Source organism: Mesorhizobium sp. M1006, from assembly GCF_040318825.1.
In the GTDB taxonomy this organism is placed as follows: domain Bacteria; phylum Pseudomonadota; class Alphaproteobacteria; order Rhizobiales; family Rhizobiaceae; genus Mesorhizobium.
This window is the reverse complement of sequence record NZ_JAMYMZ010000017.1, coordinates 1-53,475: the sequence shown is the minus strand read 5'-3', so window position 1 is coordinate 53,475 and position 53,475 is coordinate 1. Positions and strand designations below refer to the sequence as shown.

Genomic DNA, 53,475 nt, shown 5'->3' with positions numbered 1-53,475 from the left:
TCGGGGCGAGGAGTGAGCACGGTATGATTGATGGTGTCGGGCAGGCAGGGACTGGGCAGGCAGCTTGTTCGGACTGACGCGGTGGTCATGGCATCGATATCCGTAACCAGCACCATTCTCGCGTAGTGCCGCGGCCACAGCGGCTCTCCAAACAGGACGAAGACGCCGCCAATCATCAAGGCCAGCAAAATGAGTGCCGTAACATTTGCAAATATCTCGCCGTAGCGCATGAAGGCAGCCTGTCCCGTTCGGAAAGCGATTTCAGCCTGTGACAGCGGCGACCAGGACGGCGCCGAAAGTCGGCGCTACTATCCTTGACGCCCCGCGAACGCCGCCTTCCATTGGATCCTCCCCGAACAAGCCGGGTAAATAACGGCACTCTCGGTGCTTTGTTCCCGGCCGTGTGGCCGGACGACAGCCGCGTCACACAGGCCGTGTTGGGGCGGCCTTTCGTTTGCAAAAGGCACTCTTCGCTCTCATTGATGTGCGGCAGCGAGGTCCTTGACGTGACGTTCGTGCATTTGCAGCACCGGCAGCGTCTTCTTGGCAAACTCCTTCATCGCGGGATCGTCGCCGGAATTCGCGTAAACGGAAAACAGCGCCACCGCTTCCTTATGCGCCTGGGTCTGCATGTCGATATATTTCGATTGGAAACTGTCCCCGCCGGCCTCCTTGAGTTGGTCGAGCAGCGCTTGGTGCTTGGTGTCCAGCGACGGGCCGGCCGGCGCGGTGGCCGAAGTCGTCTGCCCCTTGCTGAGCGCCGCCTTGAAGTCCTCGCCGGCCTTGGTATGGTCCGTGACCATTTGCGCCGCGAAGGCCTTCACATCGTCAGCCGTCGCCTGCGTCTGCGCAAGTCGGCTCGATTCGATTTCAAATGTATTGGCGATGGGCACGGTCTTGACGAATGTCGCGGTGTCAACCTTGCTCATGGTGTCGGTCGTCAGCGGCGTCAGCGTCGCCGATTGGGCAAAAACAGCCAAAGGCGCGCCGGCCATCATCGCTGCCGCAGTGATGGATAGAAGCGTTTTCATGGGGGGTCCTCCGAGGCTGATGTCATCCCTCCGATGGCTCAACGCGGAAGCTGCGACGAGGTTGCCTGGTCGCAGTGGCCACAGCCGCCGCGAGCCAAACAAATGATTTAAATAAAGGACGCCGGGCTGGGTCCTGCAAAGTGCAACGCAACCCGTAGGACCGTACGGAATCGCACAAGCTCTTTCGCTTTGCCGCAGTCTTGCTATCGTCTGCCGGGACAGATGGGTGGAGGCTTCCGTGGGGCAGATCAAGTCGCCGCTTGGAATCGGTATTGATACCGACAAAGCCGTTCATATCGTCATGGCCGACTACAATTCGGGCGACATTCTCTCGACCACTGTCGTCATAGCCGATTTGCGCAAACGCTTTCCCTGGTTCCGGCAAACCGACGAGGAACTGGTTGGCTTCATCGTTCGGGCGCTGGACGGTCGGGAGATCGCGGTCAGCTTCGACCACCGCTGCCGTTAGACGGCCGATTTTCATCACCAATGAGGCCGCGGAGCGTACGCTCCGCAGCCTCATCACAGACTATGATAAACCGGGCGCTTACTTGCCGCAGTGGTTGTCGTTCACCGTCGGCGCCATCGTGCCCGGAGACTTGCCGGTCGCGTCGGGCAGAGCCCCCTGCGGGCCTGGTGGGCAATTCCGGTCGGCATTCGAATTCGTCGTTGAGAAATCGCGAATGCTGTTGGTGATGGTCGAATCCGTGCCGGTGTCAGGGCCGCCATTATCCGGGACTACTATCGTCCGCCCGCTGCCGTCGGCAGCGGCTCCGGAGGGATCGCCGACGTTCTGGGCCATCGCTGACGTGGCCAGACCGATCGTAAGCGCCGAAGCTGCGAGAATTTTCGTGAGCATGATGCTTCTCCTTTTTACGAGGGTCGTCGCGTTGCGACTACGAAAACAACCGTTCGGGCGGGCGAAGGTTCCGACAAATTCCCCATGAATTTCAGCATGTTCTTGGGTGTTCAAGGCGGCCGCCATGCCATTCTCCGCGGGCATGCATCTGTGGACTTTTCTGACGGCCCGGCCCGGCATTTTGCTCGCCGCATGAGCGTACGCCTTACCGTCCCGCCGGAACAGGAATGCTCTTTGTGAGTTCATACCTTTGTACAATGCGACGCGCTGATGCGAATGGCGGCAGCGCAAACAAGGAGAGCAGACATCATGGGCCTTGGAACCATTCTCATCATCATCTTGGTCCTTGCCTTGCTTGGCGGCTTCAGCGGCTTGGGCGGCGGACCGTTCTATGGCACCGGCTATTACGGTGGTGGCGGCCTCGGCTTGGTGCTGCTTATCGTCATTATCCTGGTCCTGCTTGGGCGCATTTGATGCATGTCGTGCAAAAGTGTGCAGCGGTTTTGTGATAACGACATGCATAAAACATGAAGTAAGCGCGTCGCATGAGGCCGGCCAAACGCGACACGCGTTAGTGTCACGCTCGCGACAAAAACGCCTGCCGCTTGGTAATTAGCGCCGGGCGTTTTGTCGTGAAAGACTAGATTTCCAAGATCCTTGGCAAACCGGGACCCTGGCTAGAAAGGGCGACTCGGTGCCGAACCTTTCGGCGCCGAGGACGCCACCATAGCAGCAGCTTATTGTTGGCGATCGGCGGCCAGCGCTTCTTTCAGATCGGCGTTGAGCACACCCTCGTTGAACAGCGACATGATACGGGCTGCCAACCGCTCGCGGACAGGACTGTCGTCCGCAACACCCAACTCGCGGCAGCAGTCGTCGAGCGCTTTTCTCAGCACGCTCAGTTCGGCTGGAGTTGCTGCACCTTGCATCGGCATGCCATCCTCCCTTGAAAAGGGCGAAAGCGCGAAGCGTCTTTCAAGCGTCCACTCGCCGTGCCTGTGTGGACGACTCCAATTCAATTAGCGCCGCTCTCGTCCAAACTCAATGTACGGAAATTACCAAGCAGACAGTTTGGGAACGACTGCCTTGCACCTGCATTGTTGCTGCGATCCAACCCACCCCTCATTTGGATCACTGGGCGTAGCCCACGACGCCCGAATGGAGCCCGTTGCATCCCTCGCGACGGGCTCTTTTCGAGCCCGGCGATCTCAATTGTCGTTTTCGTACCAAACCGACTTTGGTACGTTTCCAACTCTAACTTTCAGTCGGATGTTTTCGTAGGCAAGCGGCAGGAGAAACTGCCGTGCATCGATTCATTTTTTTATTTAGTAGGCTCCATACCTTTCAGTGCTTATATAAGCGTTATCGTCCGCAGGTTATACCGGGCGCGGACGGCTGGGAGATAAAAAGGCTCTTGCCCTGTTTTGGGCCCAGCTATGTCTGATCCAGCAAATTCCAATAAAAATCCGTACAAAAACAAGCTGTTGCGCCGAATGAGCGCCGGCGATTTCGCCTCTCTCGAGCCGCACATCGAGCGCTGTTCGCTGGAGTTACGGCAATCGCTCGAAGTGTCCGGATCGCCGATCGAGGCCATTTATTTCCTCGAGGACGGCATCGGTTCGGTGGTTGCGAAAATGCCGAACGGCAGCGATGCGGAAGTTGGCCTTGTCGGCTTGGAAGGTATGACCGGCTCGGCCCTGATAATGGGCGACGACCGTACGGTCCATGATTGCTATGTGCAGCTGGCGGGAGAAGCTGCCAGGATCGACGCCGAGCCGTTCAAGGCGGCGCTGACGCAAAGCCCGACGCTGCGGCTGTTCTTGCTGCGCTACGTGCAATATCTGCATGTCCAGACTGGCTATACCGCGCTGGTCAACGCGCGATCGAAACTTGAAGACCGGCTGGCGCGCTGGCTTCTCATGTGTGACGATCGGGTGGACGGCGGCCGGCTGACGATCACGCACGAATTCCTGTCGATCATGCTTGGCGTAAGGCGCCCGGGTGTAACGGTCGCGCTGCAGCTGCTCGAGGGGCGAGGGCTCATCCGGTCCCGCCGCGGCGAAATTATCATCCGCGATCGCGATGGTCTCGTCGCACTGGCGGATGGCGGCTACGGCCTGGCCGAGGCCGAATATACCCGCCTGGTCGAGCATATCGGCGAGCGCTGACGGCGCTTTTCTGGCCGATTGCTGCCGCAGGTCGAAGGCCCCTGCGACACCACACGGCGGGTCGGAAAAATTTGCAAAGCTGCCGGACCGTCAGGGAACTTGTTTCCTGTCGGAGGGTTATCGGACGCCTCCACTTTGCGAGGCGGCACCAACCATTCGGGAGAGGATCATGGCGACTACGAAAAAGGCCCCGAAGGCGGCAAGCAAGGGCCTTGAGGATCTGTTCCTCGACGGGCTCAAAGACCTCTACTACGCCGAGAAGAAGATACTGAAAGCGCTGCCCAAAATGGCCAAGGGCGCGGAGTCGGAAGAAGTGACCGCCGCTTTCGAGAAACACCGCATGGAAACCGAAGGACATGTCGACCGCCTCGAGGAGGTGTTCGACAAATTCGGCAAGCCGGCCCGCGGCAAAACCTGTCCGGCCATTGACGGCATCATCGAAGAGGGCTCGGAAATGCTCGAGGAGTATAGTGGTGCTCCCGCGCTCGACGCCGGGCTTGTCGGTGCGGCGCAAGCCGTCGAGCATTACGAGATCGCTCGCTACGGCACTTTGATCGCGTGGGCGGAAGAACTCGGCAAGAGCGACGTTGTCGAGCTGCTCAGGGCAACTCTCAAGGAAGAGGTCGCGACCGACGAAGCGCTTTCCAAGCTCGGCGAAAGCGGCGTCAACGAACGCGCCATGCAGGAAGCTGCCTGATTTCAAAACCGCAACCGAGCCTTGGTTGCCAAGGCTCGGTTGGCCGCGGCGAACCGGTGAAATGATGCATTGGTCCGTCATGAACGGTAGAGCGGGCAGCAAGCGCCTTGAAGCGGTGTCTCGGATCGGACTTACTCGATCTGCTCGAACGTGCATTGCCGCGGCTCCTTGTCCGGCCGCCAGCGCAACAGCTTGGTTCCGTGCCGGAACCGGTCGCCTGTCACATGGTCGAACCGAACCTCGACCACCAGTTCAGGCTTTATCGGTTCCCATTGTCCGCTCCGCTCCGTGCTCCAGCGGCTTGGTCCGCCCGGCGCCTTGCCGGTGAAACCTGGTTTGGCCCGCAGTTTTTCCAGCCGTCTGGTCAGCGCCGCCCTGTCGTCCTTGCCGATGGTCGAGGTGAATCCGACATGATCCAGCCTGCCTTCGTTATTGTAGAGGCCGAGCAGCAGAGATCCGACTTCGTTGCTGCCGGCGAGATAGCGAAAGCCGCCGACCACGCAATCCGCAGTGCGCAGCCGCTTGACCTTGACCATGGCGCGCTCGCCGGGCCGGTATGGCCCGGCGATCAGTTTTGCAACAACACCGTCGGTCGAGCCGTGGCCGGCGCCCTGCAGCCAGCGCTCGGCGGTGGCGGCGTCGTGCGTATATTTGGACAGGTGCAGTTGGGGCCGTGCCGCCGACGCGACAAAGGCCCCAATCGCCTGCCTCCTGGTGGTGAGAGGCTCTTCGATGATGATCCTGCCGCCGGGCTCGGCCAGCATATCGAACAGGATCAGCATGGCGGGCGTCTCGAGGCTTAATTTGCGGATCCTGCTTTCGGCGGGATGGAGGCGCATTTGCAGGGCCTCGAACGAGGACGATCCGTCGACCTCGATGACAATCTCGCCGTCGGCAACAAACCGTCGCGAGCTCACATCGCGCAGCACCGCGACCAGTTCGGGAAAATAGCGGCCAAGCGGCTTGCCCGATTTTGCACGCAGATCGACGGCATCGTCGCCCTTGAACACGAGGCAGCGAAACCCGTCCCATTTCGGCTCGTATTGCCAAAGCCCGTCGCCGCCAGGGATTGCATCGGCGGCTTTGGCTTCCATCGGACGAAGGTCGAGCGGCAACGGAAATGCGGTCATGGCTGGTCCGCGCCGCCGCTACGGCATTCGCTACCGCCGTCGGCCATTCCTCTGTGCCCCGCTTTGCCGCCTCGGCGCCTTGCGGCCGGTTTGCTCGGGCGAAGGCGACAGCGGATCAACCTCGTCGGTCCCGCCGATCTCCTTGGTGATGCGATAGGCCAGATAAGCGACGGCTCCGGCAAGCAGCAAGCGGACCATGACTGCAAATCCTTCGTTGGTGTGAACCCACCAACCCGCAGGCCGAAGGTTTTGTTCCGCCGCTGCCCATCGCCGGGGTGAATCGTCGGCGGCGCAACCAAAATCCAGGCGCATCGTTTGTTGCTTATCGACGAAAAGAATTTGCGATGAAGACGCTCTTGCCCTTGTTCGCTTTGACCATGGCGCTATTCCTGGCCAGCAGCGCTTGGCCTGACGGGTGACCGCGATGCTCCTCGTTGTTCCGGTCTGGCAGGACATCGCGGCACGACTGCTTCTGACCGCGCTCGCCGGCCTGTTGATAGGCCTCAACCGCGAGGCGCGCGGGCACGCGGCGGGGCTACGCACCACCGTGCTGGTCGGATTGGCCGCCGCCATCACAATGATCCAGGCCAGTATTCTGCTCGAGACCGTTGGCAAGCACCCGGATTCGTTTGCATCGATGGACGTCTTGCGCTTTCCGCTGGGCGTGTTGACCGGCGTCGGCTTTATCGGCGGTGGCGCCATTCTTCGCCGCGGCAATCTTGTCAGCGGCGTCACCACGGCGGCCACGTTGTGGGTGATGACGGCGATCGGATTGGCTTTCGGTGGTGGCCAATACGGCTTGGGCGCGGCCGGCACGGCGCTGACGCTGGCCACCTTGCTGGTCCTGAAATGGGTGGACCTTCGAATGTCGCGCGAACACCATGCCCAGTTGGCACTGACCTGGAAGGCCGCAGCCCGACAGGAACTCGATACGATGATCGGGCCGCTTGGCTACCGGGCACGCCTCGTCGCGATAGAGAGGCGCCCAGATCTCAAGGACCCTGTGTTCTCGTTCGAGATCAGTTGGAGGCGGCCCGACACTGGGGCACCGCCAATGGATCTGCTGGCATCGGTTGGCGAGCATTGCGAGATCCAGAAGTTTGATCTCCTCAGCGAACCTGCCCGCTAGCTGGCGGCTTGCAACGATCGCGGCCTGAATCAGGCCATAGCTTCTCCACACCCCTTTCGATACCTATCTGTCGAGGCAGGACTCAAGGAGCAAGCAAAAGAGCGTGGCACAGCGATCGGGAAGTGCTGATCTCCCACTTCACGGCGGACGCGTGCCGAAATGGCTCGGCGACCGCATGACGCGGCTTGGCGCGGTCATGTGCGAGGCGATCATCCACCATTACGGCCGCGATGAATTGCTGCGCCGGCTGGCGCATCCGTTCTGGTTCCAGTCCTTTGGCGCCGTGATGGGGATGGACTGGCACTCCTCCGGCATCACCACCAGCGTCGTCGGAGCGTTGAAGCGCGGTCTGTCGCCGCTTTCCGGCGAACTCGGCATCCACGTTTGCGGCGGCCGCGGCGCGCATTCGCGCAAGACCCCGCACGAGCTTGCCCTGATCGGCGAGCGTGTCGGCCTCGACGGGCAAGGCCTGGCGACTGCCAGCCGGCTTGTCGCCAAGGTGGACAGCGCCGCGGTCCAGGACGGTTTCGATCTCTATCTGCACGGCTTCATCGTCACCGATGACGGCAACTGGGTGGTGGTGCAGCAAGGCATGAACGGCGACAGCAAGGTGGCGCGCCGCTATCACTGGCTGTCCGAGGGCCTGAAGAGCTTTGTCGACCAGCCGCATGCTGCCATCGAGGGCGCCAATCAGGGCGAGATCGTCAACCTGACCGACCGCCGCGCCGAAGCGTCGCGCCAGGGACAACTGGACCTTCTGCACGGCCTTGGACCGGATCGCATCGTGAGGGAGCTTGCCGCTTTGGAGCGGGGTTCGGCGCCAGCGCCGGAGCCGGCACAAAAGCTGCTGCCGCATCTGGTGATGCCGGCGCACCACGATGTACGCGAAAGCGATGTCGTCATGCGCCGCCTGCACGGCAACATCGCCGCGGCGGCCGAGCGCGGCCCGACAGATTTCGCCGGGCTTCTCCTGGTGCCCAATGTCGGCGCGCGCACAGTGCGGGCGCTGGCGCTCGTCGCCGAAGTGGTGCATGGCGCGCCGTGCCGATTTTCCGATCCCGGCCGCTTCTCGCTGGCGCATGGCGGTAAGGACAGGCACCCGTTCCCCGTGCCGCTGAAGGTCTATGACGAGACGATCGGCGTGCTGAAGTCGGCTGTCCAGAAGGCCAGGCTCGGCCGTGACGAAGAGATCGGCGCGTTGCGGCGGCTGGACGACCAGTCGAGGCAGGTCGAGCGCTATGTCACCGGCCCAAGCCTGAAGGAAATAGTCGCCGGGGAGTTCGAGCAATCGCATCTGCTCGGCGGCCGCAGCGTCTTCGGTTGGGAGGTCGTACCCGAAACGGCCGCAGTCAAATCAACGAAGTGATCGGCTCGGATCAAGCCTCCAAGTCGATCAGGGCGACGCCGAGTTCGGGACGGTGCCTGCGGCGCAGATGGCCAGGCGTCTCCACCAATGTGACCTCGAGCGTCGGCCGCACGATGCCGTCCAGCAGATGACCGCCCCTCGTGGTGCCGTCACTCAATCCAAGGACTGCGTGGACGTGCAAGCTGGGCCTGCCGTCGTCGCCGATGGCAACATCGCCGATCGCGCTCAGCACTTCACACTGTTCCCGGACGGGGATTTTCCGGTAGGTCCTTTCTCCAGGGTCGAACCAGCCGACGGTTGCACTTTCGAAAGCGCCGAGCGCGGTCAGCGACGCGCCGCCGACGCCACGGTCGACCGCAAATGACGTCAGCTGCGCAAACGCCTCTTCGCCGGGATCAAGCACAACGACGAACGTTCTCTGTCCGGCGCTTTCGGCAACAAGCTGTGATTTCATGATCTTGCTCCAGCCCGTCAGGAATTCAAATCCACCACACCAGCAATGCCAGCAAGACGAGACCCACCAGGCCGGCGATGAAAATGATCCGGCGCGCCCGCGTCCGCAGAACGATCTCGCCCTGCCGCGCCTGCTCCGCCGAAAAGACAGGACCATTCTTGTCCCGGTCGCTGCTCATCCATCGTCTCCTTCCGGGGCATTATTCGGCATTGAATGGATCTGGCGCCCGATAGAACACAATCTCGTTTGGCGGATGAGGTTCCACGGCGGGGCGCCGTTGCAGCTATTCCTTTGGCGCGGTGGCGGGCGCGGTATAGCGGCGGCGCACTGCGTCCAGGATGTGGTTGCGGCTCTCCTGCGCCGAAAGTGTGCCGTCTTTCTCCGCTTCAGCGGTCTCGCGCGCCAGTTCCTTGTCCCTGATCTGGTGGCGAAACCATTCGGAATAGTCGCCGGCGCGCAGATGATGTTCCCAGGTCCTGTCGTCGATGCCCTCGGCGATCTGGGCGAAAATCATCAGATTATGGGCGCGGAGGTTCATCGCATTGTCGGGGCCGCGGAAATAGAAGCTGCCCTTCTCGTCGAGCTGGCCCTCGGCATATTTGCGGCTGTGGCGCTTGAGCGACTGCCGCGGTTCGATCGGCTCGACCATGGCAGGTTTCTTGCACGCCTGCGGCCGCCAGAACAGCACGCGCTCGTCTTTTGGAGAGTTCAGGTCCTTGTCCTTTGGCGGTTCGGTGCCGGTCTCGTGACAGAACGTCTTGATGACCTTTTTCGCCTTGGGGCCGAGTGCGATGACGGCGGTGACCAGCCGCAATGCCTCGGTTGAGATCGCGTCCGGATGAACCGTGATCAGGATCGTGCCCGGCAATTCCATGGCCAGCACCATTGGCGTGTCGTCGCGCCGCTTCGGCAAGAGGTGATGCGCCTCGTCGATGATCAGCCAGTGTGGTCGTGCCGTGCGGAAGCGAACACCGCCAAGGCCCGGCAGCAGGTCGGCAAAGAAGTCCGGCCGCTCGTTAACGCGCAGCGCCAGGCCATTGACGACCAGATTGTTGTCCGGCTTCCCCAGGAGATCGAGCAGTTGCGTCTTCGTCGGCGCGTTCGAGCCGTCGCCCAGCCGGACGGCGCCTTCGAGGCCGTCATAGTCGCCTTCCGGATCGAAGATGCAGAACTGGAACTTTCTCTCGACGAAGCGCTCCGTCAGTGCGGTCGCCAGGGTCGATTTGCCGATGCCGGAGCTGCCGGCGATCAGCACCGTATCGGTTGGCGACAGATACACCTCCTTGCCATCCTCCGAGCCAAGCAGAATGCCGTCGCGGTTCGGCACAAGCTCGCGATCGCGCTCGACCACCTTGGCGATCAGTTCCTCGACGCCTTTTCCGCGCGCGCCGCGTGTCACGAGATCCGCCATATCCTTGACTGCCGGCAGTGCGTTGTCGACGGCGACGCTGAAGCCGCAGGCGCGCAGGAAGGCGTGGTCGTTTTCGGCGTCGCCGACACCGACGACGTTGTGCGGCGACAATCTGAGGTCCTGAAGCGCAGCTGTCAGCCCGGTCGCCTTGTTGATGCCGCTGGGCAGGATCATCACCGCGCCCTTGTTGAAGATGATTTCCAGCTCCAGCCCCAATTTCTTGATGACCTCGAGCGCGGTAGCCTGATGCGGTTCCCAGGTTGCGACGATCGAGCGTCCGACCGAAAGCGGTTTGACACCGCGTTTCCTGAGTTTGGCGATGAACTCGGGGGCGGGCGGCGGAGATATCGTCCGCTCCTCCTCGCTGGCCGGCGTGTAGATCAGCGCGCCGTTTTCGGCGACCACCTTGTCGAAAATCGCGACTTCGGGAAAGACGCGCTTGAGGTCGGGCAGCTCGCGCCCGGTGACGAGAATGAGTTTGCGGCCGCTCTTCTTGAACCGTTCAAGCGCCGCAAGCGTCTTCTCGGCAACGATCCCTTCATGCGCCAGCGTGCCGTCATAGTCAGTGGCCAGGGCAATGAAATACATGCCGTCAATAGCCGCCCACGATCGGCAATATCTCGCCGGTGATGTAGCTCGAGCAGTGCGGCGAGGCGAGGAACACGTAGGCCGGCGCGATCTCCTCCGGCTGGGCCGGCCGTTTCATCGGCGTGTCAGCGCCAAATTTCGAAACATCGCCGGCTTCCTTGTCCGAGGGGTTGAGCGGCGTCCAAACCGGGCCTGGCGCCACGGCGTTGACCCTTATGCCCTTCTCGACAAGGTTGCCCGAGAGCGCGCGGGTGAAGGCATGAATGCCGCCCTTGGTCATGGAGTAATCGACCAGTTGCTTCGAGCCCTCGATGCCGGTCACTGAACCGGTATTGATGATCGCCGAACCGGGTTTCATGTGCGGCACGGCCTCCTGCGCCATGTGGAAATAGCCGTAGAGGTTGGTCTTCAGCGTCGTGTCGAAATGCTCCTCGGTCAGCTCGCTGAAATCGCTGGAGTGGATCTGGAAAGCGGCGTTGTTGACCAGCACGTCGATCCGCCCAAACTCCTGCACGATCTCAGCCACCGCGTTGTGGCAGTGGTTGCGTTCGCTGACGTCCGCCTTGATCAGGATGCAGCGCCGGCCTTCCGCTTCGACGGCCCTTTTGGTATCTCTGGCGTCCCTATCCTCCGAGAGATAGACGATCGCCACATCGGCGCCTTCACGCGCATAGAGCACGGCCACCGCACGGCCGATGCCTGAATCGCCGCCGGTAATGACGGCCACTTTGCCGTCGAGCTTTTTCGATCCGATATAGTACGGCGCATCGTAAAGCGGCGCCGGCTCGATCGCCCATTCATGCCCCGGCTTCGGCTGGTGCTGCTCGGGGAAGGGCGGCTCGGGATATTTGCGGGCGCCCGCCTGCATGGCGCCTTTTTGCCTGCCATTGGATTTGGACTTGTCCTTCTCGTCGATCCGGCGCTGGATGTGCCGTTGCTTGGCGGCCTCGCCGGCGACTTCCGATTTCATCTGCATGGTCATCTCCCTGGCTTGAAACCCAACAACGCATGTCCGGCGAAAAGGTTTATGCGACCACGTCATTCCTTGAGCCCGGCGACACGCTCCAGCAGCGGCCGTTGCAGCAGCGGCAGATGGCCGACGACGCTGAAGGCCGCGTTTCTGACGCCTTGCATGATGCCGTTGTCCGATTGGGCCACCGAGAGGATGCGCTCGCTGAGCGTGATCCACCGTTGCCCCACCGGGTGGCGTTCGCTTGTGTAGCCGGCAAGCGTGCCGTCGACGAAACGCCTGGCGAATGACGCGGCGTCCTCGATGCCGAGATTCATGCCGCGCGCCCCCAACGGCGAATGCACATGCGCGGCATCGCCTCCCAGGAAGACGCATGCGGTTTGATAGCGCGGCGCCTGTCGTACCGGAATATGGAAGCGGTCGGCCCGCAACAACCGCGTGATCCGGTAATTGCCGGGGATGCGCGCCAACGCATCCTCGCTGTTTGAAACCGCGCGATAGCGCTTCTCGCCGATCGGGATGATAGAACCGACGTCGCCGTTCCTGTGAAGAAATGCGTGGGCGGCCATCGGCTCATAGGGCCAATCGTCGATGTCGGCGTCGGCAATGCTCCATTGCCGCCGATGCGTGTAGCCATCGAAGCCGATGCCGATGGCATCACGCACCGTGCTTTGCGCACCGTCGGCTCCGAAGACAAGGTCGAAACTTGCCTCGTCACGGCCGTCTGGCGCCTCGATCCGCACCTCGACCCGGCCTTTGTGCTCGGCCATGCCGATAAATGTGCTTCGCCATTCGACGTCGACGCCAAATCCCTTGAGCGTGTCGGTCATCAGCGATTCGGTGTCGCGCTGCGGCAATGACAGCAGAAAATTATGGCGGTGCGGCAGGATCGAGAAATCGATCTCGCCGAGCGCTCGTCCTTCGAAGTAGAAACGGGCTCGGCGAATTTTCAATCCTTCGGCGAGCAACCGGCCAGCGACTTTGGACGGTTCAAGGATGTCGAGGCTGTGCGAACTGATGCCGACCGCCTTGGCGAGCGACGTCGGGCCTTCCTTGCGGTCGATGATGCGAGGTGCAATGCCGCGCCTTGCCAGTTCGACTGCCGCCGTCAGCCCGGTCGGGCCGGCGCCGACGATCAGGATGGAAGCGTCCCGCGAAGCCGTCATCGTCCGGCGTCAGCTTTTTGGCAGTGCGTAGGCAATGATGTCGTCGCCGATCCTGGTCTCCATGAAATGGTGGCCGCCGGGTGCAAGGGTCGCCAGCCAGATCAGGACGTAAAGCCATACACCGGCGGTATTGCCGGCAAGCAGCAGGCTGCCGGCGGCCAGCAGGGCGATCCCGGCGGGCAGATAGTACCAGGATCCGCCCAGCGCGATCAGCCAGGCACCGCCCCCTCCGATCAGCAGGCCGAGGATCGTCAGCAGCGCGCCGACGAACATCGTCCACCAGAAGGCAACGCCGGACCGGCGGCGAATGGGATGGGAGTCGGGGATGGTCATGATGCTTATCCGGGTGAAACAGAACGTGACCTCATCCGAACGTATGGAGGGGTCGATGGTTTCCGGTCAGCCCGACCTGATGGGCCAGGGCGGGGTAACCATTCTGTGATCTCCGCTGCTCCAGCCGGAACTTACCCACGCAGCCGCAGTTAGGGGTTTTGGGGGGTGAATACGGTTTGCTGGATGCGAAATCGGCGAGGGAATGCCGCAGGTCTTTTCAAGGAGCGCCAACGGCATTTCACGTTTCGCTCTGTGGGGCGCGTGTTTCATGGCGATCTTTGCGGCTCTCGGCGGCACCGCCATCCTGCGTTCGGACTTCGTCACCGGCGTTGGCCGGCCGTTGGCGCAACCAGTGCCGTTCAGCCACAGGCACCATGTCGGCGAGCTTGGCCTCGATTGCCGTTATTGCCATAGCGGCGTCGAGACTTCGTCATCGGCGGGTCTGCCGGCGACCGAGGTGTGCATGACCTGCCATTCGCAGCTTTTCACCAACGCGAACATGCTGGCGCCGGTACGGGCAAGCCTTGCCTCCGGGCAGCCATTGCAGTGGCAGCGGGTGAACAGTGTCCCCGACTTCGTCTATTTCAATCATTCGATCCATATCGCTAAAGGCGTCGCCTGCGAGACGTGCCATGGCGAGGTCGACGACATGATCGGACAATAGGCCGAAGCGGCGCACCTCGTGATGCCTTGCCTGCGCTCGGACCGGCCTCATACGGCCCGCTTTTGCCCGGCCGCCAGCGTAGAAATCTTTTGGCCGTGGCCATTGAGTTGCCGGGCCTCGTCCTCGGCTGCGTCTTCAAGCTTGGCGACGAGCAGGTCCTTGAGGTCGCCGACCTCTTCCTCGATGTCTTCGATGGGTACGCCGGCATCGGCAGCCTCTTCCTTGCATTCCCTGGCGAGGATTTCCGCCTCCCTTTCAAGCTTGATCGGAGGCGGCGGCACATGAACGTTTTCGTGGATCCAGTCCTGCAAGAATTCTATCGCACTATCACTCATGGCGCTCACCTATAGCGGCAACCTGTAGTGCACATTAACGTACGTGCTGCAAAATGGATGCTTGGCAACGCCGGATTTCGAATAGCGATACTTGACGATAGCGTGATCGCCCTAAGGGCTAGAGCTTCTGCAGCCAAATGGGATTATCGGCGTCGCGGAAATGCGGCTAGCCAGACAGTTGGAGCGGGATCATTCTGCCCTTAGGACGTGTTGCGCCGCCGCGCCGGTGCTGCTCGATTAGGATCGCCTGACGGCCGAACATCGTCATCCGCAGCAGCCGGTCGTGCCGGCCACTCGGCGGCGCGGTCCGCGCGCATTTTGCGTTTATGCGCCATCCAGAACGGCAAGAGCTCAGCAAGAAAACTGTATATCGTGGTCTTCATCGGCATGCTCCGGACACGGGTTACAACTCGTGATCCCCGAGTTCCGTTCCGACAAAGAGTTGCGTTCCGACAAATCCGTCGCTTCTACAACTGCGATTCGATCGGCAGGCACCCAACCAGCGCTGCAACGATGCGCCGATAGAGACTGGCCTCCGGTTCACGCGAATATTGCCGCATCTCGCCATCCGCCATGCCGAGCCACCGCAAGGCGCCTTTGTCCAGGACCAGCTGATAGCTCGTCTGCGGTGACTTTTCGTGCTCGAACAGCCGGCGCAACTCCATCACCAGATTGGTATCATGGAAAAGCACGCCCATTTCCGCATTCAACGACACCGAACGCGGATCGAAATTGAAGGAGCCGACAAACCCGAGCGTATCGTCGACCGTGAAGGCCTTGGTGTGGAGGCTGGCTCCCTTTGAACCGAAAACGGAAATGTTGGCCTGGCGGTCGAAGGGCTGCAATTCGAAAAGCTGGATACCTTTTTTAAGCAGCTTGCGGCGGCATTTGGCATAGGCGCCGTGCACGGCGGCGACGTCCGTCGCGGCGAGCGAGTTGGTCAGGATTGCAACCTCGGCGCCACGATCCACCAGCTTCGACAGGATGGCCAACCCGGTGCGGCTGGGGATGAAATAGGGCGAGACAATTTCGAGGCGCTGCCTGGTCGCCGCGATAGCGGGAAGCAGCTCTTTCGTCAGCCAGTTCCTGCGCCTTTTGCCGCGCACCTTTTCCGGCGGATCGGAAATGACACGAACGCCTTTGGTCCAGCAGACGTCGCTGTGCGCTGCAATGAACTCCGTGATCGTGCGCCAGGCACTGAGGCTGTTCAAAAGCTGGCCGTCCGCGGTCGCGTCGAGATTGTCGAGGAAATCGGCGCGCGAGCCCACCGCAGCCGGGTTGAGCAGCTGGATCGGCTTTGCCGCCTCGCAATTCCAGAACGCCTCGAATATCTGCATCGTCTGCCCTACGGCAGGACCGAGAAGCAACAGGTCGAGATCGCGAAAATTCGTCTCCGCAGCGTCGAAATAGGCATCGCCGATATTTCTTCCGCCGACGATGGCCAAGCCCTCATCGGCGATCCAGGCCTTGTTGTGCATGCGGCGGGTCATCGCAAACAGCCGGGCGACCATCTCCAGCGAGCGAAAGATGCTGCCGTTTCTCATGCCGCTGGGGTTGAACAGCCTCAGCTCGATGTTCTTGTAGCTGTTGAGCGCCAGGTAAGCAGCGTCGCTGTTGCGCGGATTGATATCGTCCAGCAGCATGCGGACGCGGACACCGCGCTCCGCCGCCTTGACGACCTCCTGCATCAGCAGCCGGCCGCTATGGTCGTCGTGCCAGAGATAGTACATCAGGTCGAGGCTGCTTGTGGCACTGCGCGCGGCAAGGATTCGCGCGGCAAACGCGTCATAATTGTCGGCGATCAGCAGCAGCCCGCTATTGCCGGCAGCGATCTTGTCCCGGGCAAACCGCGAGATGGCTGTATCCATGAAGTGCACCGATAAACATCAGCGAAGCAAACCGTCTGAAATCTGACTAACAACCCTTCAGGTTCATTCTGGTTGCAGCCGCGGCTGCCGTATCGCGTCCAGGTTCAGCCGGGCCTTGATCGGCAGATGATCGGAAGCCCGCTGCGCTAGCGGCGTCTTGTGCACCTCGATGCTGGAAATCAGGTGCGGCGGCCTGGCCAGGATGCGGTCGAGCGCAAACAGCGGAAAGCGCGACGGAAAGCTCGGCAGAACCGCATCGATCGGACCGAAATGCGGCAGCAGGGCCAGCAGCGAAGACCTGTTGCGGACGCGCCATTCGTTGAGGTCGCCGAGCAGGATTGTTGGCCGCAGAACCGGGTGCGTGGCTTCGACCAGCGCGTTGGCCTGCTGCGAGCGCGACCGCCGCAGCAAGCCGAAATGTGCGGCTATGATCCTGAGCGAGACGCCCTTCAGTTCCAGGTCCGCGATAACCGCACCGCGCGGCTCGAGGCCGGGCAGCCGGATCTGGTTCACGCTTTCGACCACGCCGCGGCGTGCCAGGATCAGATTTCCGTGCCAGCCATGGCTGCGGCGGTTTTCCGGGACATGGGTGGGGACGAGGTCGCTGTCCCGCTCGAGCGCTGCGAGATCCAGCAAACCCTGCCTGCTTCCGGTTCTTTCGTCGGCCTCCTGCAAAGCAATGATGTCGGCGTCGAGTTCCTTAACCACGGCCGCGACCCGCTCCGGATCGAACCTGCCGTCGGTGCCGACGCATTTATGCACGTTGTAGGATGCGACCGTGGTGCACGAAATTTCATTGCCGGGTGCCGTAAACCGCGGCACTTCCCTTCGCAGCGCAGCGCCAAGCGACCTTGGAAGGGTAGGCGATCGATCCAGCATGTTATCCATTTGCTGTTGAGTCGGTGAGTGGCGGCCATTGCGATTATGGCGCGTGCGGAGGTCTGAAACAACGACGACCTTGCAGAACCGTTCCACCATCCGGGCTCGGCGCGCCGGCGGTCTGGAACCCTGACGGGCAACAACACGTTTCGGAAAAGCAGCGCAGTCAACGGAGAAGTCGAATGCAGTCCTTAGCCGCAGATTCCGCCCCCCGCCCAGGCCCGCTCAGGATTGTCCCGTTCGATGGAACCGTGACCGTCCGGTTCTCCGACGCCATTATTGCGTCGAGCGAGCGGGCAAAGGTGCTCTATGAAGACGGCCATGATCCTGTTTTCTACATACCCTTCGAGGACATCTATTTCGACCTCTTGGAGAAGACGAACACGACGAGCCACGGCCCGCTGAAGGGCACGGCAAGCTATTGGCGTGTTCATGCGGTCGGTTCGTCGGCAGAAGACTTCATGTGGGCCTACGAGACGCCCGACACCCCGGCATTGGCGATCGCCCGCCACGGTGCGTTCGATCCCGGCAGGGCGCGGATCGACGCCGATCCCGCGGAAGACAAGCGACACACGCCGCACGTCACCGAGTAGACCCACATCGGCGACAGCCGCCAGCGGTCCGTCAGCTCGCGAACTCTTCTCTGAGGATGCGCAGGCCGTCTTCGTATTTCGCCGTCGAGGCCCCGATCTGCCGTGCCTGCCATAGATTGTCGGCAAGATCGGCGCGCTTGACAGGCAACGCCAGCGGGTTGGCCGCAGCCCTGCGAACGAACGCGGCATCGTCCTCGTTCGGCAGCCGCGTCATGGCGTCGACGGCAGACACGATGGACGGCCCGAACCCGGCCGCCTCAAGCCGGTCGCGGTTCCAGCCGTCGCCTTTTTCGATGACGTCGTGAAGATAGGCGATAGCTTTCTGGTCGAGCGTTTCGACGGCATCGACGAGCCGGCGGCAATGTTCGATATATGGCCGCCCTGTCTTGTCCGTCTGCCCGGCATGAGCCTGTTCGGCGATTTTCGCTGCGCGATAAAGCACGCTCATTGGGTCGACCCCGTAACGAACAGAGCATGTCCTGGCGCACCAACGCGCCATCGTCGGTGCGAGTTCCTACGCGCCGCGGGACCCTGCTGCCTCACTTGTGAGCGGCGGGCGCGACGCGTCAGGACACGCGTTCAAAACTGTCGAGGCTGGTTCCAAAGGCGCGCCAGGCGGGCAGTTTCCTGGCTCGGGCCGGGGCACCTTCCTTTTCCGCCGACAAAGCGGCATCCGCAACGGTGTGCCACAGCATCTCCAGCTTCCCATCCCTGAGAATGCCGGTATAGCTCACCGCTGCGGCTCCGACCCGCCCTTCGGCCGCGCAAGTGAAGCCGATGACATCTCCATGGCAGGCTCCCAACAGCGGCAACGTCATGCCGAAAAATGCGCTGTCCTCCAGCGCCGTCCTGAAGGTTCCGTTGATCCGTCCGCCCTCTTCGCTGGTCAGTTCGACCACCGACCCGTACTGGTTTTGCCAGATGCCCAGCCAACTCATCGCTGCTCCTCCTGATTGCCTCCATGGGGATTGTGCTGCCACACGGCCGCCAAGCCGCGGCCGGTGTAGCTGCCTTCAATCAGCCGCGATGCCAGCCGTCGACATCTGCACGAAGCGCAGCGGCGCTTCCAGCGTCCAGCTGATGCCGTGCCTGGCGAATTCCAGGCGGCCGGTGCCGCTGAGCGCCTGCGGCGTGACGCGTTTGAGCACAACCGTTCCGAACCCGCGTCGCGTGTTTTCATCCACCAATGGCCCGTCCAGTTCCCGCCAGACAAAGCGGAAGCCATCGCTGCCGTCGGCGGCTGGCGTCACGGTCCATTCGGCCTCGACCCGTCCGTCATGGTGCGACAGCGCTCCGTGCTTTACCGAATTCGTGGCCAGCTCGTGAAAGGCAATGCCGAGATATTGCACCGCGTTCGGCTGCAGCATGATCATCGGCCCGCTCATCGACAGACGGGCCTGTGTCGCGAAGGCCTTGGTCTGGGCATGGATCAGTTCGCCGATAGTCGCCCCACGCCATTCGGCATCGACCAGCAGATCGTGCGATTCCGATAGCGCCATGATGCGTTCCCGGACCTGTGAAAGGAAAGCCTCTGGCGTCCCCGCCAGCTTGCTGGTCTCGCGGATCATCGAGACGATCACCGAATATTGGTTTTTGACGCGGTGGTTCACTTCGCGCATGAGTGTGCGGATGCGCCGTTCGCTCTCCTTGTGCGGGCTGATGTCGCGCGCGATCTTGGAGGCGCCGATGATACGCCCAATGCCGTCGCGTATCGGCGAGATGGTGAGCGAAACCGGTACCAGGGTGCCATCCTTGCGCTGCCGGATAGTCTCGTATGAAGGAATCCGTTCGCCGGCGCGAATGCGGCTGATGATCATGGCTTCCTCATCCAGGTGGTCGGGCGGGATGAGGATCGTCACCGGGCGCCCGATCGCCTCGGCGGGCGTGTAGCCGAACAGGCGTTGTGCCGCGTCGTTCCAACTGGTGATAATGCCGTTCAGGTCTTTCGACACGATCGCGTCCATCGAGAATTCGACGATGGCAGCGAGCCTCATGCCGGCGTCGTCAGCCAGCGCCTGGGTGCGCAGGTCGAGCAGGGTGTTGATAGCGCCGACGACCTCACCGCACACATTGCGAAGCAGGACCGGGTGCGCGCTGAACGGGATGAACTGGCCGTCCGGCCGCTCGGCGATCGCCCGGCCCCCACGAACGTCCCGCTCCTCCAGCAAGGCAACGGCCATCGGACATTCGTCATGCGCCATCGGTCGCCCATCAAGGTGGCGAAGCTTCCATGAACCGCACCAGCGGTCCTGGCCAAGCATCGGACGATGTCCCCAGAGATCGGCAGCGGCTTCGTTGAAGAAGGTGATGTAGCCCTGTCTGTCGGTGGTGTAGACAGCCACAGGCAACGCCTGCATCAGATCGGCGGAAGAAACTTGCGGGATTCCGCCAGTCCTTAGTTCAACGACGTCCACCAGTCCCCCGCTCCGCTTGGATTGCCGACGGATTGCTACGTCATCTAAATGCGCGCGAGTGTTTTCGGTTCCGTTCGATCTGCTTTCGGACATTCAGGCCGATTTGCGTTTCGCCGCCGCCCTCGGACTTTTGTTCGGAGCCTTGCCGCCCTCCTGCGCCAGGCTCTTGCGCAGAACATCGGCGAGATTGACGACGTTCGTCCTCGGCTCGGGTGCCGGCTTGGGCGGTTTCTTGCCCTTGCGCTTGGCGTCGATCATCGCAACCAGCGCCTGTTCATAAGTGTCTTCGAACTTCGACGGGTCGAATTTGGCCGGCTTCTTGTCGATCAGCAGTTGCGCGATTTCCAGCATCTCGGGATCGACCTTGCGAGCCTTCAGCCCTTCGAACACCGCGTCCGCCGCGACCACTTCATTGTGGTTGCGTAGTTCCGTCATTACCATGCCCTTGCCAAGCGGCTGGATCAGCACCTCTCGGCCACGCTGGTACAGCACGACGCAGGAGCGGGCTGCCACTTTCTTCCTGGCCATGGCGTCCCGGATCACCGCGAAAGCCTCCGTGGAGGGCGCGTCGGCCGGAACCAGATAATAGGGTTTTTCGAGGTAGCGTGCGTCGATTTCGGCGGCGGGCACGAACTCGCCGATCTCGAGCGTATGCTGCGATACCATCTTCAGTTTCTTGATTTCGTCCGGCTCTATATGGATGAACTCGCCCTTTTCGACCTCATAGCCTTTTACCTGCTCCGCCGCCTCGACCGTGTCGCCGGTCTCCTCGTCGATATAAGCGCTCTTGACCGGGAGACCGTCCTTGCGGTTCAGGATCCTGAAATGCACTTTCTCGGCCTCGCTGACGGCGCCGATGATCTTGACGCCACAGGAAACCGATCCGACTTTCATAAAGCCCTTCCAGGCAGCTCGCGGCGTCGCCATGTCGATCACTCATTTGTCGAACGGACGGAACGGCTGCGAGCCGAAATCGTTCCGCCATGGCAGGCTGTTCCATATGCCGGCCCGGACGTTCGTTTCAGTTTCGTCAGGGGAATAGCGGGATGGCCCAACGCAGCGCAGGATTGCTCATCTTTCGCCGAAGGGAAGGACATCTCCAGGTCTTGCTGGTGCATCCGGGCGGACCATTCTGGGCGAAGAAGGACGACGGCGCATGGTCGATCCCGAAGGGCTTGGTCGACGAGAACGAGGACGACCTGGCGGCAGCAAAACGCGAGGCCGAAGAGGAGCTAGGCGTCGCCATCGATGGCGTTTTCGAACACCTTGGCAGCTACAGGCAGCCGGGCGGCAAGCTCGTCATCGCATGGTGCGTCGAGGCGGATTTCGACAGCGACGCCATCAACAGCAACACCTTCGTCATGGAATGGCCGCCAAGGTCCGGCTCGATGAAGGAATTTGCCGAAGTCGACAGAGCGGGCTGGTTCTCCCTGCCTGAAGCCAACCTCAAGATCCTGAAAGGCCAGCGCGCCATGCTGGCGGAGTTTGCCGGTCGGCATGGCGACGGATGAATTTGTTTCAGCCCAGTTCTTAAGGGCAGTGCTCGGGCTTGCTCCCGCTCTGCTTTAAGCGCGTTGCGGCCGCAGCGTGCGCAACGTGATCGAATAGCGGTGCTCGGCAACCGGCGGAATGCTGTGCTCCCATTCGTTGCGCGCAGCACCCGTCATCAGATAGGCCGATCTTGGATCGACGGTGACCGTCTTGCGGTCCCATCGCGTGCCGTTTTTCCGGCGCAGGCGGAAGCTGCAGGCGGCCAGCAGCGAAACGCCGGCGACCGCCTCGAAATGAGGCTTGTCGCGGTGCCAGCCGATACCGGCGCCCGGCCGGTACTCGTTGATCAGCACCTGCACGAAGGTTTCGGCGGGCAAGCGGGCAAAGGCTGCAACCTTTTCCCTGAGCGGCAGCAGAAAGCCGGGTATCGGCGGTGCCTCGACGACTTCGCCCCGGTCGTAATCATAACGCTGCCCAAAACCGACCACCCGCCGGTTTGCCAGATGGCCATAGAAGTCGAAGGGCTGAAAAGGCAGGGTTGCGAGCTGGCTCGCCAACGCTGCCTCCTCGTCCGGCGTGATCAGTTCGGGCTGGTAGCGGAATCCTTCCGGCAGGTCGTCGGCGGCGGCAAAGAGATCGCCCTGGCGGGCTGCAGCCGATGTCTTGAGCGGTGGCATCAACCGTATTTGGTGAAGCCGGCCCGTAGCGGCAAGGCTACTTCGGCAGGAAGGAACCTCGCTCTCCGTGCAGGGTTATTCACACGACGGCGTGGATTGGACCTGTTGAGAATGCCTTCAACTGCGATCAGAAGCATCGATTACCAGCCGGCGACGAGGGTACTCTCCGTATGGTTCGTCCCGAGCGGAAACCGCTATGATTACGAGGACGTGCCGCCGCAGGTCCACGCGGCATTCCGCAAAGCCTCGTCGAAGGGCCGGTTCTTCAACGCGCATATTCGCGACCGGTACAAATACCATCTGGTCGAGCAGAGCCATTCGAGCTGAGCCGAGGCCATCCGCCTCAGCCGGGCCCCTCCATCACCTTGCGCGTGTGGCGGGCGATCACACCTTCCTCGTCGGTCGCGACGATGCGGACTTCCACTTTGCTCTCCGCCTGGCTCATCAGCGCGGCATGAGAGCTGTTGGCGGCCTCGTCGATCGCCACGCCGAGCCAGTCAAGCCTGTCGCAAATCGCTTTACGGGCCGTGGCCGAGTGCTCGCCGATGCCGCCGGTGAACACCAGGCATTCCAGCCCGCCCAGCGTGTTGGCGAGGGCGGCAACTTCCCTGGCGGCGCGGAAGGCGAAAAGCTCCACCGCTTCGCGGGCCCGGCGGTCGTCGCTGGCCTCCAGCGTGCGCATGTCGCCGGAAATGCCGGACACGCCGAGCAGGCCGGATTCCTCGTAGAGCATGTCTTGCAGCGCCTCTCCGGAAACGCCTCTTTCCAGCAGCAGGTACAAAAGCACGCCCGGATCGATGGCGCCGCAGCGTGTGCCCATGACCAGGCCATCAAGCGCCGAAAAGCCCATCGTCGTATCGACGCTTCGCCCGTCGCGCATGGCGCACAGGCTCGCCCCGTTGCCGAGATGGGCGACGATGGTTCTTTTCGCCGCCAGATCGGGCGATATCTGCTTGAGCCGGCCGGCAACATATTCGTAGGAAAGCCCGTGAAAGCCGTAGCGGTGGATGCCGTCCGCCTCGTAGCGGCGCGGCAGCGCAAAACGGCTGACCAGAGGCTCGATGGTCCGATGGAAGGCCGTGTCGAAGCATCCGACCTGCGGCAGGTCGGGCCGCAGCGCGGCAAGCGCCCGGATTGGTGCGAGGCTGCGTGGCTGGTGCAATGGCGCAAGCGGGGTCAGCCTGTCGAGAGCCTCGATAACTGTCGGCGTCAGGCGGACAGGTTCGACGAACTCGCGTCCGCCATGGACGATGCGATGGCCGGCGGCGATCAACTTCCTTCCGCCAAGTTCGTTCTCGATCCACTGCAGCATCTGGCCGAGGCCCATGTCGCGTGATGCGTCCGCGGTAAGTGGCCGATCGCACTGCAGCTCCCCATCGGCGGCTTTCGCGGTCAGCCTTGGCGCATCGCCCAGATCCAGCGAACCGCGCGAGGCAAGATCCGGCTCGGCGGACGCTGCAAGGTCGTAAAGTCCGAACTTGATGCTGGACGAGCCGGCATTCAACGCAAGGATCGATCGTCGCATCAATCGCCGGCCCTCGTCGCGCCGTCCTGCGGCCAGGACCATTTCTGGATCTCGGGCATGTCCTCGCCATGTTCGCGGACATAGGCCGTATGCTCAGCCAATTTCCCATGCAGCGCCGCGGCAAGCTCCTTCGCCCGCTCGGCCAGCCCCGGCACGCGCGCGATCGCAGCGAGCGCCAGATGATAGCGGTCGAGCTGGTTGAGCACGACCATGTCGAACGGCGTCGTCGTCGTGCCTTCCTCGCGAAAGCCGTGCACATGCATGTTGTCGTGATTGGCGCGCCGGTAGGTCAGACGGTGAATGAGATAGGGGTAGCCGTGATAGGCGAAGATGACCGGCTTGGCCCTGGTGAACAGTGCGTCGAATCTGTCGTCGGCAAAGCCATGCGGATGCTCGGAATTCGACTGCAAGATCATCAGGTCGACGACATTGACGACGCGGATCTTCAGGTCCGGAATGCCCGAGCGCAGGATGTCGGCTGCGGCAAGCGCCTCCAGTGTCGGCACGTCGCCGGCGCAAGCCAGGACCACATCCGGTTCTTCGCCCTTGGCAACCGTCCCGGCCCATTCCCAGATGCCGGCGCCGGCCTGGCAGTGCGCTTCCGCGTCCTCGGCCGACAGCCATTGCGGCGCCGGCTGCTTGCCGGCGACGATGACGTTGATGCGGTTGTAGGTTTTCAGGCAATGGTCGGTGATCCACAGCAGCGTGTTGGCGTCGGGCGGGAAATAGAGCCTGACCGTGTCGGCCTTCTTGTTGGCGACGAAATCGGCAAAGCCCGGGTCCTGATGGCTGAAGCCGTTATGATCCTGCCGCCAGACATGCGAGGTCAGCAGGTAGTTGAGTGAGGCGATCGGCTTGCGCCAGGCAAGCTCGCCGGAGGTCTTCAGCCATTTGGCATGTTGGTTGACCATGGAATCGACGATGTGGACGAACGCCTCATAGCACGAGAACAGGCCATGGCGGCCGGTCAGCAGATAGCCCTCCAGCCAGCCTTGGCAAAGATGCTCGCTGAGCACTTCCATGACGCGACCGTCACGGGAAAGATGGACGTCGTAGGGCTCGATCCGCTCCATCCAGACCCGGTCCGTAACCTCGAACACGTCGTCGAGGCGGTTGGAGGACGTCTCGTCCGGTCCCATCAGCCGGAAATTCCTGGCATCGGCGTTCAAGCGGATCACGTCGCGAAGATAGCTTCCCACGGTCCGCGTCGCCTCTCCGACAGCGCCGCCGGGACGCTGTACGTCGAGCGCCAGGCCTCTCCACTCGGGCAGCACCAGGTCCTGTTTCAGCAGGCCGCCATTGGCGTAGGGGATTGCGCCCATTCGTCTTGGTCCTGTTGGCGCTAGCGCCGCGAGCTCCGCCAGGAGATGGCCGCCTTTGTCGAACAGTTTTTCCGGCTCGTAACTGCGCATCCAGTCTTCCAGGATCTGGCGGTGCGCCGCATCGCCGCGTGCATTCGACACCGGCACCTGGTGCGAACGCCAGAAATCCTCGACTCGTCTGCCGTCGACCTCTTTCGGCCCGGTCCAGCCCTTTGGGCTGCGCAGCACGATCATCGGCCACAGCGGCCGGTCTCCCTTCCAGCCCGCGGCTCGTGCCGGCTCCTGGATGGAGTGGACCCGGTCGAGCACCGTATCGAGCGTGCGGGCCATCTCGCGATGCATCGCGGCAGGTTCATGACCTTCGACAAAAAAGGTTTCGTAGCCATAGCCGAGGAACAGGCTGCGCAACGCCTCGTCTTCCATGCGGCCGAGGATCGTCGGGTTGGCGATCTTGTAGCCGTTGAGATGCAGGATCGGCAGGACGGCACCATCGGATGCCGGGTTCAGGAACTTGTTGGAATGCCAGGCCGCGGCGAGCGGGCCGGTCTCGGCTTCGCCGTCGCCGACGACGCAGGCAACGACAAGGTTTGGATTGTCGAAGGCGGCGCCGAAGGCATGGACCAGCGCATAGCCGAGTTCTCCGCCTTCGTGGATCGAGCCGGGCGTCTCCGGAGCGGCGTGGCTCGGCACTCCGCCGGGAAACGAGAATTGCCGGAACAGCTTTCGCAGGCCGTCTTCGTCCCCGCCGACCTCGGGATAGATTTCGCTGTAGGTGCCCTCGAGCCAGGTGTTCGCGACCATTGCCGGGCCGCCGTGACCCGGACCGCAGATGAACAGGACATCGAGACCACGTTCACGGATGATCCGGTTCAGATGCACATAGATGAAATTGAGGCCGGGCGTCGTGCCCCAATGGCCGAGCAGCCGCGGCTTGATGTGCTCGGGCCGCAAGGGCTCGCGCAAGAGCGGATTGTCGAGCAGATAGATCTGGCCAACCGAGATGTAGTTCGCGGCGCGCCAGTAGCGGTCCATCAGATCGATCTGGTCAAGGCCGGTTGTATGCGCAGCGGTGCGGGCCTCGTCGTTCATGGAAATGCCTCCGGAATACCCTCGTCCGTCGTTATCTGGAGTGGCGTCGCGTCGGAGAAAGGATTTGCCTCGAAATAAGTTTGGGCGGCGCGGCCGGCGCCCGCTTGTCGATCCTGCAACGCGCCTCGCCAGACAAAAGCGGGTCGGTCTTTTGGGGAACCTCGGGGCTTGCCAACGGTTAGGAAGATGCACCGCATTGCTTGAATCCAAGGGGACCGCCGAGGCCCTGAGATATGAGCCGGCCGAAGTGCCGTTGAGTAGCTTGGGCGATTGCAGCGGAAGCCCTAGGAGGAGCAGAAAGATGCTCGATCTCTCCCATGCCCGCAACCAAATGGTCGATATCCACCTGAGCCGCCGTGGCATTCGCGACCGCAATGTCCTTCTAGCGATGCGCGAGGTCCCGCGCGAGGCTTTCGTCGAGCCTGGTTTCGAAGAATTCGCCTATGAGGACGGGCCGCTGCCGATCGCCGAAGGTCAGACGATATCGCAGCCCTATATCGTTGCGTTCATGATCGAAATGGCGGAGGTCGGAGCCGGTGACCACGTCCTCGAGGTCGGCACCGGATCAGGCTATGCGGCTGCCGTGATGAGCCGTATCGTCGAACGCGTCTACACGATCGAGCGCCACGCCGCGTTAGCTGAAACGGCGAGGCAACGGTTCAAAAAGCTCGGCTACGATAATATCGAAGTCCGCACCGGCGATGGCACCAAGGGCTGGCCAGAGGCGGCACCCTTCGATGCGATCCTGGTTGCGGCCGCCGGACCCGGCGCACCTCTCGCTCTGCAGGAACAGCTCGACGTCGCCGGCCGGCTTGTCATCCCGGTCGGCGACGAATTCGACTCGCAGCGTCTGCTCAAGGTCACCCGGACCGGCGCAGCAACTTACACCGAGGAGGATTTCGGCGGCGTGCGGTTTGTTCCGCTGATCGGCGAGCAAGGTTGGGGCGAGCCAGGCAGCGACAGCCAGATAGCGGCCGAGCTTCCGCACCGGCATCAGCGCAGGAGCAGCCTGCCGCAGATGATCGCGGCCGCCGCCGAGCCGCTTCCGGATTTCGACGATCCGGCCTTCGGTGCGCTGTTCGACCGGTTTGCCGACCGCCGCGTCGTCTTGCTCGGCGAAGCCAGCCACGGCACGTCGGAGTTCTACCGCGCGCGCGCCGCGATCACTCGCAGGCTGATCGAGAAGCATGGCTTCACCATCGTCGCGGTCGAGGCCGACTGGCCCGATGCCGCGGCGATCGACCGTTATGTCCGCCATCGGCCGCGGCGGCCGGGCGCCGCGCCGCCGTTCCAGCGCTTTCCCACCTGGATGTGGCGCAACACCGACGTCGCGGCGTTCGTCGACTGGATGCGAGTGCGTAATGAGCGGATCAGCAAATCCTCCCGGCGGGCCGGATTCTATGGCCTGGACATCTACAATATGGGCGGATCGATTGCGGCGGTCCTGCAATATCTCGACCGGGTCGATCCGCAGGCGGCGAGGATCGCGCGCGAACGCTATGGCTGCCTGACGCCGTGGCAGAACGACCCGGCCACCTATGGCCGTGTCGCACTCACCTCCGGTTACCAGAAATGCGAGAAGGCCGTGCTCGAGCAATGCCGGGAACTGCTTTCCAGAGAGCTCGACTATGCGCAGCAGGACGGTATCGATTTCCTCGACGCCACCCAGAACGCCCGCCTGGTCGCCTCCGCCGAGCGTTATTACCGCACCATGTATTATGGCGGCGCGCAATCCTGGAACCTGCGCGACACCCACATGTTCGAAACGCTGGAGCACCTGCTGCAGGCCCGCGGCCCGAATGCCAAGGCGGTGGTGTGGGCACATAATTCCCATATCGGCGATGCCCGCTATACCGAAATGGGGATCGTCAGGGACGAACTGAATATCGGCCAGCTCTGCCGCCAGCGTTTTGGCGACGAGGTTGCCTTGATCGGGCTCAGTACGCATTCCGGGACGGTGGCCGCCGCCACCGACTGGGACGGCGACATGGAAGTGAAACCGGTTCGGCCTTCCCACAACGACAGCTATGAGCGGCTTTGCCACGACAGCGGCGTCTCGCCTTTCCTGCTCGATTTCGAGCGCGACGACACGCTGCGCGAACGGCTTCTGGAGCGCCGGCTGGAACGCTTTATCGGCGTCATCTACCGGCCCGAAACCGAGCTCCACAGCCATTATGCGGACGCCTCGCTCGCCCGCCAGTTCGATGCTTTCGTCTGGTTCGATGAAACCAGTGCCGTGACGCCGCTTGGGCCGGAACATGCGGGGACAGGCCTTCCCGAGACCTATCCTTTCGGGCTGTAGCGAATTTGGACCTTGGGAAAGCGGAAAATCAAAAGAAGGAGGTCACCGATGGCCGGAAAAAAGACTCATGAGCAGCAATTGCGCATCATCGAAGAGCGCGAGAACACGAAAAACGCCGGCAAGGATTTCGACGCGGAAGCGGATTTGAAAAAGACCAGGCAAGAGCGCGAGGCGTTCCGGCGCGGTGCCGAGCTCAGATCGGACCCGAAGGATATTGCCGATCCCGACGATCGCAACATCATCCGCGGCGAGCACCAGGAAAGCGCCCACAACAAGCATCGCGCCGACCGCTGAACGGCCGGATCGCTTGACGTTAAGACAATACGGCGCCGGGTCCGTTCCCTGATCTGACGGATGCAGCGTTCGTGGCCGCAAAATTGGCGGACGAGGGCGCCGTCTCGATCCCTGGGGCTATTCGGCAAAAAATGTCGCGGCGACAGCAATTGAGACGAGGCTCAGCATCGCCAGGCCTGCCCTGGCGACATGCGAAGCCTCCCAGACGCTGCGCAAATCTCTCCAGTCGCCGGTCTGCTTTCGAGAGAACATTGAAAAGAACGTCGCGGCGGATTTCGGCAGGGCAGTGTCTTGCACCCAGAAATTATTGACGGGGTGCGTGACCAACCAATAGGTCGCGTGCTCCGCCAGCAGGAAGACAAGCGCCGCCAAGGTCCACCAGAATCGGGCGCTTGGATAGGGCGTCAGGTAAAGCAGGACGGCGAGTGCAATGATGCCGCCGATCTCGGCGAACCCGCCGATCGTGAAGCCGGGATAGTAGATCGCCTGCACTGATCTGTAGGTGGCCTCCTTGAGGCGCAACTTGCCGGGCAATTCCAGAGCGTGCGCGAGCGAGAGCGCCATCGACACGGCGACCAACAGAAGCGTGGCGATCGTCAATGCGCGCATGTTCCTGCTCCCGACCATGCCCTCGTGGTGCGCGCGTAGATAGGGTGGTTGGTGATCCGGTAAAGGCAACGACACCCGACTTCGCCGGCAAGTCCGGTTCGGTCATTCCCCGATCTGGCTGGTCGACCGTTCGTGGACTGTGGCGCCGGTCTGCGCGTCGACCGCGACCATGCTGACCTCGTAGCCCCAGAGCTTGCGGATATGCCGCAGTGTGGCGTCGCGGCTGCCGCCTTCCAGCACTATGCCGTCCTTGACCTTATGCTGCAGGCGCAGATGCCGGTCGCCGAGCAGGTCCACGTCCACCACCTGGATGTCCGGCCGGCTGGCGCCGATATCGTAGCTGTGGGCGAGTGCGGCGCGGATGCTCTCGTAGCCGCGCTCATTGTGTATCGAGGCGACTTCGTAGTGCGGATCGTTGGCCGCATCGGCAAGCACAAAGAACCGCCATTTCCGGATCAGGGTAGGGCTCAGATACTGGCGGATGAAGGACTCGTCGCGATGGTTGGCCCAGGCGTCCAGCAGGGTCTGGCGCCAGTCGCCATTGCCGGCGATATCGGGAAACCAGTCGCGGTCCTCGGCAGTCGGCGCGGTCGAGATGCGCTGGATGTCCTGCATCATGTCGAGGCCCAGCGCGTAAGGGTTGATACCGGAAAAGCGCGGATCGTCGAAGCCCGGCTGGAAGATCACGTTCGAATGGTTGCGCAGGATCTCCAGCATGGCACCTTCGCCGATCAGGCCGCGGTCGAACAAAAGGTTCATCAGCGTGTAATGCACGAAGGTGGCGCAGCCCTCGTTCATCACCTGCGTTTGGCGCTGCGGATAGAAATACTGCGCGATGACGCGGACAATCCGGATGACCTCACGCTGCCACGGTTCCAGGATCAGGCTGTTCTTCTCCAGGAAATAAAGCAGGTTTTCCTCGGGCAGCTTGAGCGATTTCTTGCGCTCCGCCATGATGTCCGTCTCGCGGGGCTTGGCGCCGTCCTTCGAAGGCGGCAGCGTGCGCCATAGGTCGTTGTAGGAACGCTCCTCGTATTCCAGGCGCTCGCGAACGCCCTCGCGCTGCTTTTCCGACGACAGCTTCGGCGGCCGGTGATATCTGAACACGCCCTGCTCCATCAGCGCATGTGCGGCATCGAGGATCTCTTCCACCGCATCGACGCCATGCCGCTCCTCGCAGCGGGCAATGTAGCCCTTGGCGAAGTCGAGATAGCTGAGGATGGCGCTGGCGTCCGTCCACTGCTGGAACAGATAATTGTTCTTGAAGAAATGGTTATGGCCGAGTGCCGCGTGCGCCGTCACCAGGGCCTGCAAGGCCATGGTGTTTTCTTCCATCAGATAGACGATGCAGGGATTGGAATTGATGACGAGTTCATAGGCGAGCCCCCGTCCGCCTTTGCGATAGAGCAATTCCTGGTAGAGGTAGTGCTTGCCGAACGACCAGTGCCGGTACATCAGCGGCATGCCGACCGAGGAATAGGCGTCGAGCATCTGTTCGGACGAGATTATCTCCATCTGTACCGGATAGACGTCGAGGTGGAGCTCTTCGGTGGCGATCGCCTCGATGGTCTCGTAGGCGCGCGACAGCGTCCTGAAATCCCAGTCGGAACCGGAAAACAACAACCCGGATCTGCTCGCCATCAGCCCCCTCTTTCACCGCTCTTTTGATAACCCGGCTGTCTGGCGAAGAGCTGGCGGAAAACCGGGTAGATGTCGGCCGCCGTGGCGATGCGGCTCATCTGGAAGTTCGACCACCTCAGCTTGACCGCACTGTAGGCACGCCACAGCGACGTGCCGTTGTCGGTGGCGCCGAAGATGTGGCTCTCGCGCTCGTCGAGGATCTCGACGTAGGCAAAATACTGGCAAAGCCGCATGATCTGTTCGTCGAGCAGGGTGATGCAGCGCTCCGAATCGGTGACGAAATTGTCGCCGTCCGAGGCCTGGGCGACATAGATGTTCCATTCGCGGCTGGGATAGCGCTGCTCGACGATGCGGTGCATCTCCTCGAGCGCCGTGGAAACCACCGTGCCGCCGCTCTGGGTGTTGTAGAAAAAGGTCTCCTCGTCCACCTCCTGCGCCTCGTGCGTGTGGCGGATGAAGACCACCTCGGTCCGGTCGTAGCGCCGTTTCAGGAACAGGTGCAGCAGCACGAAGAAGCGCTTGGCCAGATCCTTCTCGCGTTCGCCCATCGAGCCGGACACGTCCATCAGGCAGAACATCACCGCATTGGCATTCGGCACCGGCTGGGCGTCGAAGCGGTTGAAGCGGATGTCGACCGGGTCGACATAGGCGATTCGCTTGCGGCGGCGCTCCAGTCGCTCAAGCTCTTCCTGCAGCGCCACGATGCGCTGGCGCCTCTCGGCGTTCTGCGGCTTCGCCTCCAGCGACGTGATCTCCTGCGCGATTGCGTCGAGTTCCTCCTGCTTGGGGCGCCTGAGTGCTATGCGGCGGCCATGGCTATTGCGCATTGTGCGCCCGACATTGATGTTGGTCGGCGAGCCGGTCGCGGCGAAGCCGGCCCGGCGCGGCTTGAAAGCGAGGATCTCCTTGAGGTTGAGCTTGACCATGTCCGGCAGTTCGAGGTCTTCGAAAAAGAGGTCGAGAACCTCTTCGCGCGACAGCACGAAACGGAAATCGTCCTCCGATTCGGTTCTTCCCGGGGCTGATCCCATGCCGCCGCCCTGGCCGGGCTTGGGCAGCCGGTCGCCTGGGGTGAAATGCTTGTTGCCGGGCAGGACGTGCTGGCGGCTGCCGCTGTTCCTGGCATCGTTGAAGCTCGGCTCGCCGGTACCCCGCGCTGGCATCGAAACGGCATGCTCGGCGTCCACGTCGGCGATCTTGCCGGCGCGGATCTGATCGCGGATGGTGCGCTTCAACTCTTCGCGCGCCCGCCGCAGGAAACGCTGCCGATTGCCGAGGCTTTTGTCCTTCGGGTTCAGTCGGCGATCAATGAAGATCGGCATATGTTACCCCGGGCTGGCTTCAACCCGCCTTGTTCACCCGCATGTACCAGTCCACCAGCCGGCGGACCTGGCGCTCGGTGTAGCCGCGCTGGATCATCCGCTGCACGAATTCGGTATGCCGCTTCTCCGTCACGCTGTCCTGCTTGGAGCCGAAGCTGATCACTGGCAGCAGGTCCTCGACCTGCCCGAACATCCGCTTCTCGATGACTTCGCGCAGCTTTTCATAGCTTGTCCATGACGGGTTGCGGCCATGGTTTCTGGCCCGCGCGCGCAGCGTGAACTTCACCACTTCGTTGCGGAAGTCCTTGGGATTGGCGATGCCGGCCGGCTTTTCGACCTGCGACAATTCGTTGTCCAAGACCTCGCGATTGAGGATCTGGCCGGTATCGGTATCCTTGTAGTCCTGATCCTCGATCCAGGCATCGGCGTAGGCGATATAGCGGTCGAACAGGTTCTGGCCGTATTCGCTGTAGGATTCCAGATAGGCCTTCTGGATCTCGTGGCCGATGAACTCGGCATAACGGGTGGCCAGCTCCGACTTTATGAAATCGAGATAGTCCGCCTCGGTCTCCTTCGGGAACTGCTCGCGCTTGATCGCCTCTTCAAGGATGTACATCAGATGCACCGGATCGGCCGCCACCTCTTCGGTGTCGTAATTGAAGGTCTGCGACAGGATCTTGAAGGCGAAGCGGGTGCTGACGCCGGTCATGCCTTCGTCGACGCCGGCGGCGTTTCGGTATTCCTGGACCGACTTCGCCTTGGGATCGGTTTCCTTGAGGTTCTCGCCGTCATAGACGCGCATCTTGGTGTAGAGCGGCGAATTGTCGTGTTCGGCCAGGCGGGTCGAGACGGTGAACCGGCTGAGGATATCGAGCACTTCCGGAGCGCAGGGGCTGTTAGCCAATTCGCTTTCGCGCAACAGCTTCTCGTAGATCTGCCGCTCTTCGGTGACGCGCAGGCAATACGGCACCTTGACCACCAGGATGCGGTCGAGGAACGCCTCGTTGTTCTTGTTGTTCTTGAACTGCAGCCATTCCGATTCGTTGGAATGGGCAACGATGATGCCCTGATAGGGGAAAGCGCCGAAATTCTCGGTGCCGTTGTAGCTGCCTTCCTGGGTGGCGGTCAGCAGCGGATGCAGCACCTTGATTGGCGCCTTGAACATCTCGACGAATTCGAGCAGCCCTTGCGTCGTCCGGTTCAGCCCGCCGCTATAGGAGTAGGCGTCCGGATCGGACTGGCTGAAGTTTTCCAGCTGCCTGATGTCGACCTTGCCGACCAGGGCCGAAACGTCCTGGTTGTTCTCGTCGCCCGGCTCGGTCTTGGCAATGCCGATCTGGCGCAGCCTGGACGGCATCAGCTTGACGACGCTGAATTTGGAGATGTCGCCGGACAATTCGTCGAGGCGCTTGGCCGCCCAGGGCGAGATCAGGCCGTTCAGCCGCCGTCGGGCGATGCCGTATTTGTCCTCCAAAAGGTCGCCCATGCGGTCGGGGTCGAACAGCCCGAGCGGCGATTCGAAGACCGGGCTGACCTGGCCGCCGACCTTCAGCGTATAGATCGGACGCTGCTCCATCAGCCTTTTCAGCTGCTCCGCAAGCGAGGACTTGCCGCCGCCGACCGGGCCAAGCAGATAGAGGATCTGCTTGCGTTCCTCGAGCCCTTGCGAGGCATAGCGGAAATAACCGGCGATACGCTCGATCGTATCCTCCATGCCGTAAAAGTCGGCGAAGGTTGGATAGATCTTGATCGTCCGGTTCGAAAAAATACGGCCGAGCCGCTCGTCCTTGCTGGTATCGACAAAGGTCGGCTCGCCGATCGCCTCGACCATCCGTTCGGGTGCCGAGGCGTACATCGACTTGTCCTCGCGGCAGGCAAGCAGATATTGCTGGAGGCTTATCTCCTCCTGAGCCGCATTCTTGTAAACCTCGGAAAACAGATCGAAGACGTCGGATTGATTCTCACGCATGGTATTCCTAGCCCCGGAGCCGGTGTGGCTGCACGTTTGTCTCTTGAACAACCAAATGTCAGAAAGCCCTTGTGGTTCCCTTCACTTCGCAGAGAGTGCATGTGATCGAAGGATAAGAGTCTAGATAAGGACATCCTGAGTGCAGACAAGGCGTGCAACGTCCTGACCGAGGCATAAAATCCTGAATTGCACCGCGCCCCGCTGACGACTCCCAACAAGACGGAGGAACGGTTCGGGTCCTTCCCGGTTGTGAGGGAAAGGAGACGGTCGATGTCTGGGAATAGTTTGTGGTTGCTCGTTGTTGCAGGCGGTCCACTGCTGCTGGCAATCCTGATCGCCTACGCCCTGCTCACGCAGCGCCGTCGCGGCCCGGCGGAGCGCAGGGAAAGCGAGCGCGCCACCGAGCGCCTGTATCAGGAAAAGAAGGACTGACCGACAGGATCGCAGCTCAGCTGCCGGCGGCCGCCAGCCCGGTCGCTTTTTCGGCGCGCAGCAGCATGCCAAACAGGTCACGCGGCTCATCGGGATCGGCCAGAAGGTCTAGTTCCTCGTAAAGGCCGGTCCGCTGAAGCTGATCGCGAACGTAACGCAACGCGGAAAAATCCTCGATCGCAAAGCCGACGGAATCAAACAATGTGATCTGTCGGGCGTCCGTCCGGCCTGCTGCCTTTCCTGTCATCACCTGCCACAATTCGGTGACCGGATGATCCGCATCGAGCTGCTGGCTCTCGCCTTCGATGCGCGTCTGCGGCGGGTATTCGACGAAAATATCCGAGCGCAGCAGAATGTCGCGATGCAGCTCGGTCTTGCCCGGGCAATCGCCGCCTACCGCATTGATGTGCACGCCGGATCCCACCATGTTGTCGGTCAGGATTGTTGCCGACCGCTTGTCGGCGGTAACCGTGGTGATGATCTCTGCACCCTCAACGGCCTCCTGCGCCGACGCGCAGAGCTTGATGTCGAAGCCCAGGCCGCCGGCAAGGTTCTTCATGCATTTGGTCGAGGCCGCCGGGTCGATATCGTAGAGACGCAGCCTGTCGACGCCAAGCAGCGCCTTGAAGGCAATGGCCTGGAATTCCGATTGCGCGCCATTGCCGATGATCGCCATGCAACTGGCGGCCTCTGGAGCGAGGTATTTCGCCGCGACGGCCGAGCTTGCGGCGGTTCTGAGCGCCGTCAGGATGGTCATTTCCGAAAGCAGCATCGGATAGCCGTTGCCGACATCGGCAAGCACGCCGAAAGCGGTCACGGTCTGGCGGCCGTCACGCGTGTTCTTCGGATGCCCGTTGACGTATTTGAAGCCGTAAAGCTGCCCGTCGCTGGTCGGCATCAGCTCGATGACGCCGTCAATGCTGTGCGAGGCGACGCGCGGCGTCTTGTCGAACAGCTCCCAGCGCCTGAAATCCTCTTCGATATAGGCGGCAAGCTCGACCAGAAAGCGCTCGATGCCGATGGCAAGCACCAGCTTCATCATGCGGTCGACGCTGACGAACGGGACGATGTTCAAATTGACGGTCATGGCTCAGAACCCCCTCGTCGGGCGGTCCATGATCCGCCGGCCCATCAGGCTTGCGGTCAGGTCAACCAAAAGCGTGGCGGTGCGGCCGCGCTCGTCAAGAAATGGGTTGAGCTCGACCAGGTCGAGACTGGTGACGAGGCCGCTGTCATGTAGCATTTCCATCGCCAGATGCGCCTCGCGGAAGGTGGCGCCGCCGGGAACGGTGGTGCCCACCGCCGGGGCGATCGACGGGTCGAGAAAATCGACGTCGAGGCTGACATGGAGCATGCCATTGGCGGCGCTCACCCGTTCGAGAAAGGCGCGAAGCAGTTGCGCTATGCCGTGCTCGTCGATCGAACGCATGTCGTGGACCGTCACGCCGGCTCTGCGCAATGCATCCCGTTCCGCCAGGTCCACGCTGCGGATCCCCAGCGCGCATATGCAAGCCGGCTCCACCTGTGCTGCAAGCCGGGGGAAATAGCCCTCGAAGCCGGGCTGCCCGCTGGCATAGGCCAGCGGCACGCCATGCAGATTGCCGCTGGTCGTCGTGTCGAGCGTATGAAAATCGGGGTGGGCGTCGAGCCACAGCACGAAGAGCGGCCGACCGGCATTCGCCGCGCGGCGGGCTATGCCGGCGAGCGTGCCGGCCGAAATGCTGTGGTCGCCGCCGAGAAAGATCGGCATCGCATCGGCGCTTGCGGCATAGGCAGTTTCGCTGATCGCTGCCGTCCAGGCGGCGATTTCCGGCAGCGCCTTCACCGCCGCGTTGCCGTGTACGACAGGGCGCATATCGGCAGGGACAATCGTTCCGAGGTCGGTCAGCGTATGGCCAAGCTCGGTCAGCGCGCCGGCCAGACCTGCCGTGCGAAGCGCGCTCGGCCCCATCTCGCAGCCCATGCGGCCTGAGCCGGCCTGGATCGGCGCCCCAACGATCGTGCAATGCATTTGTCATACCCCGCCAATTACGATGGCTTTATTGAAGCCGGCATCGCTGGCAGAATGAACATGTCAAATTGGCAAATTTGTCGAAGTGCCTTACCATAGCGGCAGCATCTACTTCCGTTGTGAGCAAACATGGACCGTCTCGATGAGCAGATCATCACCTCTTTGCGGCACGACGCCCGGCGCAGCATTTCCGACCTTGCCGTTAGCCTGGGTGTCTCCCGGGCAACGGTAAGGTCCCGGATCGAGCGACTTGAAAGAGACGGCGTCATCGTCGGCTACACCGTCATTCTACGCGCCGACGCGGTCGATCAGCGGGTGCGTGGCATCATGATGATCGAGATCGAGGGCCATGCCGCCGATCGCGTCATCCGGGCGCTGGGCGGCTTCTCCGAGGTCTCGACCATCCACACCACCAATGGCCGGTGGGACCTGGTGATAGAACTCGGAACCCAGACGCTGAGCGAGTTCGATGCGGTGCTGAGACGTATCCGGCTGATTCCCGGAATTACCGGCAGCGAAACAAGCCTGCTCCTGGCAACGCCGCGCACCACCAAGGCGCGGCTGTGATCTTCGCCCTTGACCTCCAGCGGCAATGAAATCCCAAGCCAGGGAACCTTCAATTGCCGCCGCGGTTAGAGCAATTCCAGGAAAAGTGTGAAACGGTTTTCCGTTCGGAATTGCGTCAAAACAAGAGTGATCGGTTCAGCGTTTCCCCCGATGAACCGTTCTAGGCTCGGACAGCCCTTCTTCGAGGGAGAACAATCATGGCTCACGCCCAGCAGGAACTGGTCGAATTCGTTATCAGCAAAGCGTTCAATCCGGTCATGCGGGCCAAACCAGACGGAAAATCCGATGCCGAACGCAAGACGCTCGAGCACGTCCAGCAAGCCACGAAGACCGAGATCGAGCGCTATCGCCATTACGGCTCGGCCGAGGAGGTCGCGACCAATTTCAAGCGCGACCTGAGCTCAGATGCCGCCAAAAAGTTGCACGCCCAGCTGCGGCGCCTGCATCTGCCGACGATCGAGGATATTCGCGACGAATTTGAGGACAAAGCCCGCAAGCTTGGGGTCAAGGCCTCGTCGTAGATCCGCGACCGGTCCTCGGTGACGTCCGTCAGGCTGTCATCACAAACCGTCCTTGGTCGGAGGCCACCCTGACCGAACCGTCTCGGGGATGTTGTCCGACGTCAGATCGCCCCGATTGAGCTTTTCAATCGCTTCATCGGCTTCGCTTTCGTCGAGACCGGAAAGCGGCAACCCGCCGACCACGACGGCTTCGTCGCTCTCGCTGTCATAGACCTCCCAGAGGCCTTCCGGATCCTGTCGTTTGTCGAACGGCATGGCACTCCCCAACACCGCTATTGTACGCCTGCCACCCATTTCAGGGCCTGGGCTTTTTCGTCCTCCGGGAACACCCGCGCCTCGATTTGCGGAAACAGCGCGTCCGTCATTTCCGTGGCTGCCTTGATCCACTGCTTGTTGGAAATCACGGCGGCACGTTTGAAGCGGTGGACCTCGCCAAGTTTGCTCAGGCCATACTGCAGGTCGCGCCGCAAGGCGCCAGCCGTCATGTCCTCGAAATCGGCAAGATCGGTCAGGACGCCGATGTCCTTGTGGTCGCTCAGTTTCGCTTCGATTGCCGGGATGACTTTGTCGTAGTCGTCCGCCGTCACGGTGCCGGTGACACGAAAGGCGGCGACATTCTGGGGAGCGGCAATCATCTCGATCATTTTTTCCTCCGGTCTCTGACTTGCTGCCTGCCCGAAACAAACTCGGGCCATTGGCGGATGTTCCCTGCCGGAGGCGTGCTTGGCTTCAACCTGACATGGTTAGAACGACGATCGGCCGGCCTCCCCGACCGGCCCTCGGATCGCCTGGGTGACGACGGTATAACGCGTGATTTGACCCTCCTCGGGGTCCTCCCCGTGGAAATGGATCGCTGCGTTCAGCGGCAGGTGGGCAGTGCTGCCAAACTGCTTGACGGCGGAGACATGCACGATCTGCACGTCGGGGTCGCGCTTCATGGCGTCCATCGCCGCAAGCTCGGCGCTGCTGCTGCCACCGATCCGCCAGCTGGCTTCCAGCACTCCCGATCGCCAGATGCCCGAGGAATCGACACCTTGGCCGATGTCGTAGTTGCGCCGTGAGGCAAAGAATCCGGGATAGCCATCCATCGCGGCGTCGTAGATCCTCGCCTGCGCCACAGCCAAACTTAGCGCCGGAGAAAGCTGCAGCCCGTCCAGCGCCTCCCATCCGCCGCGCACGACGACCAGATCGGATCCGCCGTAAACGGGCTGTCCGGCATTGTCGGCCGTCATTCGCTGCACGCCGTAATAGGCGACCGATGTTCCGTCGATCGCCGTTCTGCCAATGCTCAGCGTGACGATATCGCGAAGCTCCGTTTCGAGAACAAGGCCGTATTCCCTCAGGTCGGAGGATGGATATCGTTCCAGCAGCCTTTCGATGTCGGCAACGGTCGCGGCGGTGTGCTGGTCGCGGCCCCGCGAAGCGCGCGGTGGCTTGAACCGGACCAGCCCTAGCTGCAGCAGACGTTCCGCTGCGCGCAGCGCGTCATCGCGTGAAAATGCGGTATAGCCGGGCAGTACGGCCGCGCCGACGGCTCTGCCGAAGCCGGCTGGCCATTCTTTTGGCCGTGCCGCCGACCCGTCCACCAGCTCGTGGGTTATGGCCTTGGTGGTTGCGAGGCGCCAGGGCACCACACCGCCGAAGAGGTCGTCGGGCCCGTTTATGCCCAGTTGGAGCGCATCGACGGCAAGCAGGCTGTCGTCCGGCACGAAATACAGTCGGCGACCGTCACCGCCGCCCTCACTCAGGCCCTCGCGGAAGGCAAAGCCCTTCAACGCCGCAATCGTGCGCGCAACGGCAGCGACGGTTTCCCGCTCGTGGGTATAGATTGTCTCGCCGCCCGGCGCGGAGAATGCGACCACAACACCTTTCGCCCCGCTTGGTTGCTTACCGCTTAGCCCGGTCATGTCGCGCCCTTCGTCCATTGCCGAGCCCATTGCCGTTTCCGCGGCGATGCGTCCGAACCGAAAAACCCGCTTCCTCGGCGAATGTTCCGGCCAACGGCCGGCAATCCGGTTTGACCGGGGCGGCGACCGGAACATCGGCGGCTCGTAGCTGTTTATGAGGGAACGTCAGACAGGGAGATGGAGACCATGGCTTTCACTCTCAAAAGCTCTGCCTTTGCCGATGGCGACAAAATACCGCCGCGCTATTCCCGCGACGGCGGCAACGTCTCGCCACCATTGGAGTGGACGGACGCCCCGCAAGGAACCAAAAGCTTCGTCCTGGCCGTCGAGGACCCCGACGCCCCTTCAGGCACGTTCCGTCATTGGGCGGTCTACAACATCGACGCACAGCGCAACTTTCTTCCCGAAGGCACGACCGCCGGCGCCAAGACCGAGAGCCTCGGACACGGCGTCAACGATTTCGGCAATCCTCATTATGACGGCCCCCAGCCGCCGCCTGGGCATGGGCTCCACCATTACCATTTCCGGCTTCTTGCACTCGACGCCGAGACGCTTCATCTCGGCGAGAAGGCTGCCGTCGACGACGTGCTGAAACAGGCCGAGCCGCACGTCGTGGGAGAGGCCGAGCTCGTCGGCACGTTCGAACGGGCTTGAGGACGCCACGCCACCCCGTCGCCTGGTTCGGCACAAACGGAGAAGCATGATGGACAACAAATCAAACCCTGTCGACCAACCCATATCCGGCAAGAAAGCCAGCGGCAGCGACAAGGCCGAGGCACCGAAGGAAGCAGGCGATCAGGCACGGAAAGCCCAGGAGTGGGGCGGCGGCTCAAAGGCCTCGAAAGGCGCGATATCGCCGAAGGATCGCAAAAATCAAAACTCCAGCCAGCGCAGCTGATACCGGTCCGTCATCCGGCAATGCGTCTGAAGCGGCGGGCAAGGCCGGGCTGGAGGCACTGCGCTGCGCCTCACATCGCTAGCGGTTCATGTTCATGGTCGCATTCATCGGCATCAAATTGTGGTCGAGATTGGCCATGATCCAGATCGAGCCGCCGATCACCAGAACTACGATCAGCACGCCGAAGGCAAGCGCCAGGGCGTTGTTGGTGTTGTCCGGTCCCGTCGTGATGTGCAGGAAGAAGACGAGATGGACGCCCATCTGGGCGATCGCCAGCACGACCAGCGCCACCGGAATGCCGGGTGCCCATATCAGGTTGGTTCCGGGCAACCAGAACGAGGCGATGGTCAGCAGCGTTGCCAGCCCGAGGCCGATCACATAGCCGCGTAGCCCGGATCCGACCTCGGTGTCGCCGAGGTATTCGTCACCCGGCGCCGTATCGATGTCGTAGCGCTCCAGCCCATCGGTGTCGCGCCGTTGCGCGTGGCGATCGTCCGCATTGCTCATCGACTTGCTCCCAGGAGATAGACCACCGTGAACAGGGCGACCCAGATGATGTCGAGGGCGTGCCAGAACAGGCTGAAGCACATGAAACGCCGAAGAATATCGTCGCGGAATCCCTTGGCGAAGATCTGCGCCATCATCGTGAGCAGCCACAGCAGCCCCGCCGTGACGTGAAGGCCATGGCATCCAACCAGCGTGAAGAACGCCGACAGGAAAGCGCTGCGCGTCGGTCCGGCACCGCTGGCAACCATATGCGCGAACTCGCGCAACTCGAGCAGGATGAAGCTGGCGCCGAGCACGAAGGTGACAGCCATCGCGACATAGAACCAGGAGCTTCGCCGCGCTGTCACGGCGAGGCTGGCGAGACCGCAGGTGAAGCTCGACAACAGCAAAGCGGCCGTCTCGATCGCGACGTTGCGCAGGTCGAACAGCTCGGCTCCGCTTGGTCCGCCCGCCGTCTTGCCCGCCAGCACCGCATAGGCCGCGAAGAAGGCCGAGAACATCACGATGTCGCTCAGAAGGAAGATCCAGAAGCCGTAGCCCACGACGATCCGGATCGGTGCCGGGCCGCCGTCTCCGTGGCCGGGTGCATGGCCGTGCCCGCCATGGAGGCGGTAGGGGTCACGCTCTCGAACGTCGATCGCGGTCATGGCCTTGGCCCCGTGTAAGTGGCCAGCGCCTCGCGGCGCGCACTTCGGTTGGCGCGGTCGATCCGGGCGACTTCGGCGGCAGGAATGACGTATTCGGGGATGTCGCGCCACGCGAATACGACGAAGGTGGCCAAAGCACCGAGCGCGCCGAGCGCCACCATCCACCAGATGTGCCAGATGAGGGCAAAACCCATCACGGTCGCAAAGAAGGCGCAGATGAACCCGGTGGGACTGTTGCGGGGCATCTCGATCGGCTCGTAGTCAGGCTCGTCGCGCAGCCGGTTTTGCTCGCGTGCCCGCTGCTTGATGCTCCAGTAGGGCTCTTCGCCCTCGACATGCGGAAGCGCGGCGAAGTTGAAGACCGGCGGCGGCGAGGGCGTGGCCCATTCCAGCGAGCGGCCGTCCCAGGGATCTCCGGTGGCGTCGCGAAGCGCCGCGCGCTGCCGGATGCTGACGACGAGTTGTACGATCTGCGCGACCACGCCGGCGGTGGTGATCAACATGCCGACGCCGGCAACCAGCACCCACGGATGCCAGGCCGGCACGTCGAAATGCTGCATGCGGCGGGTCATGCCGAGCAGGCCGACAGTGTAGAGGGGCACGAAGGTGGCGTAGAACCCGATCAGCGTCAGCCAGAAGGCCAGCTTGCCCCAGCCCTCGTGCAGCCGGAAGCCGAATGCCTTGGGAAACCAGTAGGTATATCCCGCGAAGGCGCCGAACAGCACGCCGCCGATGATGACGTTGTGGAAATGCGCCACCAGGAACAGGCTGTTGTGGAGCAGGAAATCGGCTGGTGGCACCGCCAGCAACACACCCGTCATGCCGCCGATGACGAATGTCACCATAAAGCCCAGCGACCACAGCATTGGCGTCGCGAAGCGGATGCGGCCGCCATACATGGTGAACATCCAGTTATAGATCTTCACGCCGGTACCGACAGCGATGATGCTGGTGGCGATGCCGAACGCGGCGTTGACGTCGGCGCCGGCGCCCATCGTGAAGAAGTGGTGCACCCACACCATGAAGGAGACGATGCAGATGAAGAGCGTCGCGGCCACCATCGAGCGGTAGCCGAACAGCGGCTTGCTGGAGAAGGTGGAGATGACCTCCGAGAAGATGCCGAACGCCGGCAGGACGAGGATGTAGACCTCGGGATGGCCCCAGGCCCAGATCAGGTTCACGAACATCAGCATGTTGCCGCCAGCTTCATTGGTGAAGAAATGAAAGCCGAAATAGCGGTCGAGCGTCAGCATCGCGAGCGTGGCGGTGAGGATCGGGAAGGCGGCGACGATGAGCAGGCTGGCGGCAAGTGAGGTCCAGCAGAACATCGACATCCTGAGGTAACTCATGCCGGGCGACCGCATCTTCAGGATCGTGGTGACGAAATTGATCCCGGTGAGCAGCGTTCCGACGCCCGCTATCTGCACGGCCCACAGATAATAGTCGACGCCAACGCCCGGCGAATAGGCGGTCTCGCTGAGCGGCGGATAGGGAAGCCATCCGGTACGCGCGAATTCACCGATCACCAGCGAGATGTTGACCAGCAGCGCACCGGTGGCGGTGAGCCAGAAACTCACCGAGTTGAGCGTCGGAAAGGCAACGTCTCGGACGCCGAGCTGCAGCGGCACGACCAGGTTCATCAGGCCGATGACGAACGGCATCGCCCCGAAAAAGATCATGATGGTGCCGTGGGCGGAAAAGACCTGGTTGAAGTGGTCGGGCGGCAGATAGCCGGGCGCCTGGAAGGCGAGGGCCTGCTGCGACCGCATCATGACGGCGTCGCTGAAGCCGCGCAGCAGCATCAGCAGCGCCAGCAGCGTGTACATGACGCCAATCCGCTTGTGATCGACGCTGGTGATCCATTCGCGCCAGAGATAGGGGAAATGGCCGGCCAGGAAGACCCAGGCCAGCACGCCGAGGATTGCCAGGGCGACGACCGCCGAGGCGATCATCGGCAGAGGCTGATCGAACGGAATGACGTCCCAGCTCAATTTTCCGAGCATTGTCAGCCTCCTGCCTTGGGCGATACGCTCGGCCCGGGGCGACCGGCCTGGGGGCCGGGCGCGGGTGGAACGCCCTGCGTCGCGATTTCGTGGAAAAGGTCCGGCTCGACCGAGCGATAGGTCGAAGGCGGCACGTCGATGCTCTGTCTGGCCAGTTCCTGGTAGCTGGCCTTGTCGAGTGCCTGTCCCTGGCTTCGCGCCGAATTGACGAACGCCTCGAAGGCATCGGCCGCGACGGCATGCAGCACGAATTGCATGCCTGGAAAACCGTCACCGCTGAAATGGGCCGACCGCCCATAGAATTCGCCCGGCTGATCCGCCTGCAGGTGAAGCTGCGTCGTCATGCCGTTCATCGTGTAGATCATGCCGCCGAGCTGAGGCACGAAGAACGCATTCATGACGCTTGCCGAGGTAAGCGAGAAATGCACCGGCCTGCCCGCCGGCACCACAAGCTGGTTGATGCTCGCGACATTCTGCTCGGGGTAGATGAACAGCCATTTCCAGTCGAGCGAGACGACCTGCACCTCAAACGGCCTTTGCTGGGAATCCAACGGCTTCATTGGGTCGAGGTCATGCGATCCGATCCAGATGATGCCGCTCAGAAACAGGATGACGAGGATGGGGATCGACCAGACTACCAGTTCGATGCGTCCGGAATAGGCCCATTCCGGCAGGTACCGCGCTCTTGTGTTGGTTTCCCGGAACCACCAGGCAAAGCCGAGCGTCGCCACGATCGTCGGGATGACGATGGCCAGCATGATAGCGACCGAATTGAGCAGGATCGTCCGCTGCGCCGCCCCCACCGGCCCTTGCGGATCGAGCACGCCGCCCTGGCAGCCGGCAAGCAGCGCGGCAACAAGCATCGTCGCGCCGACGCGGCCAACACGGATGGCGGCACAATTTCGAACGATCGCCCTCAGCAGCATGACATCTCGCCGTTTCCTGAAAACCGATGGAACGTTGCAGGCAGCGTGGCTGCCAACCCCCGAATGTGCGCGCCGGTGTGCTCCTGGCGACAGTTTCTTCACGCACGGGGCTCCGGCTGGCAGAACCACACGCGGCGGACGTCATCGTTAAGCGGTCAACCTGTCGAGAACCCTCCAAATCCTAAAAACCAGCGGCAAATCCCAAGCAACCAGAGCCAAATCCTAAGAAATCAGAAACAGTGCCCAGATCGAAGTTATCGCCAGAAACGTGGCGAATGCCAAGGCGGTAAACCGGTTCATGGCCCCGCCCACGGTTGGTCCATTTAGTCCGCTCCCTGCGACGTGGCTGCTGATTCCAATGATGCTGCTCAAGATGGTTGCGCCAACCGAACGAATGTTCGTCGCGAAAGTTCCAAAAAGCCAGATCCGTCGCAGCCTTTGGTTGCAGGCCGGCGGCAACGCGATGCGCACCAGGGATGGTTGGGCGGCTTTCTCGCCAAGCGGAAGCGAGGACTGGCTTTGCGTATGTAAAAACTACTTGTCTAGGTGAAAATAGTTGCTACTAATCGGCTGGGCCGGCGCATGGCCGCCTCTGGGAGGAATTTCGGCATGACAAGACTGCGGGGCCTCGCGTGGGATCACCGACGCTGCTGGGGTCCGCTCGACGCCAGCATCGGGCCGTATTGTGCCGCCAATCCCGGTCTTGAGATCGAATGGGACCGCCGCAGCCTCTATGAGTTCGGCGAGGGCGCGCTTGGTCCGGTGCTCGGCGCCTATGACCTTGTCGTGTTCGACCATCCGTTCATCGGCGATATTGCCGAAGGCGGGCTGATGGTGCCGTTCGATTTGTCGGCCGAGCAGCGCCACGGCTTCGAACGGGATTCGGTCGGCGCATCCTGGCAATCCTACGCAAGGGACGGGCTTCAATGGGCGTTGCCGATCGACGCCGCCTGTCAGGTTGCCTCGTATCGCCCCGATCTCCTGGAGCGCTACGGACCGCTGCCGCGCAGCCATGACGAGGTGCTGGAGCTCGGCCGGCGCGCCTTGAAGGACGGCAAATGGCTTGGGCTGCCGTTGGTGCCGACTGACGCCATGTGCCTGCTTTTGACGCTCGGTGGGCCCCGGGAAGACGGCGACGGGTTCATCGCCGGGGAAAAAATCGAGCGGGCCGTCGGGCAATTGCGCCAGCTTGCGGCGCTGTCGCATCCGAACTCGCCGAAATGGAACCCGATCCGTTGCTACGATCACATGATTGCGCATGACGACGTGGTCTACGTGCCGTTCGCCTTCGGCTACGTGAACTACGCCTCCAGGGCAGACAGGCCGTATCTGCGCTTCGCCGACGTGCCGACGCCGCGATCCGCCGGCGCCTTGCTCGGCGGCGCCGGCATCGGCGTCAGCGCCCAATCGAAACACAAGCAGGCAGCCATCGATTACGCGCTATTTCTGTGCTCGCCCGGCTATCAGCGCGGCGACTATGTGAAATCCGGCGGACAGCCGGGGTCGCTGGCGGCGTGGCAGGATACCGAGGTCAACGCGCTCTCGGGCGGCTTCTTCGCCTCGACGCTGGCGACGATCGAAGCCTCTTATCTGCGCCCGACCCATCCGGGCTTCATCAGCTTCTTCCGCCAATGCGCCCCTCATGCCGCGGCGGCGATCGCCGGCGAATTGCAGGCGGCCGAGCTCGCGGATCGGCTGAACCGGCTCTATCGCGAGACCAGGCATGGCCAGCCGCAACGGAGCGTCGCGTAATGGCCGCCGATATTGCCCAGATCGTCGACGAAGGCGAAAGCGGCCGCAACGGCTATCGGGTGCCCGCTGTGGAGAAGGCGCTCGACATACTGGAATTCATGGCTGCCAGCGGCGAGCCGCTGACCCAGACCGAGATCGCCACCGGAATGGGGCGCTCCATTCACGAGATCTACCGCATCCTGCTGCTGCTGGAGAAGCGCGGCTACATTTTCCGGACGCAATCGGACCGCTTCCGCCTGTCGCTGAAGCTGTTCGAACTGGCGCATATGCATCCGCCGGTGAACCGCCTGGTCGAATGCGCGCTGCCGGTGATGCGCGGCCTCGCCGCCAATGCCGACCAGAGCTGCCATCTGGTCGTGCGCGAAGGCGAGAGCGCACTGGTCGTGCTGCAGATCGATTCGCCTTTGCCGATGCGTTATTCGGTTGCCCTTGGCTCGCATTTCCCGATCCTCGAAACGAGCTCCGGCGCGGTGCTGCTGGCGCATTCGAGCCGCGCCGAGCGCGACCGCATCGTCGAACGGATCGTCGCTGCAGGCGAAGGCCAAGGCAGCCGGGCGGAAATCGAAGCGCGGCTGAACGAAGTCGCAAGGCTCGGCTATGAAATGCGCGCCTCGCTGGCTGTCGAGGGCTGCACCAACATTTCGATGCCGGTGCGCGACCATACCGGCGCCGTCATTGCCGCGCTCACCGTCCCCTTCCTGCCGCAAAAGGCCGCCCGCTTCGATCGCAGCACTGTGTTCGAGCGGACGAAGGCGGCGGCCGAGGCGATATCGTCGGCGCTGGGCGCGGGCGAAGCTGCCGCCTCTTCACGTGCCGACCCGGAACGGCGGGACTATCCGTTCAGCAACTGACAAGAAATACAGGGAGAAGAAACATGAACTGGTCCAAATCGATGCTGTTTGCCTCGGCGGCGGTGCTTGCTCTGAGCGCCGCCGCGGCACACGCCGAAAACATGCCGAAGCGCATCGGCTACGTCACCAACTACGCCACGCATGAGTGGTATCAGAACGTCATCAAGGGCATGCAGTCCCGCGCCAAGGAACTCGGTATCGAGCTCGAGGTGCAGGACGCCAATCTGGACGTTGCCAAGGAGGTCTCCGCCGCCGAAGATTTCATGGCCAAGGGCGTCGACGTCCTGATCATCACGCCCGTCAACGAGGAAGGCGTCGTGCCGCTGCTGCGCCAGGCGAAATCCAACAACGTTCCGGTCGTGCTCGAAGGCAATCCGGTCAAGGGCATGACCACAATGGTCGCGATCTGCGACTACGACACCGGCTACACCGCCGGCGTCGAAGCCGGCAAATACGCCAAGGAAAAGCTCGAAGCCAAAGCCAAGGTGATGAATGTCGGCCTGCCGCTGCTGTCCGCCACCGTGCTGCGGTCGCAGGGTTTCATGGATGGCCTCAAGACCATCATCCCCGACGCGGTCATGGTCCACGACCTCGACGGCGGCGGCAATCCCGATCGCGCGCTCGAAGTCTCTTCGGCGGCTCTTGCCAAGAACGCCGACATCAACATCATCTACGGCATCAACGATTCCTCTTCGCTCGGCGGCCTTCAGGCCTGGAAAGCGGCCGGCAAGTCGCAGGACGGCCTCTTGACTGTCGGCACCGGCGGCGAAGGCCTCGCCTTCATCAATGCGATGCAGAACGAGCCGTCCTACCGCATCGAGGCCGCGATGTTCCCGGAAAAGGAAGGCTACACCGCCATCGATGCAGCGGTTAAGCTCTTCAATGGCGAAGAGGTGCCGGAACACATCGTCAGCCCGACCGCGCCGATGAACGGCGACGACTGGAAGAAGTTCTACGACTACGATGGCACCACACGCAAAATCAAATGGGATGCCGTCAATGCGCTTCAGCCACCGGAAAAATGCATGAAAACTTCCGCCGATCTGAAGAAGTAAGGATTCCGGGTAGCCCTTCCCGCACGGCGGGAAGGGCGGCGGATCGGATATGCCGAACGGCAAAACAGGGCAACCGTCCTGTTTTGGCCGGCAGTTTCCAGATGGCGACGGCACCGATACGGGCCCGGAAATGAAATGGACATGAGCGAGCTTACGCAATCCTCTGCGCCAAGGCGTTTCATCGGCGGCCAGCTGCTGGGCAGCAGCCAGCTGGTGCTCGGCGTGATCCTGGCCGTGCTCTGCATCGCCATCTCGATTGCCGCGCCGCAATTCTATTCCGAGGCCAACATCATCGCCATCCTGCGCCAATGCGCGCTGGTGCTGATCGTTGCCTCCGGCATGACGATGCTGATCATCACTGCGGAAGTCGACCTGTCGGTCGGTGCATCGCTGGCTTTTGTCGGCTGCATCGGCATGGCCGTGCTCAATTCAACGCACAGCCTGACGCTCGGGTTGCTGGCGGCGCTCGTCTTTTCAGGCGCGGTCGGCCTTTTCAACGGCCTCGTCGTCACCAGCCTCAAGGTGAACTCGCTGATCGCCACCATCGGCACCATGATGATGCTGCAGGGCGGCGTTTACCTGTTCACCCGCGAGGCGGTGCAGAACCACCACCGGCTTGCCGGCTTCACCGATCTCGGCGCTGGCTATATCGGCGCGATCCCGCTGCCCGTGGTCGTTGCCGCGGTGATTTTCGCGCTGGCCGCGGCAACGCTGCGCTTCACCACGCTCGGCCGTTATCTCTACGCTGTCGGCGCCAACGAGCGCGCGGTTCGTCTCTCCGGCGTGCGCTCGCAACGGCTGAAACTGTTCGCCTTCGTCGTCACCGGCCTGTGCGTCGGCGTCGCCGGCATGATCCTGTCGTCGCTGATGAATGCCGGCCAGCCGACCGCTGGCCGCGGCTTCGAGCTGACGGTGATTGCCGCCGTCATCCTCGGCGGCACCAGCCTGCTTGGCGGCCGCGGCTCGCTGCTTGGCACGTTGCTGGGCGTGCTGGTGCTGAAGGTCATCGACAACGGCATCATCATCCTCGGCTGGAACCAGGACCTGCAGATGGTGGTGCCCGGCATCGTCATCATCCTGGCGACCTATCTCGACATCGTGCGGAACAGAGCCAATGTCGGTTGATTTCCTTCACCCCGGCGAAACCGTGGCTGTCGACAAAAGCGTGCCGGCGCTGGAGATGCGCGGCATCGGCAAGCGTTTTCCCGGCGTGATGGCGCTGGACAATGTCGATCTGACCTTGGAACCCGGCAAAATCCATGCCCTGATGGGCGAGAACGGCGCCGGCAAGTCGACGCTGATCAAGATCATGGCCGGGGTCTACGGCAAGGATGCCGGCACCATCCGCCTGCGCGGCCGCGAGGCCGACATCAAGTCGCCGCGCGATAGCCTGAAAGAGGGCATCAAGGTGGTGTTCCAGGAGATCGCGCTGATCGCCGAATTCAGCGTCGCCGAAAACATCTTCCTCGAAGGCTATCCGACCGGCAAAGGCGGCTCGATCGACTGGAAGAAGATCCGTGCCGATGCGGCCGCTCTGTTCAAGCGTATCGGCTTCAACGTCGACCCGGCGGCGCGCACGGGATCGCTGCCGGTCAGCCAGCAGCAGATGGTCGAGATCGCCCGCGCACTCGCCCATGAGGCCCGCGTCGTGGTGATGGACGAGCCGACCTCCTCGCTGACGCCTAACGAGGTCTCGCTGCTGTTCACCGTCATCCGCCGGCTGGCCGCGCTGGGCATCGCGGTGCTCTATGTCAGCCACAAGCTCGACGAGGTCTTCGAGATCGCCGACACCGTGACCGTGCTGCGCGACGGCCGCCACGTCTCGACCAGGCCGATCGGCCAACATACCAACGACACGCTGATCCAGGACATGATCGGCCGGCGCATCGAAAACCTGTTCCCGCGCAAGCGCGGCGCGCCGGGCAGCAAGGTCGCGCTTTCCGTTGAAGGACTCAGCACCGCCAAGAAGCTGAAGGATGTGTCGTTCGAGGCGCATGCCGGCGAAGTCCTCGGCTTCTTCGGCCTGATGGGCGCCGGCCGGACCGAGCTCGCCAAGGCCATCGTCGGCTACGACCCGATCACTTCCGGCGCCATTTCGGTCGATGGCAGCCGGCTGCTGCCGCACGAAACGCACACCGGCGTCCGGCTCGGCATCGGCCTGCTCACCGAGGACCGCAAGAGCGAGGGGCTGATGGGCGAGTTGCCGGTCTACCAGAATGCCAGCCTCGCCTCACTCGGCGCCTTCGCCAGAATGGGCTTCGTCGACAAGGTCAGCGAACGCAAGGCGGTGCAGGACTATGTCGACCGTTTCCGCATCCGGACGCCCAGCCTGTTCCAGCAGGTCAAGAACCTGTCCGGCGGCAATCAGCAGAAAGTGCTGATCTCGCGCTGGCTGATGCGAGGCTTGAAGGTGATCGTCGTCGACGAGCCGACCCGCGGCATCGACGTCGGCGCCAAGTCGGAGATTTTTGCGCTCATCGACCGGCTCGCCGGCGAAGGCCTGGCGGTCGTCATGATGACGTCCGAAATGCCCGAGCTGCTGGGGCTTGCCGACCGCATCGCGGTGATGTGCGAAGGCCGCCTCACCGCGATCATGCCTCGCGACGAGGCCACGCAGGAGAACATCCTCAATGCGGCAATCGGCTAAGACGATGACGCTTCGCAAAGGGACCAAGCGATGAGCCTGGCAAGCACCGACACCATGAAAGCTGGGCCGTCCATGCTGGCGCGGCTCGTCGCGCGGCAGGAATTGGCATTGCTCCTCTGCCTCATCCTGGTGATCGCGTTCTTTTCCTTCACCGCCGAGAATTTCTTCTCCGTGCGCAACATCACCAATGTGCTCGGTCAGGCTTCGCTGGCGCTGACAGCCGGCATCGGCTGCGCCATCGTCTTCATATCAGGCGAGGTCGACATCTCGATCGGCTCGCTGCTGGCGACGATCGCACTGCCGCTGATCATCATCATGAACGACACGAATTCTCTGCTGCTCGGCATCAGCGGCGCGCTGCTGTTCGGGCTGATCATCGGCGTCGTGAATGGCTATCTGACGGCCTATGCCGGCATCAACTCGCTGATCGTGACCCTGGGCACGATGTTCATCATGCGCGGCGGCGTTTATCTCTATACCGGCCAGCGTGCTATTCCAGACGACGCCGCGCTCGACAGCTTCATCGCGCTGTCGGACGGCCGCCTGTTCAACGTCGTTCCCTATTCGGCTGTCATCGCCATCGTCCTGCTCGCCGTCTTCGCCTACGTGATGCAGCACCGGCCGTTCGGACGGCAGATCTATGCCGTCGGCGGCAATCCGGAAGTGGCACGGCTGGCGGGTTACGACGTGCGCCGCGTCAAGTTCACCTGCTTCATCATCAGCGCGCTGCTGGCGACGGTAGCCGGCATCATCCTGGCAGCCCGCGTCGGTTCGGCGCAGCATACGGCCGGGCTGAATTTCGAGTTCCAGGTCGTCGCCGCCACCGTGCTCGGCGGGGTGAGCCTTGCCGGCGGCATAGGCAGCCTGACCGGCATGGCGCTCGGCGTGCTGATCCTGCAGTTCCTGTCCAACGGGCTGCGCGGTCTCGGCCTGCCGACCGAGTGGCAACTGGTCATCACCGGCATGATCATCATTGCCGCCGTCGCCTTCGACGAAGCAAAGCGCCGGCGCGCCATTGGAGGCTGATATGGATCGTCTCAAAGGGAAAACCGCAATCGTCACCGGCGCCGCCGACGGCATCGGCCACGCGATCAGCGAGGCGATGGCAAGGGAAGGCGCGCACGTCTTCCTCGGCGACATCGCCGACGAGAAGGGTGAAAAATTCGCAGCCGAGCTGCGCGCCGCCGGCCACCGCGCCGACTACATCCATTGCGACGTGGCGGAGGAGGCCGACATCGCCGCCCTGATCGACGCAGCCGTCGGCAAGACCGGCCATCTTGATATTCTCGTCAACAATGCCGCCATCGCCATCGGCGGCATGCCGGTTCACGAAATGAGCGACGAGCAGTGGCACCGGCTGATCGCGGTCAACCTTACCAGCGTGTTCCGCGGCTGCAAATATGCGCTGCCACATATGATCGCGCAGAAATCGGGCTCGATCATCAACATGGCCTCGGCACAAGGGCATATCGGGCTCGACGGCTGGACCGCCTATGCCGGCGCCAAGGGTGCGGTGATGGCGATGACGCGCCAGATGGCGGTCGAGTTCGGCCCGCTCAACATCCGCGTCAACTCGATCTCGCCCGGCACCATCAACACGCCGATGAACGACAAATTGGTCAAGGAGATCGGCGGCAATCTCGCCAAGGCCTGGGTCAAGATGCATCCGCTCGGCCGCATCGGCAAACCGTCCGAGGTGGCCGAAGCCGCCGTCTATCTGGCCTCCGACGCCGCCGGCTTCACCACCGGTACCGACCTGCGCGTCGACGGCGGCCTCACCGCGGCACCCCGCTACGTACCCGACCTGCTTTGACAACCAACGAGACATGAAATGAACAAAGCCCTCGAAGGCGTCCGCATTCTCGATTTCAGCCATCTGCTGCAAGGGCCGTTCGCCACGCAACTGCTCGGCGACATGGGCGCCGACATCATCAAGATCGAGCGTGCCGGCGCCGGCGACATGTTCCGCGGCATGACCTTCTTCGCCAAATGGGTCGGCGGCTCCGAAAGCCCGAATTTCCTCGCCTGGAACCGCAACAAGCGCTCCATCGCGCTCAACCTGAAAAGTCGCAAGGTGCATGCCATCATCATGGACATGGCTGAGAAGGCCGATGTGGTGGTGCAGAATTTCCGCCCCGGCGTGCTCGCCAGGCTCGGCTATGGCTACGAGGATTTCAGGGCGGTCAATCCCGCCATTATCTATTGCTCGGGCTCCGGCTATGGCGAGGAAGGCCCCTATGTCGAGCGCCCCGGCCAGGACATGCTGATCCAGGGGCTGTCCGGGTTGATCTCCAACACCGGCCGCGGCGATCAGGCTCCTGTTCCGGCCGGTGCCGGCCTGGCCGACCAGATCGGCGCCATGAACATGGTCTAGGTCGTGTGGACACTTATCTGATCCAGAGGACGGTTGCGGCGATGGTGACGATGGCGAGGTAGTTTCGGGCTGTCTTCTCGA

At 62.4% G+C, this 53,475-nt stretch carries 60 protein-coding genes and 1 pseudogene (1 of these 61 only partly in view); 26 read left to right on the top strand and 35 right to left on the bottom strand.

The annotated features are described in order from the left end of the window. Positions 1-230: the 5' portion of a polymerase gene (locus NKH60_RS18095; protein WP_352834223.1), read on the bottom strand. 13 nt of this gene lie to the left of the window's left edge; 230 of the gene's 243 nt are visible here — the first part of the coding sequence; its start codon is at positions 228-230; its stop codon lies beyond the left edge, outside the window. 246 nt (positions 231-476) lie between these two features. Further along, the gene (locus tag NKH60_RS18090; protein ID WP_352872842.1) at positions 477-1,031 is read right to left on the bottom strand and encodes a DUF4142 domain-containing protein; all 555 of its coding nucleotides are present in this window, start codon (positions 1,029-1,031) and stop codon (positions 477-479) included. 238 nt (positions 1,032-1,269) lie between these two features. On the opposite strand from NKH60_RS18090, the gene NKH60_RS18085 reads away from it, so the two are divergent. Further along, a complete protein-coding gene (locus tag NKH60_RS18085) occupies positions 1,270-1,500 on the top strand; it encodes a hypothetical protein (protein WP_352473085.1) in 231 nt (76 codons plus the stop codon). Positions 1,501-1,578: 78 nt separating this feature from the next. On the opposite strand, the gene NKH60_RS18080 is transcribed toward NKH60_RS18085, so the two are convergent. Further along, the gene (locus NKH60_RS18080; RefSeq protein WP_352539853.1) at positions 1,579-2,016 is read right to left on the bottom strand and encodes a hypothetical protein; all 438 of its coding nucleotides are present in this window, start codon (positions 2,014-2,016) and stop codon (positions 1,579-1,581) included. Between the two features lie 183 nt (positions 2,017-2,199). On the opposite strand from NKH60_RS18080, the gene NKH60_RS18075 reads away from it, so the two are divergent. Continuing rightward, positions 2,200-2,364 carry a DUF3309 family protein gene (locus NKH60_RS18075; RefSeq protein WP_023677107.1) on the top strand — a complete coding sequence of 55 codons (165 nt, stop codon included), beginning with the start codon at positions 2,200-2,202 and terminating at the stop codon, positions 2,362-2,364. A gap of 263 nt (positions 2,365-2,627) precedes the next feature. Here NKH60_RS18075 and NKH60_RS18070 read toward each other — a convergent pair whose 3' ends face one another. Continuing rightward, complete coding sequence (locus NKH60_RS18070) at positions 2,628-2,825, bottom strand: hypothetical protein (RefSeq protein ID WP_352449586.1); 198 nt, start codon at positions 2,823-2,825, stop codon at positions 2,628-2,630. Between the two features lie 501 nt (positions 2,826-3,326). Here NKH60_RS18070 and NKH60_RS18065 point away from each other — a divergent pair. Together NKH60_RS18065 and NKH60_RS18060 are read left to right on the top strand one after the other, a co-directional pair. Next, positions 3,327-4,058 (top strand): Crp/Fnr family transcriptional regulator, encoded by a 732-nt coding sequence (locus NKH60_RS18065; RefSeq protein ID WP_352473082.1) that lies wholly within the window; start codon positions 3,327-3,329, stop codon positions 4,056-4,058. Positions 4,059-4,227: 169 nt separating this feature from the next. Beyond that, entirely contained in the window at positions 4,228-4,755 is a 528-nt protein-coding gene (locus NKH60_RS18060; RefSeq protein ID WP_352834216.1) for a YciE/YciF ferroxidase family protein, read from the top strand. Between the two features lie 131 nt (positions 4,756-4,886). On the opposite strand, the gene NKH60_RS18055 is transcribed toward NKH60_RS18060, so the two are convergent. Both NKH60_RS18055 and NKH60_RS18050 read right to left on the bottom strand, forming a co-directional pair. After that, on the bottom strand, positions 4,887-5,885 hold the full coding sequence (locus NKH60_RS18055; protein ID WP_352614259.1) for an ATP-dependent DNA ligase: 999 nt from the start codon (positions 5,883-5,885) through the stop codon (positions 4,887-4,889). Between the two features lie 30 nt (positions 5,886-5,915). After that, the gene (locus NKH60_RS18050) at positions 5,916-6,083 is read right to left on the bottom strand and encodes a hypothetical protein (RefSeq protein WP_352614260.1); all 168 of its coding nucleotides are present in this window, start codon (positions 6,081-6,083) and stop codon (positions 5,916-5,918) included. 226 nt (positions 6,084-6,309) lie between these two features. Here NKH60_RS18050 and NKH60_RS18045 point away from each other — a divergent pair, with 226 nt between their 5' ends. Continuing rightward, a complete protein-coding gene (locus NKH60_RS18045) occupies positions 6,310-7,014 on the top strand; it encodes an MgtC/SapB family protein (RefSeq protein WP_352771063.1) in 705 nt (234 codons plus the stop codon). A gap of 103 nt (positions 7,015-7,117) precedes the next feature. Beyond that, positions 7,118-8,380, top strand: coding sequence for a DUF763 domain-containing protein (locus NKH60_RS18040; RefSeq protein WP_352769225.1), 1,263 nt, complete (start codon positions 7,118-7,120; stop codon positions 8,378-8,380). A gap of 10 nt (positions 8,381-8,390) precedes the next feature. Here the strand turns inward: NKH60_RS18040 and NKH60_RS18035 are convergent, their stop codons facing one another. The 6 genes from NKH60_RS18035 to NKH60_RS18010 all read right to left on the bottom strand — a co-directional run bounded on the left by NKH60_RS18035 (position 8,391) and on the right by NKH60_RS18010 (position 13,302). After that, positions 8,391-8,834 carry a PPC domain-containing DNA-binding protein gene (locus tag NKH60_RS18035; protein ID WP_023677099.1) on the bottom strand — a complete coding sequence of 148 codons (444 nt, stop codon included), beginning with the start codon at positions 8,832-8,834 and terminating at the stop codon, positions 8,391-8,393. A gap of 25 nt (positions 8,835-8,859) precedes the next feature. Beyond that, complete coding sequence (locus NKH60_RS18030; RefSeq protein WP_352834211.1) at positions 8,860-9,012, bottom strand: peptide ABC transporter permease; 153 nt, start codon at positions 9,010-9,012, stop codon at positions 8,860-8,862. Positions 9,013-9,117: 105 nt separating this feature from the next. Beyond that, positions 9,118-10,833 carry an HAD family hydrolase gene (locus NKH60_RS18025; protein ID WP_352834210.1) on the bottom strand — a complete coding sequence of 572 codons (1,716 nt, stop codon included), beginning with the start codon at positions 10,831-10,833 and terminating at the stop codon, positions 9,118-9,120. Between the two features lie 4 nt (positions 10,834-10,837). Then, positions 10,838-11,809, bottom strand: coding sequence for an SDR family oxidoreductase (locus NKH60_RS18020; RefSeq protein ID WP_352473074.1), 972 nt, complete (start codon positions 11,807-11,809; stop codon positions 10,838-10,840). A 62-nt stretch (positions 11,810-11,871) separates the two neighbouring features. Then, complete coding sequence (locus NKH60_RS18015) at positions 11,872-12,969, bottom strand: FAD-dependent oxidoreductase (protein ID WP_352872836.1); 1,098 nt, start codon at positions 12,967-12,969, stop codon at positions 11,872-11,874. 9 nt (positions 12,970-12,978) lie between these two features. Further along, a complete protein-coding gene (locus NKH60_RS18010; protein WP_352834204.1) occupies positions 12,979-13,302 on the bottom strand; it encodes a hypothetical protein in 324 nt (107 codons plus the stop codon). A gap of 202 nt (positions 13,303-13,504) precedes the next feature. On the opposite strand from NKH60_RS18010, the pseudogene NKH60_RS18005 reads away from it, so the two are divergent. Continuing rightward, a pseudogene (locus tag NKH60_RS18005) lies at positions 13,505-13,954 on the top strand (cytochrome c3 family protein); the annotation flags it as partial. A 59-nt stretch (positions 13,955-14,013) separates the two neighbouring features. On the opposite strand, the gene NKH60_RS18000 reads toward NKH60_RS18005, so the two are convergent. From NKH60_RS18000 to NKH60_RS17990, 3 genes are all read right to left on the bottom strand, one after another. Further along, positions 14,014-14,301, bottom strand: coding sequence for a hypothetical protein (locus NKH60_RS18000; RefSeq protein WP_352449563.1), 288 nt, complete (start codon positions 14,299-14,301; stop codon positions 14,014-14,016). Between the two features lie 467 nt (positions 14,302-14,768). Continuing rightward, positions 14,769-16,169: a phospholipase D family protein gene (locus tag NKH60_RS17995; protein WP_352834198.1), complete on the bottom strand. Its 1,401-nt coding sequence runs from the start codon at positions 16,167-16,169 to the stop codon at positions 14,769-14,771. Between the two features lie 63 nt (positions 16,170-16,232). Further along, complete coding sequence (locus NKH60_RS17990) at positions 16,233-17,048, bottom strand: endonuclease/exonuclease/phosphatase family protein (RefSeq protein WP_302893445.1); 816 nt, start codon at positions 17,046-17,048, stop codon at positions 16,233-16,235. A gap of 182 nt (positions 17,049-17,230) precedes the next feature. Between NKH60_RS17990 and NKH60_RS17985 the strand changes: the two genes are divergently transcribed. Further along, positions 17,231-17,641, top strand: a complete 411-nt coding sequence (locus NKH60_RS17985) for a DUF427 domain-containing protein (protein WP_352473066.1) — start codon at positions 17,231-17,233, stop codon at positions 17,639-17,641. Between the two features lie 31 nt (positions 17,642-17,672). Here the strand turns inward: NKH60_RS17985 and NKH60_RS17980 are convergent, their stop codons facing one another. From NKH60_RS17980 to ku, 4 genes are all read right to left on the bottom strand, one after another. Then, positions 17,673-18,089: an HD domain-containing protein gene (locus NKH60_RS17980; RefSeq protein WP_352473064.1), complete on the bottom strand. Its 417-nt coding sequence runs from the start codon at positions 18,087-18,089 to the stop codon at positions 17,673-17,675. Between the two features lie 118 nt (positions 18,090-18,207). After that, complete coding sequence (locus NKH60_RS17975; protein ID WP_352473062.1) at positions 18,208-18,579, bottom strand: avidin/streptavidin family protein; 372 nt, start codon at positions 18,577-18,579, stop codon at positions 18,208-18,210. A gap of 75 nt (positions 18,580-18,654) precedes the next feature. Beyond that, entirely contained in the window at positions 18,655-19,998 is a 1,344-nt protein-coding gene (locus NKH60_RS17970; RefSeq protein ID WP_352872864.1) for a PAS domain-containing HWE histidine kinase family protein, read from the bottom strand. A 150-nt stretch (positions 19,999-20,148) separates the two neighbouring features. Next, a complete protein-coding gene (gene ku / locus NKH60_RS17965; protein ID WP_352539869.1) occupies positions 20,149-20,982 on the bottom strand; it encodes a non-homologous end joining protein Ku in 834 nt (277 codons plus the stop codon). 119 nt (positions 20,983-21,101) lie between these two features. On the opposite strand from ku, the gene NKH60_RS17960 reads away from it, so the two are divergent. Beyond that, positions 21,102-21,566, top strand: coding sequence for an NUDIX hydrolase (locus NKH60_RS17960; protein ID WP_352501155.1), 465 nt, complete (start codon positions 21,102-21,104; stop codon positions 21,564-21,566). A 54-nt stretch (positions 21,567-21,620) separates the two neighbouring features. Here the strand turns inward: NKH60_RS17960 and NKH60_RS17955 are convergent, their stop codons facing one another. Beyond that, positions 21,621-22,223, bottom strand: coding sequence for an alpha-ketoglutarate-dependent dioxygenase AlkB (locus NKH60_RS17955; protein ID WP_352473056.1), 603 nt, complete (start codon positions 22,221-22,223; stop codon positions 21,621-21,623). Positions 22,224-22,334: 111 nt separating this feature from the next. Here NKH60_RS17955 and NKH60_RS17950 point away from each other — a divergent pair, with 111 nt between their 5' ends. Beyond that, complete coding sequence (locus NKH60_RS17950) at positions 22,335-22,550, top strand: KTSC domain-containing protein (protein ID WP_352473055.1); 216 nt, start codon at positions 22,335-22,337, stop codon at positions 22,548-22,550. 16 nt (positions 22,551-22,566) lie between these two features. Here the strand turns inward: NKH60_RS17950 and NKH60_RS17945 are convergent, their stop codons facing one another. Both NKH60_RS17945 and NKH60_RS17940 read right to left on the bottom strand, forming a co-directional pair. Continuing rightward, complete coding sequence (locus NKH60_RS17945) at positions 22,567-23,748, bottom strand: acetate/propionate family kinase (RefSeq protein ID WP_352614274.1); 1,182 nt, start codon at positions 23,746-23,748, stop codon at positions 22,567-22,569. Next, positions 23,748-26,159 carry a phosphoketolase family protein gene (locus tag NKH60_RS17940; protein ID WP_352539871.1) on the bottom strand — a complete coding sequence of 804 codons (2,412 nt, stop codon included), beginning with the start codon at positions 26,157-26,159 and terminating at the stop codon, positions 23,748-23,750. The genes NKH60_RS17945 and NKH60_RS17940 overlap by 1 nt, the downstream gene beginning before the upstream one ends. A 301-nt stretch (positions 26,160-26,460) precedes the next feature. On the opposite strand from NKH60_RS17940, the gene NKH60_RS17935 reads away from it, so the two are divergent. Beyond that, the gene (locus NKH60_RS17935; RefSeq protein WP_352614276.1) at positions 26,461-28,461 is read left to right on the top strand and encodes a protein-L-isoaspartate(D-aspartate) O-methyltransferase; all 2,001 of its coding nucleotides are present in this window, start codon (positions 26,461-26,463) and stop codon (positions 28,459-28,461) included. A 48-nt stretch (positions 28,462-28,509) separates the two neighbouring features. Next, on the top strand, positions 28,510-28,755 hold the full coding sequence (locus tag NKH60_RS17930) for a hypothetical protein (RefSeq protein ID WP_023720508.1): 246 nt from the start codon (positions 28,510-28,512) through the stop codon (positions 28,753-28,755). 117 nt (positions 28,756-28,872) lie between these two features. Here the strand turns inward: NKH60_RS17930 and NKH60_RS17925 are convergent, their stop codons facing one another. The 4 genes from NKH60_RS17925 to NKH60_RS17910 all read right to left on the bottom strand — a co-directional run bounded on the left by NKH60_RS17925 (position 28,873) and on the right by NKH60_RS17910 (position 34,296). After that, the gene (locus tag NKH60_RS17925; protein ID WP_352614277.1) at positions 28,873-29,364 is read right to left on the bottom strand and encodes a DUF1772 domain-containing protein; all 492 of its coding nucleotides are present in this window, start codon (positions 29,362-29,364) and stop codon (positions 28,873-28,875) included. Positions 29,365-29,466: 102 nt separating this feature from the next. Continuing rightward, positions 29,467-31,005, bottom strand: coding sequence for a SpoVR family protein (locus NKH60_RS17920; RefSeq protein WP_352473050.1), 1,539 nt, complete (start codon positions 31,003-31,005; stop codon positions 29,467-29,469). Continuing rightward, positions 31,005-32,327, bottom strand: coding sequence for a YeaH/YhbH family protein (locus tag NKH60_RS17915; RefSeq protein WP_352473049.1), 1,323 nt, complete (start codon positions 32,325-32,327; stop codon positions 31,005-31,007). Before NKH60_RS17915 ends, NKH60_RS17920 begins: the two co-directional genes overlap by 1 nt. A gap of 19 nt (positions 32,328-32,346) precedes the next feature. Then, positions 32,347-34,296, bottom strand: a complete 1,950-nt coding sequence (locus tag NKH60_RS17910) for a PrkA family serine protein kinase (protein ID WP_352449545.1) — start codon at positions 34,294-34,296, stop codon at positions 32,347-32,349. A 270-nt stretch (positions 34,297-34,566) separates the two neighbouring features. On the opposite strand from NKH60_RS17910, the gene NKH60_RS17905 reads away from it, so the two are divergent. After that, entirely contained in the window at positions 34,567-34,728 is a 162-nt protein-coding gene (locus tag NKH60_RS17905; protein WP_292655465.1) for a hypothetical protein, read from the top strand. Between the two features lie 16 nt (positions 34,729-34,744). Here NKH60_RS17905 and ocd read toward each other — a convergent pair whose 3' ends face one another. Both ocd and rocF read right to left on the bottom strand, forming a co-directional pair. Continuing rightward, complete coding sequence (gene ocd, locus NKH60_RS17900; RefSeq protein ID WP_352834193.1) at positions 34,745-35,815, bottom strand: ornithine cyclodeaminase; 1,071 nt, start codon at positions 35,813-35,815, stop codon at positions 34,745-34,747. Between the two features lie 3 nt (positions 35,816-35,818). Then, the gene (rocF, locus tag NKH60_RS17895) at positions 35,819-36,739 is read right to left on the bottom strand and encodes an arginase (protein WP_352473047.1); all 921 of its coding nucleotides are present in this window, start codon (positions 36,737-36,739) and stop codon (positions 35,819-35,821) included. Between the two features lie 129 nt (positions 36,740-36,868). On the opposite strand from rocF, the gene NKH60_RS17890 reads away from it, so the two are divergent. Both NKH60_RS17890 and NKH60_RS17885 read left to right on the top strand, forming a co-directional pair. Further along, on the top strand, positions 36,869-37,306 hold the full coding sequence (locus NKH60_RS17890) for an Lrp/AsnC family transcriptional regulator (RefSeq protein WP_352449541.1): 438 nt from the start codon (positions 36,869-36,871) through the stop codon (positions 37,304-37,306). Between the two features lie 197 nt (positions 37,307-37,503). Continuing rightward, on the top strand, positions 37,504-37,827 hold the full coding sequence (locus tag NKH60_RS17885; protein ID WP_352539878.1) for a hypothetical protein: 324 nt from the start codon (positions 37,504-37,506) through the stop codon (positions 37,825-37,827). Positions 37,828-37,866: 39 nt separating this feature from the next. Here the strand turns inward: NKH60_RS17885 and NKH60_RS17880 are convergent, their stop codons facing one another. From NKH60_RS17880 to NKH60_RS17870, 3 genes are all read right to left on the bottom strand, one after another. Continuing rightward, on the bottom strand, positions 37,867-38,082 hold the full coding sequence (locus tag NKH60_RS17880) for a hypothetical protein (protein ID WP_352473044.1): 216 nt from the start codon (positions 38,080-38,082) through the stop codon (positions 37,867-37,869). Between the two features lie 17 nt (positions 38,083-38,099). Beyond that, on the bottom strand, positions 38,100-38,471 hold the full coding sequence (locus NKH60_RS17875; protein WP_352539879.1) for a SpoIIAA family protein: 372 nt from the start codon (positions 38,469-38,471) through the stop codon (positions 38,100-38,102). A gap of 99 nt (positions 38,472-38,570) precedes the next feature. Further along, positions 38,571-39,752 (bottom strand): DUF3182 family protein, encoded by a 1,182-nt coding sequence (locus NKH60_RS17870; RefSeq protein ID WP_352836152.1) that lies wholly within the window; start codon positions 39,750-39,752, stop codon positions 38,571-38,573. 168 nt (positions 39,753-39,920) lie between these two features. Between NKH60_RS17870 and NKH60_RS17865 the strand changes: the two genes are divergently transcribed. After that, positions 39,921-40,388: a YbhB/YbcL family Raf kinase inhibitor-like protein gene (locus NKH60_RS17865; protein WP_352836149.1), complete on the top strand. Its 468-nt coding sequence runs from the start codon at positions 39,921-39,923 to the stop codon at positions 40,386-40,388. A 46-nt stretch (positions 40,389-40,434) separates the two neighbouring features. Beyond that, positions 40,435-40,632, top strand: coding sequence for a hypothetical protein (locus NKH60_RS17860; protein ID WP_352836147.1), 198 nt, complete (start codon positions 40,435-40,437; stop codon positions 40,630-40,632). Positions 40,633-40,710: 78 nt separating this feature from the next. Here the strand turns inward: NKH60_RS17860 and cyoD are convergent, their stop codons facing one another. Genes cyoD through cyoA form a run of 4 tightly spaced genes read right to left on the bottom strand, consistent with a single transcriptional unit; the run spans position 40,711 to position 44,715 of the window. Next, the gene (gene cyoD / locus NKH60_RS17855) at positions 40,711-41,139 is read right to left on the bottom strand and encodes a cytochrome o ubiquinol oxidase subunit IV (RefSeq protein ID WP_352769325.1); all 429 of its coding nucleotides are present in this window, start codon (positions 41,137-41,139) and stop codon (positions 40,711-40,713) included. Next, positions 41,136-41,786, bottom strand: coding sequence for a cytochrome o ubiquinol oxidase subunit III (cyoC, locus tag NKH60_RS17850; RefSeq protein ID WP_352449535.1), 651 nt, complete (start codon positions 41,784-41,786; stop codon positions 41,136-41,138). Before cyoC ends, cyoD begins: the two co-directional genes overlap by 4 nt. Next, positions 41,783-43,789: a cytochrome o ubiquinol oxidase subunit I gene (gene cyoB, locus NKH60_RS17845; protein WP_352836144.1), complete on the bottom strand. Its 2,007-nt coding sequence runs from the start codon at positions 43,787-43,789 to the stop codon at positions 41,783-41,785. The genes cyoC and cyoB overlap by 4 nt, the downstream gene beginning before the upstream one ends. A gap of 2 nt (positions 43,790-43,791) precedes the next feature. Further along, positions 43,792-44,715, bottom strand: coding sequence for a ubiquinol oxidase subunit II (gene cyoA / locus NKH60_RS17840; protein ID WP_352539884.1), 924 nt, complete (start codon positions 44,713-44,715; stop codon positions 43,792-43,794). 358 nt (positions 44,716-45,073) lie between these two features. On the opposite strand from cyoA, the gene NKH60_RS17835 reads away from it, so the two are divergent. The 9 genes from NKH60_RS17835 (at position 45,074) to NKH60_RS17795 (ending at position 53,394) form a co-directional block, all read left to right on the top strand. Further along, a complete protein-coding gene (locus NKH60_RS17835) occupies positions 45,074-45,265 on the top strand; it encodes a hypothetical protein (protein WP_352615129.1) in 192 nt (63 codons plus the stop codon). 59 nt (positions 45,266-45,324) lie between these two features. Beyond that, complete coding sequence (locus NKH60_RS17830) at positions 45,325-46,467, top strand: ABC transporter substrate-binding protein (protein ID WP_352615127.1); 1,143 nt, start codon at positions 45,325-45,327, stop codon at positions 46,465-46,467. Then, positions 46,467-47,318, top strand: a complete 852-nt coding sequence (locus NKH60_RS17825) for an IclR family transcriptional regulator (RefSeq protein ID WP_352615125.1) — start codon at positions 46,467-46,469, stop codon at positions 47,316-47,318. The genes NKH60_RS17830 and NKH60_RS17825 overlap by 1 nt, the downstream gene beginning before the upstream one ends. A 23-nt stretch (positions 47,319-47,341) precedes the next feature. Further along, a complete protein-coding gene (locus tag NKH60_RS17820) occupies positions 47,342-48,373 on the top strand; it encodes a sugar ABC transporter substrate-binding protein (RefSeq protein ID WP_352473034.1) in 1,032 nt (343 codons plus the stop codon). 141 nt (positions 48,374-48,514) lie between these two features. Continuing rightward, the gene (locus NKH60_RS17815; RefSeq protein ID WP_352539886.1) at positions 48,515-49,498 is read left to right on the top strand and encodes an ABC transporter permease; all 984 of its coding nucleotides are present in this window, start codon (positions 48,515-48,517) and stop codon (positions 49,496-49,498) included. Then, positions 49,488-51,020 (top strand): sugar ABC transporter ATP-binding protein, encoded by a 1,533-nt coding sequence (locus NKH60_RS17810; RefSeq protein ID WP_352615123.1) that lies wholly within the window; start codon positions 49,488-49,490, stop codon positions 51,018-51,020. The genes NKH60_RS17815 and NKH60_RS17810 overlap by 11 nt, the downstream gene beginning before the upstream one ends. 30 nt (positions 51,021-51,050) lie before the next feature. Then, on the top strand, positions 51,051-52,046 hold the full coding sequence (locus NKH60_RS17805) for an ABC transporter permease (RefSeq protein WP_352501149.1): 996 nt from the start codon (positions 51,051-51,053) through the stop codon (positions 52,044-52,046). A gap of 1 nt (position 52,047) precedes the next feature. After that, complete coding sequence (locus NKH60_RS17800) at positions 52,048-52,833, top strand: SDR family NAD(P)-dependent oxidoreductase (protein WP_023677038.1); 786 nt, start codon at positions 52,048-52,050, stop codon at positions 52,831-52,833. An 18-nt stretch (positions 52,834-52,851) separates the two neighbouring features. After that, on the top strand, positions 52,852-53,394 hold the full coding sequence (locus NKH60_RS17795; RefSeq protein ID WP_352872824.1) for a CaiB/BaiF CoA transferase family protein: 543 nt from the start codon (positions 52,852-52,854) through the stop codon (positions 53,392-53,394). Positions 53,395-53,475 lie beyond the last annotated feature (81 nt).

What these genes read in the sequence shown, in the direction of transcription:
- NKH60_RS17825 (WP_352615125.1), top strand. Translation starts at nt 46,467, where the DNA reads ATGGCCGCCGATATTGCCCAGATCGTCGACGAAGGCGAAAGCGGCCGC.
- NKH60_RS17920 (WP_352473050.1), bottom strand. Translation starts at nt 31,005, where the DNA reads ATGGCGAGCAGATCCGGGTTGTTGTTTTCCGGTTCCGACTGGGATTTC.
- NKH60_RS17980 (WP_352473064.1), bottom strand. Translation starts at nt 18,089, where the DNA reads ATGAGCGTGCTTTATCGCGCAGCGAAAATCGCCGAACAGGCTCATGCC.
- NKH60_RS17890 (WP_352449541.1), top strand. Translation starts at nt 36,869, where the DNA reads ATGGACCGTCTCGATGAGCAGATCATCACCTCTTTGCGGCACGACGCC.
- NKH60_RS17935 (WP_352614276.1), top strand. Translation starts at nt 26,461, where the DNA reads ATGCTCGATCTCTCCCATGCCCGCAACCAAATGGTCGATATCCACCTG.
- rocF (WP_352473047.1), bottom strand. Translation starts at nt 36,739, where the DNA reads ATGCATTGCACGATCGTTGGGGCGCCGATCCAGGCCGGCTCAGGCCGC.
- NKH60_RS17810 (WP_352615123.1), top strand. Translation starts at nt 49,488, where the DNA reads ATGTCGGTTGATTTCCTTCACCCCGGCGAAACCGTGGCTGTCGACAAA.
- NKH60_RS17960 (WP_352501155.1), top strand. Translation starts at nt 21,102, where the DNA reads ATGGCCCAACGCAGCGCAGGATTGCTCATCTTTCGCCGAAGGGAAGGA.
- NKH60_RS17800 (WP_023677038.1), top strand. Translation starts at nt 52,048, where the DNA reads ATGGATCGTCTCAAAGGGAAAACCGCAATCGTCACCGGCGCCGCCGAC.
- NKH60_RS17970 (WP_352872864.1), bottom strand. Translation starts at nt 19,998, where the DNA reads ATGCAGGCGTTGCCTGTGGCTGTCTACACCACCGACAGACAGGGCTAC.
- NKH60_RS17815 (WP_352539886.1), top strand. Translation starts at nt 48,515, where the DNA reads ATGAGCGAGCTTACGCAATCCTCTGCGCCAAGGCGTTTCATCGGCGGC.
- NKH60_RS18035 (WP_023677099.1), bottom strand. Translation starts at nt 8,834, where the DNA reads ATGAAATCACAGCTTGTTGCCGAAAGCGCCGGACAGAGAACGTTCGTC.
- NKH60_RS17915 (WP_352473049.1), bottom strand. Translation starts at nt 32,327, where the DNA reads ATGCCGATCTTCATTGATCGCCGACTGAACCCGAAGGACAAAAGCCTC.
- NKH60_RS18090 (WP_352872842.1), bottom strand. Translation starts at nt 1,031, where the DNA reads ATGAAAACGCTTCTATCCATCACTGCGGCAGCGATGATGGCCGGCGCG.
- NKH60_RS18025 (WP_352834210.1), bottom strand. Translation starts at nt 10,833, where the DNA reads ATGTATTTCATTGCCCTGGCCACTGACTATGACGGCACGCTGGCGCAT.
- cyoA (WP_352539884.1), bottom strand. Translation starts at nt 44,715, where the DNA reads ATGCTGCTGAGGGCGATCGTTCGAAATTGTGCCGCCATCCGTGTTGGC.
- NKH60_RS17925 (WP_352614277.1), bottom strand. Translation starts at nt 29,364, where the DNA reads ATGCGCGCATTGACGATCGCCACGCTTCTGTTGGTCGCCGTGTCGATG.
- cyoC (WP_352449535.1), bottom strand. Translation starts at nt 41,786, where the DNA reads ATGACCGCGATCGACGTTCGAGAGCGTGACCCCTACCGCCTCCATGGC.
- NKH60_RS18020 (WP_352473074.1), bottom strand. Translation starts at nt 11,809, where the DNA reads ATGCAGATGAAATCGGAAGTCGCCGGCGAGGCCGCCAAGCAACGGCAC.
- NKH60_RS18070 (WP_352449586.1), bottom strand. Translation starts at nt 2,825, where the DNA reads ATGCCGATGCAAGGTGCAGCAACTCCAGCCGAACTGAGCGTGCTGAGA.
- NKH60_RS17910 (WP_352449545.1), bottom strand. Translation starts at nt 34,296, where the DNA reads ATGCGTGAGAATCAATCCGACGTCTTCGATCTGTTTTCCGAGGTTTAC.
- NKH60_RS17990 (WP_302893445.1), bottom strand. Translation starts at nt 17,048, where the DNA reads ATGCTGGATCGATCGCCTACCCTTCCAAGGTCGCTTGGCGCTGCGCTG.
- NKH60_RS17875 (WP_352539879.1), bottom strand. Translation starts at nt 38,471, where the DNA reads ATGATCGAGATGATTGCCGCTCCCCAGAATGTCGCCGCCTTTCGTGTC.
- NKH60_RS17995 (WP_352834198.1), bottom strand. Translation starts at nt 16,169, where the DNA reads ATGGATACAGCCATCTCGCGGTTTGCCCGGGACAAGATCGCTGCCGGC.
- NKH60_RS18050 (WP_352614260.1), bottom strand. Translation starts at nt 6,083, where the DNA reads ATGGTCCGCTTGCTGCTTGCCGGAGCCGTCGCTTATCTGGCCTATCGC.
- NKH60_RS17795 (WP_352872824.1), top strand. Translation starts at nt 52,852, where the DNA reads ATGAACAAAGCCCTCGAAGGCGTCCGCATTCTCGATTTCAGCCATCTG.
- ocd (WP_352834193.1), bottom strand. Translation starts at nt 35,815, where the DNA reads ATGACCGTCAATTTGAACATCGTCCCGTTCGTCAGCGTCGACCGCATG.
- NKH60_RS18065 (WP_352473082.1), top strand. Translation starts at nt 3,327, where the DNA reads ATGTCTGATCCAGCAAATTCCAATAAAAATCCGTACAAAAACAAGCTG.
- NKH60_RS17830 (WP_352615127.1), top strand. Translation starts at nt 45,325, where the DNA reads ATGACAAGACTGCGGGGCCTCGCGTGGGATCACCGACGCTGCTGGGGT.
- NKH60_RS17820 (WP_352473034.1), top strand. Translation starts at nt 47,342, where the DNA reads ATGAACTGGTCCAAATCGATGCTGTTTGCCTCGGCGGCGGTGCTTGCT.
- NKH60_RS18060 (WP_352834216.1), top strand. Translation starts at nt 4,228, where the DNA reads ATGGCGACTACGAAAAAGGCCCCGAAGGCGGCAAGCAAGGGCCTTGAG.
- NKH60_RS17930 (WP_023720508.1), top strand. Translation starts at nt 28,510, where the DNA reads ATGGCCGGAAAAAAGACTCATGAGCAGCAATTGCGCATCATCGAAGAG.
- NKH60_RS17945 (WP_352614274.1), bottom strand. Translation starts at nt 23,748, where the DNA reads ATGCGACGATCGATCCTTGCGTTGAATGCCGGCTCGTCCAGCATCAAG.
- NKH60_RS17975 (WP_352473062.1), bottom strand. Translation starts at nt 18,579, where the DNA reads ATGAGTTGGCTGGGCATCTGGCAAAACCAGTACGGGTCGGTGGTCGAA.
- cyoB (WP_352836144.1), bottom strand. Translation starts at nt 43,789, where the DNA reads ATGCTCGGAAAATTGAGCTGGGACGTCATTCCGTTCGATCAGCCTCTG.
- NKH60_RS17870 (WP_352836152.1), bottom strand. Translation starts at nt 39,752, where the DNA reads ATGGACGAAGGGCGCGACATGACCGGGCTAAGCGGTAAGCAACCAAGC.
- NKH60_RS17885 (WP_352539878.1), top strand. Translation starts at nt 37,504, where the DNA reads ATGGCTCACGCCCAGCAGGAACTGGTCGAATTCGTTATCAGCAAAGCG.
- NKH60_RS18015 (WP_352872836.1), bottom strand. Translation starts at nt 12,969, where the DNA reads ATGACGGCTTCGCGGGACGCTTCCATCCTGATCGTCGGCGCCGGCCCG.
- NKH60_RS18045 (WP_352771063.1), top strand. Translation starts at nt 6,310, where the DNA reads ATGCTCCTCGTTGTTCCGGTCTGGCAGGACATCGCGGCACGACTGCTT.
- NKH60_RS17865 (WP_352836149.1), top strand. Translation starts at nt 39,921, where the DNA reads ATGGCTTTCACTCTCAAAAGCTCTGCCTTTGCCGATGGCGACAAAATA.
- NKH60_RS17950 (WP_352473055.1), top strand. Translation starts at nt 22,335, where the DNA reads ATGCCTTCAACTGCGATCAGAAGCATCGATTACCAGCCGGCGACGAGG.
- NKH60_RS17955 (WP_352473056.1), bottom strand. Translation starts at nt 22,223, where the DNA reads ATGCCACCGCTCAAGACATCGGCTGCAGCCCGCCAGGGCGATCTCTTT.
- NKH60_RS18075 (WP_023677107.1), top strand. Translation starts at nt 2,200, where the DNA reads ATGGGCCTTGGAACCATTCTCATCATCATCTTGGTCCTTGCCTTGCTT.
- NKH60_RS18000 (WP_352449563.1), bottom strand. Translation starts at nt 14,301, where the DNA reads ATGAGTGATAGTGCGATAGAATTCTTGCAGGACTGGATCCACGAAAAC.
- NKH60_RS18010 (WP_352834204.1), bottom strand. Translation starts at nt 13,302, where the DNA reads ATGACCATCCCCGACTCCCATCCCATTCGCCGCCGGTCCGGCGTTGCC.
- NKH60_RS17905 (WP_292655465.1), top strand. Translation starts at nt 34,567, where the DNA reads ATGTCTGGGAATAGTTTGTGGTTGCTCGTTGTTGCAGGCGGTCCACTG.
- NKH60_RS17805 (WP_352501149.1), top strand. Translation starts at nt 51,051, where the DNA reads ATGAGCCTGGCAAGCACCGACACCATGAAAGCTGGGCCGTCCATGCTG.
- cyoD (WP_352769325.1), bottom strand. Translation starts at nt 41,139, where the DNA reads ATGAGCAATGCGGACGATCGCCACGCGCAACGGCGCGACACCGATGGG.
- ku (WP_352539869.1), bottom strand. Translation starts at nt 20,982, where the DNA reads ATGGCGACGCCGCGAGCTGCCTGGAAGGGCTTTATGAAAGTCGGATCG.
- NKH60_RS17940 (WP_352539871.1), bottom strand. Translation starts at nt 26,159, where the DNA reads ATGAACGACGAGGCCCGCACCGCTGCGCATACAACCGGCCTTGACCAG.
- NKH60_RS18030 (WP_352834211.1), bottom strand. Translation starts at nt 9,012, where the DNA reads ATGAGCAGCGACCGGGACAAGAATGGTCCTGTCTTTTCGGCGGAGCAG.
- NKH60_RS17860 (WP_352836147.1), top strand. Translation starts at nt 40,435, where the DNA reads ATGATGGACAACAAATCAAACCCTGTCGACCAACCCATATCCGGCAAG.
- NKH60_RS18080 (WP_352539853.1), bottom strand. Translation starts at nt 2,016, where the DNA reads ATGGCGGCCGCCTTGAACACCCAAGAACATGCTGAAATTCATGGGGAA.
- NKH60_RS17985 (WP_352473066.1), top strand. Translation starts at nt 17,231, where the DNA reads ATGCAGTCCTTAGCCGCAGATTCCGCCCCCCGCCCAGGCCCGCTCAGG.
- NKH60_RS18055 (WP_352614259.1), bottom strand. Translation starts at nt 5,885, where the DNA reads ATGACCGCATTTCCGTTGCCGCTCGACCTTCGTCCGATGGAAGCCAAA.
- NKH60_RS17835 (WP_352615129.1), top strand. Translation starts at nt 45,074, where the DNA reads ATGATGCTGCTCAAGATGGTTGCGCCAACCGAACGAATGTTCGTCGCG.
- NKH60_RS17880 (WP_352473044.1), bottom strand. Translation starts at nt 38,082, where the DNA reads ATGCCGTTCGACAAACGACAGGATCCGGAAGGCCTCTGGGAGGTCTAT.